Origin of the sequence: Bacteriovorax sp. BAL6_X (genome assembly GCF_000443995.1) — a bacterium.
Classification (GTDB): Bacteria; Bdellovibrionota; Bacteriovoracia; order Bacteriovoracales; family Bacteriovoracaceae; genus Halobacteriovorax_A.
This window is the reverse complement of the sequence record NZ_AUMC01000006.1, coordinates 403,700-461,370: the sequence shown is the minus strand read 5'-3', so window position 1 is coordinate 461,370 and position 57,671 is coordinate 403,700. Positions and strand designations below refer to the sequence as shown.

The 57,671-nt window shown below is 36.1% G+C and carries 54 protein-coding genes and 1 riboswitch (2 of these 55 running past the window's edge); of the genes, 32 read left to right on the top strand and 22 right to left on the bottom strand.

The genetic code is table 11. The features are described from left to right. Positions 1-729 carry the 5' portion of a malate dehydrogenase gene (locus tag M902_RS06445; protein WP_021266909.1) on the bottom strand. Its footprint begins 255 nt before the window's first position, so 729 of the gene's 984 nt are visible here — the first part of the coding sequence; the start codon lies at positions 727-729; its stop codon lies beyond the left edge, outside the window. Positions 730-881: 152 nt separating this feature from the next. On the opposite strand from M902_RS06445, the gene M902_RS06440 reads away from it, so the two are divergent. Then, positions 882-1,580 carry a hypothetical protein gene (locus tag M902_RS06440; protein ID WP_021266889.1) on the top strand — a complete coding sequence of 233 codons (699 nt, stop codon included), beginning with the start codon at positions 882-884 and terminating at the stop codon, positions 1,578-1,580. A 154-nt stretch (positions 1,581-1,734) separates the two neighbouring features. Here M902_RS06440 and M902_RS06435 read toward each other — a convergent pair whose 3' ends face one another. After that, on the bottom strand, positions 1,735-2,061 hold the full coding sequence (locus M902_RS06435) for a helix-turn-helix domain-containing protein (RefSeq protein WP_021266982.1): 327 nt from the start codon (positions 2,059-2,061) through the stop codon (positions 1,735-1,737). Positions 2,062-2,234: 173 nt separating this feature from the next. Then, the gene (locus tag M902_RS06430) at positions 2,235-3,557 is read right to left on the bottom strand and encodes an amidohydrolase family protein (protein WP_021267037.1); all 1,323 of its coding nucleotides are present in this window, start codon (positions 3,555-3,557) and stop codon (positions 2,235-2,237) included. 31 nt (positions 3,558-3,588) lie between these two features. Here M902_RS06430 and M902_RS06425 point away from each other — a divergent pair, with 31 nt between their 5' ends. The 3 genes from M902_RS06425 to M902_RS06415 all read left to right on the top strand — a co-directional run bounded on the left by M902_RS06425 (position 3,589) and on the right by M902_RS06415 (position 6,546). Next, complete coding sequence (locus M902_RS06425) at positions 3,589-4,923, top strand: nodulation protein NfeD (RefSeq protein ID WP_021267119.1); 1,335 nt, start codon at positions 3,589-3,591, stop codon at positions 4,921-4,923. 311 nt (positions 4,924-5,234) lie between these two features. After that, positions 5,235-5,990, top strand: a complete 756-nt coding sequence (locus M902_RS06420) for a slipin family protein (protein WP_021266666.1) — start codon at positions 5,235-5,237, stop codon at positions 5,988-5,990. 10 nt (positions 5,991-6,000) lie between these two features. Continuing rightward, entirely contained in the window at positions 6,001-6,546 is a 546-nt protein-coding gene (locus tag M902_RS06415) for a hypothetical protein (protein WP_021266779.1), read from the top strand. Here the strand turns inward: M902_RS06415 and M902_RS06410 are convergent. Further along, positions 6,543-7,778 (bottom strand): hypothetical protein, encoded by a 1,236-nt coding sequence (locus tag M902_RS06410; protein WP_021266699.1) that lies wholly within the window; start codon positions 7,776-7,778, stop codon positions 6,543-6,545. The genes M902_RS06415 and M902_RS06410 overlap by 4 nt on opposite strands. Positions 7,779-7,875: 97 nt before the next feature. Here M902_RS06410 and M902_RS06405 point away from each other — a divergent pair, with 97 nt between their 5' ends. Next, a complete protein-coding gene (locus M902_RS06405) occupies positions 7,876-8,541 on the top strand; it encodes a hypothetical protein (protein ID WP_021266867.1) in 666 nt (221 codons plus the stop codon). A 19-nt stretch (positions 8,542-8,560) separates the two neighbouring features. Here the strand turns inward: M902_RS06405 and M902_RS06400 are convergent, their stop codons facing one another. Together M902_RS06400 and M902_RS06395 are read right to left on the bottom strand one after the other, a co-directional pair. Continuing rightward, positions 8,561-9,430, bottom strand: a complete 870-nt coding sequence (locus M902_RS06400) for a hypothetical protein (protein ID WP_021267109.1) — start codon at positions 9,428-9,430, stop codon at positions 8,561-8,563. A 16-nt stretch (positions 9,431-9,446) separates the two neighbouring features. Beyond that, the gene (locus tag M902_RS06395; protein ID WP_021266965.1) at positions 9,447-10,364 is read right to left on the bottom strand and encodes a hypothetical protein; all 918 of its coding nucleotides are present in this window, start codon (positions 10,362-10,364) and stop codon (positions 9,447-9,449) included. A 251-nt stretch (positions 10,365-10,615) separates the two neighbouring features. Here M902_RS06395 and M902_RS06390 point away from each other — a divergent pair, with 251 nt between their 5' ends. Genes M902_RS06390 through M902_RS06380 form a run of 3 tightly spaced genes read left to right on the top strand, consistent with a single transcriptional unit; the run spans position 10,616 to position 12,412 of the window. Next, positions 10,616-10,921: a hypothetical protein gene (locus tag M902_RS06390; protein ID WP_021266898.1), complete on the top strand. Its 306-nt coding sequence runs from the start codon at positions 10,616-10,618 to the stop codon at positions 10,919-10,921. After that, the gene (locus M902_RS06385) at positions 10,899-11,240 is read left to right on the top strand and encodes a hypothetical protein (RefSeq protein WP_021266819.1); all 342 of its coding nucleotides are present in this window, start codon (positions 10,899-10,901) and stop codon (positions 11,238-11,240) included. Before M902_RS06390 ends, M902_RS06385 begins: the two co-directional genes overlap by 23 nt. Further along, entirely contained in the window at positions 11,237-12,412 is a 1,176-nt protein-coding gene (locus M902_RS06380; RefSeq protein WP_021266756.1) for an Hsp20 family protein, read from the top strand. The genes M902_RS06385 and M902_RS06380 overlap by 4 nt, the downstream gene beginning before the upstream one ends. 3 nt (positions 12,413-12,415) lie before the next feature. On the opposite strand, the gene M902_RS15820 is transcribed toward M902_RS06380, so the two are convergent. After that, complete coding sequence (locus M902_RS15820) at positions 12,416-13,123, bottom strand: MgtC/SapB family protein (RefSeq protein ID WP_021266796.1); 708 nt, start codon at positions 13,121-13,123, stop codon at positions 12,416-12,418. Between the two features lie 55 nt (positions 13,124-13,178). Between M902_RS15820 and M902_RS06370 the strand changes: the two genes are divergently transcribed. Then, positions 13,179-14,300, top strand: coding sequence for a phosphatase domain-containing protein (locus M902_RS06370; RefSeq protein ID WP_021267056.1), 1,122 nt, complete (start codon positions 13,179-13,181; stop codon positions 14,298-14,300). On the opposite strand, the gene M902_RS06365 is transcribed toward M902_RS06370, so the two are convergent. Then, positions 14,263-14,508: a hypothetical protein gene (locus M902_RS06365; protein ID WP_021266555.1), complete on the bottom strand. Its 246-nt coding sequence runs from the start codon at positions 14,506-14,508 to the stop codon at positions 14,263-14,265. The two genes, M902_RS06370 and M902_RS06365, sit on opposite strands and share 38 nt — an antisense overlap. Between M902_RS06365 and M902_RS06360 the strand changes: the two genes are divergently transcribed. Then, a complete protein-coding gene (locus tag M902_RS06360; protein WP_040314212.1) occupies positions 14,507-15,955 on the top strand; it encodes a hypothetical protein in 1,449 nt (482 codons plus the stop codon). The two genes, M902_RS06365 and M902_RS06360, sit on opposite strands and share 2 nt — an antisense overlap. Positions 15,956-15,969: 14 nt before the next feature. Here the strand turns inward: M902_RS06360 and M902_RS06355 are convergent, their stop codons facing one another. Then, the gene (locus M902_RS06355) at positions 15,970-16,230 is read right to left on the bottom strand and encodes a hypothetical protein (RefSeq protein WP_040314210.1); all 261 of its coding nucleotides are present in this window, start codon (positions 16,228-16,230) and stop codon (positions 15,970-15,972) included. Positions 16,231-16,451: 221 nt separating this feature from the next. On the opposite strand from M902_RS06355, the gene M902_RS06350 reads away from it, so the two are divergent. Genes M902_RS06350 through phnE form a run of 3 tightly spaced genes read left to right on the top strand, consistent with a single transcriptional unit; the run spans position 16,452 to position 19,278 of the window. Next, a complete protein-coding gene (locus M902_RS06350) occupies positions 16,452-17,369 on the top strand; it encodes a phosphate/phosphite/phosphonate ABC transporter substrate-binding protein (RefSeq protein ID WP_021266953.1) in 918 nt (305 codons plus the stop codon). Positions 17,370-17,397: 28 nt separating this feature from the next. Beyond that, positions 17,398-18,159: a phosphonate ABC transporter ATP-binding protein gene (gene phnC / locus M902_RS06345; protein WP_021266890.1), complete on the top strand. Its 762-nt coding sequence runs from the start codon at positions 17,398-17,400 to the stop codon at positions 18,157-18,159. A gap of 24 nt (positions 18,160-18,183) precedes the next feature. Beyond that, positions 18,184-19,278, top strand: a complete 1,095-nt coding sequence (gene phnE / locus M902_RS15815; RefSeq protein ID WP_021266839.1) for a phosphonate ABC transporter, permease protein PhnE — start codon at positions 18,184-18,186, stop codon at positions 19,276-19,278. Positions 19,279-19,350: 72 nt separating this feature from the next. Here phnE and M902_RS06335 read toward each other — a convergent pair whose 3' ends face one another. Then, positions 19,351-19,584, bottom strand: coding sequence for a hypothetical protein (locus M902_RS06335; RefSeq protein ID WP_021267086.1), 234 nt, complete (start codon positions 19,582-19,584; stop codon positions 19,351-19,353). A 130-nt stretch (positions 19,585-19,714) separates the two neighbouring features. On the opposite strand from M902_RS06335, the gene bfr reads away from it, so the two are divergent. The 3 genes from bfr to M902_RS06320 all read left to right on the top strand — a co-directional run bounded on the left by bfr (position 19,715) and on the right by M902_RS06320 (position 22,402). Further along, on the top strand, positions 19,715-20,191 hold the full coding sequence (gene bfr / locus M902_RS06330; protein ID WP_021266573.1) for a bacterioferritin: 477 nt from the start codon (positions 19,715-19,717) through the stop codon (positions 20,189-20,191). A 79-nt stretch (positions 20,192-20,270) separates the two neighbouring features. After that, positions 20,271-21,962: a FecR domain-containing protein gene (locus tag M902_RS06325; RefSeq protein ID WP_021266963.1), complete on the top strand. Its 1,692-nt coding sequence runs from the start codon at positions 20,271-20,273 to the stop codon at positions 21,960-21,962. After that, a complete protein-coding gene (locus M902_RS06320) occupies positions 21,962-22,402 on the top strand; it encodes a hypothetical protein (RefSeq protein WP_021266804.1) in 441 nt (146 codons plus the stop codon). Before M902_RS06325 ends, M902_RS06320 begins: the two co-directional genes overlap by 1 nt. Before the next feature lie 735 nt (positions 22,403-23,137). Here the strand turns inward: M902_RS06320 and M902_RS06310 are convergent. The 3 genes from M902_RS06310 to M902_RS06300 form a co-directional block, all read right to left on the bottom strand. Continuing rightward, a complete protein-coding gene (locus M902_RS06310) occupies positions 23,138-24,484 on the bottom strand; it encodes a HAMP domain-containing sensor histidine kinase (RefSeq protein ID WP_021266872.1) in 1,347 nt (448 codons plus the stop codon). Positions 24,485-24,562: 78 nt separating this feature from the next. Then, on the bottom strand, positions 24,563-24,979 hold the full coding sequence (locus M902_RS06305; RefSeq protein WP_021266614.1) for a YeeE/YedE family protein: 417 nt from the start codon (positions 24,977-24,979) through the stop codon (positions 24,563-24,565). Further along, positions 24,979-25,386 (bottom strand): YeeE/YedE family protein, encoded by a 408-nt coding sequence (locus M902_RS06300; RefSeq protein ID WP_021266680.1) that lies wholly within the window; start codon positions 25,384-25,386, stop codon positions 24,979-24,981. Before M902_RS06300 ends, M902_RS06305 begins: the two co-directional genes overlap by 1 nt. 117 nt (positions 25,387-25,503) lie before the next feature. On the opposite strand from M902_RS06300, the gene M902_RS06295 reads away from it, so the two are divergent. The 9 genes from M902_RS06295 (at position 25,504) to M902_RS06255 (ending at position 44,684) form a co-directional block, all read left to right on the top strand. Continuing rightward, entirely contained in the window at positions 25,504-26,118 is a 615-nt protein-coding gene (locus M902_RS06295) for a Crp/Fnr family transcriptional regulator (protein WP_021266656.1), read from the top strand. Positions 26,119-26,227: 109 nt separating this feature from the next. Beyond that, the gene (locus tag M902_RS06290) at positions 26,228-26,548 is read left to right on the top strand and encodes a hypothetical protein (RefSeq protein WP_021266581.1); all 321 of its coding nucleotides are present in this window, start codon (positions 26,228-26,230) and stop codon (positions 26,546-26,548) included. A 364-nt stretch (positions 26,549-26,912) separates the two neighbouring features. Continuing rightward, on the top strand, positions 26,913-36,368 hold the full coding sequence (locus M902_RS06285) for an Ig-like domain-containing protein (protein ID WP_021266812.1): 9,456 nt from the start codon (positions 26,913-26,915) through the stop codon (positions 36,366-36,368). A gap of 139 nt (positions 36,369-36,507) precedes the next feature. Beyond that, positions 36,508-39,471: a hypothetical protein gene (locus M902_RS06280; protein WP_021266758.1), complete on the top strand. Its 2,964-nt coding sequence runs from the start codon at positions 36,508-36,510 to the stop codon at positions 39,469-39,471. 12 nt (positions 39,472-39,483) lie between these two features. After that, positions 39,484-40,380, top strand: coding sequence for a hypothetical protein (locus tag M902_RS06275; RefSeq protein ID WP_021266700.1), 897 nt, complete (start codon positions 39,484-39,486; stop codon positions 40,378-40,380). 17 nt (positions 40,381-40,397) lie between these two features. After that, the gene (locus M902_RS06270) at positions 40,398-41,075 is read left to right on the top strand and encodes a hypothetical protein (protein ID WP_021266908.1); all 678 of its coding nucleotides are present in this window, start codon (positions 40,398-40,400) and stop codon (positions 41,073-41,075) included. A 65-nt stretch (positions 41,076-41,140) separates the two neighbouring features. Next, positions 41,141-42,001, top strand: a complete 861-nt coding sequence (locus tag M902_RS06265; RefSeq protein ID WP_021266844.1) for a hypothetical protein — start codon at positions 41,141-41,143, stop codon at positions 41,999-42,001. A gap of 97 nt (positions 42,002-42,098) precedes the next feature. Next, a complete protein-coding gene (locus tag M902_RS06260; protein WP_021267067.1) occupies positions 42,099-42,458 on the top strand; it encodes a hypothetical protein in 360 nt (119 codons plus the stop codon). Positions 42,459-42,531: 73 nt separating this feature from the next. Continuing rightward, positions 42,532-42,645: riboswitch (TPP riboswitch) on the top strand. Next, positions 42,636-44,684, top strand: coding sequence for a TonB-dependent receptor (locus M902_RS06255; RefSeq protein ID WP_021267028.1), 2,049 nt, complete (start codon positions 42,636-42,638; stop codon positions 44,682-44,684). It overlaps the preceding riboswitch by 10 nt. On the opposite strand, the gene M902_RS06250 is transcribed toward M902_RS06255, so the two are convergent. Next, positions 44,681-45,496 carry a hypothetical protein gene (locus M902_RS06250; RefSeq protein ID WP_021267116.1) on the bottom strand — a complete coding sequence of 272 codons (816 nt, stop codon included), beginning with the start codon at positions 45,494-45,496 and terminating at the stop codon, positions 44,681-44,683. The two genes, M902_RS06255 and M902_RS06250, sit on opposite strands and share 4 nt — an antisense overlap. Before the next feature lie 188 nt (positions 45,497-45,684). Here M902_RS06250 and M902_RS06245 point away from each other — a divergent pair, with 188 nt between their 5' ends. Together M902_RS06245 and M902_RS06240 are read left to right on the top strand one after the other, a co-directional pair. Then, positions 45,685-46,410, top strand: a complete 726-nt coding sequence (locus tag M902_RS06245) for a YebC/PmpR family DNA-binding transcriptional regulator (protein WP_021266654.1) — start codon at positions 45,685-45,687, stop codon at positions 46,408-46,410. Continuing rightward, positions 46,411-46,815: a hypothetical protein gene (locus M902_RS06240; protein WP_021266648.1), complete on the top strand. Its 405-nt coding sequence runs from the start codon at positions 46,411-46,413 to the stop codon at positions 46,813-46,815. It abuts the gene before it with no gap. A gap of 36 nt (positions 46,816-46,851) precedes the next feature. Here M902_RS06240 and M902_RS06235 read toward each other — a convergent pair whose 3' ends face one another. Together M902_RS06235 and M902_RS06230 are read right to left on the bottom strand one after the other, a co-directional pair. Further along, positions 46,852-47,904 carry an NAD(P)-dependent alcohol dehydrogenase gene (locus tag M902_RS06235; protein ID WP_021266810.1) on the bottom strand — a complete coding sequence of 351 codons (1,053 nt, stop codon included), beginning with the start codon at positions 47,902-47,904 and terminating at the stop codon, positions 46,852-46,854. A 605-nt stretch (positions 47,905-48,509) separates the two neighbouring features. Further along, positions 48,510-49,280, bottom strand: a complete 771-nt coding sequence (locus tag M902_RS06230) for a transglutaminase domain-containing protein (protein WP_021266753.1) — start codon at positions 49,278-49,280, stop codon at positions 48,510-48,512. 100 nt (positions 49,281-49,380) lie between these two features. On the opposite strand from M902_RS06230, the gene M902_RS06225 reads away from it, so the two are divergent. The 4 genes from M902_RS06225 to M902_RS06210 all read left to right on the top strand — a co-directional run bounded on the left by M902_RS06225 (position 49,381) and on the right by M902_RS06210 (position 52,124). Continuing rightward, entirely contained in the window at positions 49,381-49,881 is a 501-nt protein-coding gene (locus M902_RS06225; protein WP_021266944.1) for a TlpA disulfide reductase family protein, read from the top strand. A 145-nt stretch (positions 49,882-50,026) separates the two neighbouring features. Continuing rightward, positions 50,027-50,590: a hypothetical protein gene (locus M902_RS06220; RefSeq protein ID WP_021266974.1), complete on the top strand. Its 564-nt coding sequence runs from the start codon at positions 50,027-50,029 to the stop codon at positions 50,588-50,590. Between the two features lie 8 nt (positions 50,591-50,598). Further along, entirely contained in the window at positions 50,599-51,708 is a 1,110-nt protein-coding gene (locus M902_RS06215; RefSeq protein WP_021266907.1) for a hypothetical protein, read from the top strand. A gap of 92 nt (positions 51,709-51,800) precedes the next feature. Next, the gene (locus M902_RS06210; RefSeq protein WP_021267098.1) at positions 51,801-52,124 is read left to right on the top strand and encodes a hypothetical protein; all 324 of its coding nucleotides are present in this window, start codon (positions 51,801-51,803) and stop codon (positions 52,122-52,124) included. Between the two features lie 100 nt (positions 52,125-52,224). Here M902_RS06210 and M902_RS06205 read toward each other — a convergent pair whose 3' ends face one another. The 3 genes from M902_RS06205 to M902_RS16825 form a co-directional block, all read right to left on the bottom strand. Then, positions 52,225-52,626: a cytochrome c gene (locus M902_RS06205; protein WP_156979734.1), complete on the bottom strand. Its 402-nt coding sequence runs from the start codon at positions 52,624-52,626 to the stop codon at positions 52,225-52,227. 9 nt (positions 52,627-52,635) lie between these two features. Then, positions 52,636-53,085 (bottom strand): universal stress protein, encoded by a 450-nt coding sequence (locus M902_RS06200; RefSeq protein WP_021266613.1) that lies wholly within the window; start codon positions 53,083-53,085, stop codon positions 52,636-52,638. Between the two features lie 88 nt (positions 53,086-53,173). Continuing rightward, positions 53,174-53,401, bottom strand: coding sequence for a DUF2459 domain-containing protein (locus M902_RS16825; RefSeq protein WP_369793815.1), 228 nt, complete (start codon positions 53,399-53,401; stop codon positions 53,174-53,176). A 204-nt stretch (positions 53,402-53,605) separates the two neighbouring features. Between M902_RS16825 and M902_RS06195 the strand changes: the two genes are divergently transcribed. After that, positions 53,606-54,055 carry a hypothetical protein gene (locus M902_RS06195; protein WP_021266597.1) on the top strand — a complete coding sequence of 150 codons (450 nt, stop codon included), beginning with the start codon at positions 53,606-53,608 and terminating at the stop codon, positions 54,053-54,055. 180 nt (positions 54,056-54,235) lie between these two features. Here the strand turns inward: M902_RS06195 and M902_RS06190 are convergent, their stop codons facing one another. The 3 genes in view from M902_RS06190 to M902_RS06180 are tightly spaced (at most 3 nt apart) and all read right to left on the bottom strand, a layout consistent with a single transcriptional unit that may run on beyond the window. Continuing rightward, positions 54,236-54,550 (bottom strand): hypothetical protein, encoded by a 315-nt coding sequence (locus tag M902_RS06190; protein ID WP_021266824.1) that lies wholly within the window; start codon positions 54,548-54,550, stop codon positions 54,236-54,238. Between the two features lie 3 nt (positions 54,551-54,553). Further along, complete coding sequence (locus tag M902_RS06185; protein ID WP_021266662.1) at positions 54,554-57,115, bottom strand: hypothetical protein; 2,562 nt, start codon at positions 57,113-57,115, stop codon at positions 54,554-54,556. Then, a protein-coding gene (locus M902_RS06180) for a hypothetical protein (RefSeq protein ID WP_021266620.1) crosses the window boundary here: on the bottom strand, positions 57,103-57,671 show its final stretch. It continues 847 nt past the right edge of the window; 569 of the gene's 1,416 nt are visible here — the last part of the coding sequence; its start codon lies beyond the right edge, outside the window; it ends in the stop codon at positions 57,103-57,105. The genes M902_RS06185 and M902_RS06180 overlap by 13 nt, the downstream gene beginning before the upstream one ends.

Sequence of the window (57,671 nt, the reverse complement as noted above, 5' to 3'; positions counted from 1 at the left end):
GTTTGCAGCTGAAGCAGCAGAAGAAGCACCACGTGCCTTAATAATTGCAGCACCTCTTTTTTGAACTGTTGAGATGAATTCACCTTGGAGGTATTCTTCATCAGAGATAACTTCTGCAGCAGACTTACCAGAGATCTTTGCATTGTAGAAATCAGGATATTGAGTAGCTGAGTGATTCCCCCAGATTGTCATATTAGTTACTTCAGTTACATCAACACCTGCTTTTTGAGCAAGTTGAGTTTTTGCTCTCTTCTCATCAAGAGTTGTCATTGCAAAGAAACGCGACTTATCAAGTCCAGAGGCTTCCATTGCGATATAACAGTTAGTATTACATGGGTTACCAACTACGAATAATTTTGAATCTGGCGCAGAGTGAGCGGCCATTGCCTTACCAAGTGGACCAAAAATTCCACCGTTAACTTTTAGAAGGTCAGCTCTTTCCATTCCGTCTTTTCTTGGAACAGCACCAATTGCAAGAATCCAGTTAGCATCTTTAAATGCTACTTCCATCTTATCTGTACAAACAATATTTTTTAATAATGGAAAAGCACAGTCATCTAATTCCATTTTTACACCTTCAAGTGCACCTAGTGCCTGAGGTAGTTCAAGAAGCTGTAATTCAACTTCTGTATCTGGTCCAAACATTTGACCTGAAGCAATTCTGAAAAGAATCGCGTAACCAATTTGTCCTGCTGCACCCGTAACTGCAACTTTAACTCTTTTAGTCATGTAATTTCCCCTTTTGAAAAAATTAGAGAGTTCTTCTATTGAAATTGGCCAATTTTATCATAGGTGTTAGACAAGTTGTAGCTTTACTTAGCAATATTAGGGGCTATAATTAAATTTAAACGTAATTAAGAATAATCAATAAGGGATTACAAATGGAGCAAGGCAACAAGAACGCCTCTAATTCATCAACATCGTCGTCTTCTGACAAACCACAAGGCCGTGGTAACAAAAGTCGTTCAAACAATCGTAGACGTCGCAAACGCCCAGCAAATGCAAGTGGTAACCCTAAGGGCCAAGGTCAACAAGCTGGACAAGGTAGTAACAGGCCTGGTGCAAAGGGCCCTCAATCAAATCAATCTAAACCAAATAAAAAGGCCCAAGGTAAGTCATCTAATCGCAATCGTAGACGCCGTGGACCAAATAAAAATCGCCGTCCAAACCCGCAACATTTAAGTGGAGAGGACTTTATCATTGTAAAATACTTCAATTTACTTGAGCAGCATATTATGGCCAGACGCAAGTACTTTGATAACTTTGACCGCGTTGGTGAAAAACAAAGAGATAAGCTAGAGCGAAACTTTATTGAAACTCAGAAAACATTTCTAGCTTTTAAGAGTCGACTAAAAGAAGAAGACTTAAAACTTTTTGAAGAAAAATTTGAATCATTAAAGATGGACCTAACTTATTCATCTAATCATGAACTGCCAGTTGGAGAAGTTGAACCAGAAGTAAGCGAAGAGCAAATCGAGGACCCTCACTACCTTCAAACACAAATTGAAGCCGATTATGCACAAGATACTGAAGAGTCAGTTGGTTCCTTAGAAGACTATAAGGCCTATAAAGGTTTATAATTAAATTTACTACTATTTGAAGAAGAACTCTGTCGGCTTCGGCTCCTGCTTTTCGCCGACATACTGTTCATCCTGAAAATAAAAAAAGGGAGCTTTCGCTCCCTTTCTTTTTATCAATATTTTCTAACTAACAACCTTTGAAAAGGTAATCAGATTAGTAAACAAAATTCGAAGTTGTCGCCGTAGCTTCTGCACCAGTTGTTGCACCAACAACACCTGATCCATCCTTTAAATAATTATCTAAAGTTTCTTCGTGATCTTTAATGATAGCGTCTTTTAATTCTGCTTCATTAATGTCTAAGATTTCACAAACTCTACGTAACATCTTTAATGGGATATTGCAAAGAGCACGTTCAACGTTAGAGATGAACTGACCATTCTTATAACCAAGAAGGTGTGATAATTCTGATTGAGAGTATCCTTTTGGATGTGCTGTTCTCTTTTCTTTAATTAGCTTCGCGATGTGACTAAAACTTCTCATGTATTTCTCCTAAGTATTATATTCAAGCACTTACGATTCGTATCTTAATATATTCTAAAGCAATAAAATATTTTTGTAAACATATTAACAGATTTGTAAGAAAAGTTTTTACAATATTTCCGTAAATTTATTGTCGATACCAGATATTGTTCAATATGATCGATTTAGCCTCACTATCTATTTGAAATTACATTACCGTTATAATACGTCGCTTCAATTAAATCTGTGTACAAGGCCCTCTCTTTGTTAGGCCTCTTAATTAACTTCTTAAGTTTTTCTTCCGTCGTAAGGCTAGCGCTCATCTTTTTGCTTCCAAGACTGACAAAATGAAGCTTTTTACCAAGCTCAAAATTACCACTCTCCTGCTCAAGTTTCATCGAAGTAGCACCCGCAAGTGAAGCTCGGTAAAGTCCTTGAGTATAAGAAGTATCGCGATGTCCTCTTTTATGATTTTGTATAACAAATGAATTAATTACATCGAGCATTGAAAGGAAAGGCCCTCCACCGATATCACTTGCTAGTGCCCAGTGAACTTTGAAACGGTTAGCTCTCTTATAGTCAAAAAGCCCCGAACCTAGTCCCAGTTCTTTAATTGGAGCATTACTTGTTGGGCAATGAGCAATCATCGTTTGCTTTTCACTTAAGAGTTTTAATTCTTTTGGTGAAAGATAAATCCCATGCCCCATAATTGTTTTTGGAGTTAAAAGCCCTACTTTGTCATAAATCTCTGTGTATGTTTTAACTTTTTCAAATCCTTTAATATCCTTATAAATACTAAGAACGAAATCGATTTCATTTTGTGTTTCACTTAGGTGGGTTTGAATGAAAGAACGATGCTTCTTTGCAGTCTTTGCTCCTGCGGCCATTGTCACAGGGTCCGTTGTAATGGCAAAACGAGGAGTTACTGCATACTGATCTTTATACTCTTTTGCTAATGCTTCTGTTTGTGCAATTGTCTCCTCTACACCCATTGTAAGATACTCAGGGGAATTCATCGTCATTTGCACGTTACCAAGAATATAATCACCTTTAAAATTCTTAAGTGCTTCAGAAACAGAATGAGTGTGAATTGAGCCATAACAAGCTCCACCAATTGTTCCGTTATTTGCAATTTTATTCGTAAACTCTTTAGCCTTCTTACGTGCAAAAGCAAGTTTTTTGAAATTAGCTTCATATGGCCAAGTGTAATTTTCTAACCAATGTAGCAGATTTGCCTTTGGCATTTCACAAACAGCGTCTTGCACCCAGTGAAAGTGCGTATCATAAAGGCCAGGAATTACATATTGGCCACTTTTATCAATTATCTCAACATTCTTCTTACGTGATAAGTAAGCTGAAAGTTGTGCTTTAGGCATACGTTCGATGATTTTGTAATCACCTCTTGTTGTGCGCTTTGCAACAATTGCATAATCTTCTAAAAATTCACATTTTTTATCATTTATAGGATTGAAAAAATGAGCGATAATTACTTTATAAGTAATATTATTTGATGACATGAAATCTCCTTTAATAAGCAGGTCAACATATATGAAGAAGCGTATCATTACAAGTTTTGTAGCACTCTTTACCCTATTTTTAGCATCATTCAGCGCAGTTGCAGCTGATAGCTCAAAAGAAACTAAAGAGATTAATATCAACTCTATCGTTGCAGTTAATATTGAAGAGGCCATCACACCGGCCACTTTAAATTATCTTCAAATGGCATTTAAAAGTATTGAAGGCCAAAGTCAGAGTGCCATCTTAATTAAGATAAACACACCAGGAGGCCTGGTTAGTGTCACAAAAGAGATTATGCACCTAATTGCTAATAGCAAAAATTTAGTCATTGGCTGGATTGGCCCGAGCTCAGCATCGGCCACGAGTGCAGGGGCCATCATTGCAAGTAGTATCCCTATTCTTTATATGGCAGATGGTACGCGTATCGGTGCCGCCACGCCAATTTCTGGAACCTCAGATATCAAAGAAGGCGATATGAAAAATAAGATTGTTAATGATCTTGTTGCCCTCGTAAAGTCTCAAGCTTCAGCGACTGGAAAGAATGAAAAGGTCTTCACAAAAATGATAACTGAAGCAAAGAGTTATACAGAGACAGAGGCCTTAAAGGAAAATGTCCACAACGGAATTGTTGATAAAATTCAGGGCAAGGGCGGTCTTATTAGTACAATTAATAATAAGACATACATTTCTCATCATAGGCCTTTTAAAGTTAAGATCGCTGATAACTACGTTCTCACAACATTTGAAAAAACTCTGGGGCAAAAACTTTTAAGCTTCTTTGCCTCTCCTGATATGGCCTATATTCTTTTCCTCATAGGAGCGGCCCTGATCTATGTCGAGTTTCAAGCGCCAGGAGGATTTATCGCTGGAAGCATTGGGGCCGTGGCCATCTTAATTGCAGGCATATCTTTTAATGTACTCTCCCTTAATACAGGGGCCTTCCTACTTATTATTGCGGCATTTATTCTCTTTATTCTAGAAATATATATTACAAGCTTCGGTCTACTGACTATCGCAGGTATAGCCAGCTTAATTTTTGGCTCCATGTTTCTTTTTCAAACAGAGGAGTCATACCTACAAATTTCTTCAACTGTTCTCTTTTCTAGTATTGGTGCAATACTCGCCTTTATTGGTCTGATTGCTTATGTTTTTTACAAGTCTAGAAAGAGAATATTTTCAGGACCTGAGGATCCATACACTGGTGTAGAGATCACAATTACAGATATTGATGGCGACAAAGTCTTTTCTCGCTACAATGGAGAATTGTGGCAACTTACGGCCACTGGCGATATGTCAAAGCTAAAAGTTGGTGATAAAGTACAGGTCATCAAAAAAGACAACTTAAAACTACAAGTAAAACTATAGAGGTATAAAATGAGTCAAAGAAAATCTTTTCGTCAATTAATGAGTTTAATTTTTTCTATGTGTCAAAACGATCTTCCAACAAAGAGCGATATCGACTGGGCAAGAAGAGAAATTAAAAAGTTTTTTTGGCTTTAAATAATTGAAAATAAGAAGAAAAAACTAAGGGGACGTTGAGGGACGATTGATTTTTGACAAGGAAGAGAGAGAGTTTATTAAAAATCTCCCCTTAGTTTTCTTAAATTAATATTAAACTCTCAGCTTTTTTAAGAGTCAGTTAAATGTAAAGTTTTTGTCAATTCAACGGAGGATATATGATAAATTTCGCGCCTTACTTACCATTTATAATTCTACTACTAATTTTATTGTTCAACACTGTCAAAGTTCTTAAAGAATACGAACGTGGTGTTATCTTCTTTCTGGGTCGCTTCACTTCAGTTAGAGGCCCTGGCCTAATTCTACTTATCCCAGGCCTAGAAAAAATGCAAAAAGCTGATCTTAGAACAGTAACGATGGATATTCCTTCGCAAGATATTATCTCAAAAGATAACGTGACTCTTAAAGTTAATGGTGTTGTCTACTTTAGAGTAGAAGACCCTGAGAAGTCTGTTATTGCGGTAGAGAACTATCTACTAGCAACAGGTCAAATTGCCCAAACAACTCTACGATCTGTAATTGGTCAATTCGAGCTTGATGAAATTCTATCAATGCGTGAGCAAATTAATGCACGTCTGCAGACAATTCTTGATGAACACACTGAGCCGTGGGGAATTAAGGTTTCAACAGTAGAGGTCAAAGCAATTGACCTTCCAATTGAGATGCAAAGAGCGATGGCAAAACAAGCTGAAGCTGAAAGAGACAAGCGTGCAAAAGTTATTTCAGCACAAGGTGAATTTGATGCGGCCCTTAAACTTGCAGAAGCAGCAAAGGTACTTAACGAGTCACCTAATGCTATTACTCTACGTTACCTTGATACAATGAAAGAGATCTCAAGTGGCGAAGGTAAATCAACAACATTCTTCCCTCTACCAGTAGATTTCTTAACAAATATCATGGGTAAGGGGAATTAAGAGTATCACTATGATTTCAAAATACTTTAACTTAATACCATTTGCTGAAAATGATCTTGATCTAAAGGCTTCGGCCGAGATCAAGGTCATTGACGGCCATGTTAATTTTCACTTTTGTTTAAAAGGGGATCTCTCTCCTATTTATATACAACGTGACAATGGCAAAATGAATCGAGTTATTGGACTTTGGACACAAACTTGTTTTGAATTTTTTATCCTTAATAAGACTGATGGTGAGTATTTTGAATTTAACTTTGGAAGTGACTCTAGCTGGAATTGTTTCATCTTTAATTCATATCGATCAGAGCTAACAGAATACTCAGATATTAATATTGATAATATTGTCATTAAATCAGAAGATGAACTCTTCACTCTTCATTGTCGTTTTGAACTAAATAAACTTGGCCATAACTTTGAAGACCTTTCAAATCTTCGCGTATCCCCTACATGTGTCTTATCTTGTGAAGATGATAAAACATATTACTATTCAAATAAGCACCCAGACACTTCACCAAACTTTCATCACCCAGATAGTTTTGAAGATCTAATCCCTTAGTATTCGCTTAAGTCGTCTTTTTCTTCTTTAACTTCGATATTTTTTAGAATGTAATCAAGCTTGGCATCGTCATCTTTAAAGTCAACTTCTCCAGATATTTGATAGTCAGCAAGATCTCTCTCCTGCTTCTTTCTTTCTTTCTTCGTCTCTATTTCGATTTTTGCCTTAAGGTCATCTTTTAAAACTTCATCACGACTTGAAAAAGTTTTACCAAACTTTCTTTTGGCAAAATCATAAAGGCTAAATAATTGCGCCGTCTTATAATCACCTTTTTCAAGGTAGTAAATCATTTCACGATAGAAAGCTTCATTTTCAAGCTCATGAGACCAGGCACTATAAAGTAAGGCCATCCCCTTATACTCAAACCTCTTTTCATATTTGAGCTTTCTAAACTCATTATACATAGCAAGGGAACTCTCTTCATCGCGAGAAAGATTGAGTTTTAAGTTTTTCACGAGCTTATTAAGAACAACATTATGATCAGGGTTATTCTTACTATAACGAATAGTTACACGATAAATACGTCCTTTCTCATAGAAGTAATTTTTTAGAACTCCAATATTATTGGCATCATCAAAGAACTGCATAATATGGAAGGGCCCATTTTGTACAATTCTAGTTGCATCCTTAGCAAATAGTTGCTCACGCATCTTATAGATATAAAGAAAGTAGCCTAATTTTGATGGTGAATAATTTGTTAGAAGATACTTAATATCTTTGTAGCTAAACAGACTGAGCTTTTTAACCTTTATATTAAGATTTAAAATATCTAACCAAACTTCTTGATTCGTTGAGGCCTTAATAAACTGAGTAATAACAGGCAAGTTAAAGATAGGATCCATTGGTATTGCGACATTAAACTTTTCAATCTCAAAGTCATTTACACTTAACACTCGCCTATTCTTATAGTCGACAATATCAAAATAAGGTTGGGCCTGAATCTTAGAAATATTAGGTCTTGGAAAAATTTTAAACCTTACATCCTCAAATGGAATATCAAATTGAAAATTTTGAAAATGGATACTTTTCCAAAATGGTGTCACACCACGAGACTGTTCATATGGAGAAAGCCCATTGTAAAGCGAACCATATCGATTAGTGGCAATAAAGTAGTCCGATTGAATCCCTTCATCTTGGAAGGTATAATAAAATCGATATGGCATCGTAATAACAAGATAAACACTTGATATTACGAGAACAAAAATGGTCACTAGGAAGATTAACTTCTTCATTATGATATTTATCGGTTAACTGACCATTAAACTACATGAAAAAGTTAATATTTTTTCAAAATTACCGATAAATTAAGTGATAAATTCGGAGAATTGAATGAAAAGACTAATTTTTATCACAGCAATTATGGCCCTTACATCGTGTGTCGCTCCAAGAGAGACGCGCTCAATCTATGATACAAACGGCTCCGGCCAAAGTTCTAACGTAGGAACTGGTTCGGGTGGTTCAGTTATCGATATTGATGACTCAGGAAGTTCAACTTCTAATGGCTCAAATGCAAATATTCCTAGTGCGATTGCTCACTGTAGCTGGTCTCTAGACGGCCAAACAGGTTTTTCAAATACTTCAAACTCGCACTTAGGGCCAAATACGATTTGTCAGTCTCGTACCAACGAAACTCAAGTTTATGTACAAATTAAAAACCCTGATTCAAATTCTAGAATTTGTGTCATCCCTACTTCTCAAGCATCTGGAAATTCTATTTATCTAGGTTCTGCTCAATGTAAGTATATCGATAGCTCAGGTACGATCTCTTTGTTTAACTTAAGTAAGAATCGTGATTATGGGCGCTATCAGGGCTTTAGAATAAATGGTGTAATGGTCATGAAGGAAAAGACTTATGATTTCCCTTCTCCTTTTAACCGTGAACTAATCTCTTATGATGCTTACTTTATGTGTTCAATTAATGTTGATCTTTATAACGACCGTACTTACTGTGATGCCTTTAAGTCTCTAGGTCAGTATTTCTACAAATCATTCTAAAAATTAAAAAATAATTTAATTAATGGGCAAGCTTATTTCCATCAATGAGCTTGCCTGCCTTATATGAATTAGACAGATCACCATCAATTGTAGGGAAAGAAATAATTGGAACAATTAAGCTCTGTTCACCTTTTTCAATTCGAGTACAAAGAGCGATATAGAAAAAGCTTACACCACTTTTCTCAAAGGCCTTAAAATAAGCAAAGGCCTCATCACCATCTTCATCCTTAAACTCATATAACTCATCATACGTTTCTATCGTCGGACGTAGGTAATCCATATAAAGAGAAAAGTCTTCGAAAGGAATATCAAACTCTTTTCTATGAGTCATCATTTCAGCAAGAAGCTTAGATTTTTTAAGTTCAATAAGCTCAAAGTCTTCAGGGTCTAAAATCGAATTATCTTCAATTTCACGGTGGTAATCTTCTAGGGATTCAACTTCCTCTCCGACTTGAAAGTCTTGTACAAAGTAATCATTAGAAGTTGCCGTAAGGGCCAAGACAAAAGAAGGAGTGTGATTGAAGACAAAGCACAAGGCCATTAAATGGATATCTTCACCGTTGTGATTAACTTTAGAAATGAATGTAAAGATTTCTTCTTTTAAGTCATTTTCTAAACGCCAGATCTCATCAGGCTTATGCAGAACGCGATCAACAAAAGTTGGGTTTTCTAAAGCCTCTAAAGCTGCCTCATCCACAATATTGAGATCCTTTCTCTTCTTCTCAATCTTTCCAGCAAAGTAGTCTATAAGTGGTGAGTAAAACTTTTCAATACAGGCTTCACTACAAAAGCTTAAGTTTGATCCATCTTCAACAAAGAGTAAGTCTTCAATTGAAGGAACAACTTTTTTACAATTTTTACAATAATAAATATTATCTGAAATTAACAATGACGTATCCTATTTTTTAAATTGATAAATTAAGGCCTGCAAATAACGTATTACCATATAAGACTGGCAGGTCCCAAAGTTTTGCTGTTTCATTTAACACAGAAGAGTCAGGACGAGTTACCTGAAAGCCTGCTCCCATATTTAAACGAATAGAACGTGACATACGAAGAAACATTTGTGGCATTAAGTATGAATATTTTAAATCAGAAAGCAAAGAATTAGCAGTAAAGAAATCACTAGCAGCAACCTTTACTTCACCATACGTTAGAAGAAATTGAATCTCGTGAGAAACCATAATCCCTAGATTTGCTTTGATATGAGAAATATCGCCAATGGCCATCTCTTCTTCGGTATCTAGAGTGTCAGCGAATATTCTTTCGTAATCAACACCAAGAGCCGCCGCACCAAAACGTTTTTCCGTAGTAATCCCTAGCATGCGATCATTTCTTTGTGTTGCAAATTCACTCTTTCCTTTAAATCTCATTCCTAAGTAAGAATCAATAATAAGTTTATTGTAATCATTTCCAACCTCGAGCCAATTAAAACCTAGTTTTACTCCAGAATTGGCCTGTTCAAACTCAGCAGTTTCTAGTGACTGAGCACCACTCGTAGCTAGATCCAGAAAGATCCCATGGGCAAAGCCCATCTTTAAATTGAAGTTAACAAAATTAATATTTTCATCAGTAAAGAAAGATTTATTAGCAGCGTAGCCTAGGGAGAAGTCATAATAATCAGGAAGAAATGCCCAAAAATCAGAGCTAGAGCTTGGTGCCTGCGCACGAGAGACGGCCCTCTCACTTCTAACAGGAGCACTCGGTTTCGTCGTAACAGGATTATATGAATTTGTACCAGAAGACTTCGGGGAATAATCCACCAAGGCAAGTGCTGAAAAATTAAATAAAATACTAAGAGTTGCAGCTGTTAAGATATTCATCAAAAACATTCCTTGTTCATAAAAAGTAACGCCTTCTTAGCGCTCTCTTAATTGTATCTTTATATTTTCTTAATTTCAATGTGAGCATATCCTACCAAATCACTCAACTTGGCTTAAAATAACAATGACTTGCTGATACGCGTTCATAATTTAGGCCGAAAATACGTATAGCATCAATGGAAATGTATTCCGTCTGCCAAAAGGGCCCTAAAATTTATAAAATATCTCTAGAGAATTTCAGGAGGAATGAGTTGATCGAGTTAGGATTTTTAAAACGTTATGATTCAATAAAAAGGTTAATCGACTTTGGTGCAAATGGATATTTCCCATTATTTGAAGACATTGCTATGGGAAGTAATTTTGAAGAAGTTCGTATGACTAAAGCACAACGCCTAAAGGCCAAGTCTCTACTCAAGAAAATCTCATCGCATAACAATCTTGAAAAACAACGTGTACTATTTTCAACATTTGAAGAAATTGATCAATACATCGTGGCACGTGCCCTAGTTGAAATGGTCGAAGGAAAGATTTTAGATGCTAATCCACAGCTTCAGTAAAATACTCTTCACCGTTGCAACAATTGCAATCACTGTAAGCGCTAGTGCTGAGTACCGTGTTTATCAATACATGGTTTCTTCACGCCTAAATCCAAGAGGGCCAGCAAGTGTAGTAATTACCTCCACATTAGACCCAAATTCTTATGTGAAATACCACGGTGGAAACCGTTCTATTCGCGTAAATCTCCTAAACACTTGGATGTGTAAGGGACACACCGGAGGAGATCCAGTTTGTGATGCTCCCCTAGCAAAGCTCATGGACACGACAAATCCACAAGAAGCACAAGTGCTAGAGCAAGGAGTTGATACAGCTCTATGAGAATTGAAGATAGCAACCAATTTGCGAAACAGAATCTAAAGCTTAAAAATGAGCGCGAGCGTCTTATTAAAGATAAGAAACAAGAGATTGAGTCAATCCGCAAAAATTATAATCAAATGGCAAATGACCAAAGAGTTATCGGTGAAGAAAAACTCGATTCAGTACGCGATCAGAATCAAGTTGCTATAATCGAGTCACTCAATAATAAAGAGGCAAGACTCAATGATATCAAAGAGAGTCTTGAAAAAACAGGCCAGCAATTTGCCAAGCAAGAGGATTTTGCCAAACTTCAAGCTGATGCAAATATTGACTCCATAAGAGACAATTATCAACAGCAATTAGAGTATGTTCATCAAAGAGGACGCGATGAACTTGAAGACACAACTAATACCGTTAATGATCTGGCCAATAAGATAAAATATGACAATGAAGAATTCATTATTGATGAGACGGCAAAGGCTAAGAACCTTGCAAATGAGATCTCAGTTCGAAATGATGGTTTTATTCAACGTATAAATAAGCAATTTGATCAACGTGTTCAAAAGCTCTCTAAAGAAAATTCAACAACTGTGAAAGATCTTGAAAAAGAGCAACGCAAAGAGGTGTCTAAGCTAAAGAGTGATCATTATCAAAAGCTAACACAAACAGATGCCTTCCAACAAAATGAGCTTAAATCACAAAAGGCATTCCATGAAGATACAGTTAAAAGTAGAAAGGATGCTTTTGAGCAAAAGTATGCGGCCCTTCAAAAAGAACATCAAGGGCTTATGGGAAGACTTAAAACAAAAATAGATCAAGAGCTTAATACTCTTAAGAACTACTATACAAAGGCCAAGGAAACGATTCAAGATAGAGGACAAGATAGCTTCTATAATATTACAAAGTTAGAGCCTACTATCAAGAGTGATCAAAACTATTATTATTTTTCAATTGAAGTGCCTAAGCACGAACAAGAAACTATCCATATCAATGCTCAAGAACGTGGTATTACAGTTACACAAAACAGAAAGTTTGATCAAAGAGTTGAAGAAAACGGTAGTACATTTAAGTCAAAACGTTCAGAAAGCCTTGTGAAACAATTTGATATCCCTGAAATTCTTGATGGAAGAAAGGTAAGTCGAAATTATGATGAACAAACTTCGACTCTTACCTATCGTATTGCAAAAAGATAATTTTTATAAAATATCGCGATCTCTTTGATGAAATTCAACCTTATTTACACGAATTAGTGTCTTAATTTCACGCTTAATTGGTGCAACCCAACGTGGGTGTAGCTGAACATTAAGAGTTAGGAGTCTTTCATCCGAAACTGCATCGAGAACTTCTTCACTTACTATCTCAATATCCTCTACTCTAGAGTAAAGAATTTCTTTAACATGGCCACGGTTTCGGCCATTTGAAAGTACTTCAATATAGTAATTTTGCTTTGCCTTATCCGACTCAAGCATACGATAAACAGGGTTAATCAAGCGCAGTACGGCAAAGAGAGAAACTGTAATCAAAGCAGCAATGACAGGGTAGCCAAAACCAACAGTCATCCCAATAGCAGCAACGACCCAAACAGTTGCAGCAGTCGTCATTCCAACAACATTACCACGGCCTTGAATGATAGCACCCGCACCTAAGAAACCTATCCCACTTACAATTTGTGCGGCCATTCTATTGGGGTCGGCCACAGTCCCCATATGCTCACTCATGGTCAAAACACTAAGAGAAGTATATGTCGCTGCCCCAAGGCAGATGAGCATATTTGTCTTTATTCCAGCAGACTTCATCTTCTGCTCACGGTCATATCCAATAAAGCCACCTAGAAAGATTGAGCTAACAACTTTGATGCCCATCGAAATATAAACTGGTTGCTCTCCAATGAATTCAATATACATATAACCTCTTGTGGAATAAAATAAACTAAAGTCTATTTTAACAAGGAATTATAAGTTGAAAAGGGCCAAGGCCGTAAATTTTTTAGCAATTCAAACGAATAACTACCTTAATATCAAGGCAGACTTCACAATGAGTGAAAACCTGTATTCGAAGAATAAGGATTTTGAAAAATTTGAAGCACGTTTTCCTATTCAAGCATATAAGTTACTTAGGGCCTATGAATTCGAAATCAAAGTAGTGGCCCTTGATCACAATAATAAGGAATTATTCACAAAGAACCTAGAAACAGATTCATATGGTGGCCTACTTGCCAAAATTCCTCTTCCTAAAAACTGTAAAGATTGCTTAGCAAAGATTGAGGCCTACGAGATTTCAAAATACCCAGGTCTTGAATTACACCTTGGGACATTTATCCCATTAAAAATTACGGATAATCGCAAGATCATTATTTGTGACTTTGATAAAACATTAGTTGAAACAAAGTACTCTAAGCCTAGTGAAATCTACGATTCTCTTACGAGTCCTCTTAAGAACTATCCAACACTAGACAATTCTGTAAAGCTTTTAAAATCATATATTGAAATGGGCTACCACCCATTTATTCTATCTGCATCTCCACACTTTTATGAAGATGCAATTCGCGATTGGCTTTACGCTAATGAGATTTTTACGGCAGGTATCTTTTTAAAAGACTATCGTCGTATTCTTTCGATCTTAGAAAATGATTTAACTCCAAAAGATATCAAGACACAAGGAATCTATAAACTTGGCCACCTCCTTGATATTGTAAATATGACAGATATTCCATCTTCAGTTGTTTTAATGGGTGATAATTTTGAGTCTGATCCACTAATCTATTTAACATTTTCGGAACTAATGTCCGGACGAGTGGAACCAAGACAACTATGGAATGAGCTAAAACGCGTAGAAGACTTTAAGGTTACGGCCCGTCAAAACGGACTCTTCTTAAATAAAATTTTCCAAATCAAAGATAACGTCAAACACCACGGACTTGATAAAGAAGTAAAAATCTACATAAGAAAGAAAGGTAATGAGTCACAACTTAATATTCGTGCTCCATTTAATTCTTATCATGGAAAGATTGAGTTATATGACGGAAACCTTCTTAATGAAGATTCTAAGAAGCAAATAGAAGCTCAGGCGCCCACAGAATAATTTGTCCAATACAAATATAGAGTCCAACTTTGTGAAACCTTTGTGTGAAATCTTCACCAAAATTTTTAGAAAACTGTTTTGAAATAGGCCAATTAGCTGGTGAATATCGAGTTAACTCAATGGCCACTCTTAAGCCTGATAAGGCAACACATACGGCAATAAAAGTTTGATTGCTAGGATTAACAAGTGAACTTAAAATATTAGTCATGAGCGCTCCATTTAAAGAAAATTCTCCGTTATACATAGAACTCTTCGACAACTTAGAGGAATCAATTTATCAATTGGCCGCATTAGATAAGGAAGACGTAAATCTTGCCTGGAGCAACCTGAAGGAAAGTTCATACTTTGGGCCAAATATCTTAAAAGGGGCCATCCACAAGCTCTTCAGTCAAGTATTTGCCTACCAAAGTTCGTTTTTAAAGGAAAAAGAAGATTCGCAAGAGCTCTATAAAAGTTCATACAATAAGCTAATTAACAGCTATGCCAGAGGCCTTGGTATTAGTCCTAAGGACGCTCTTTACTTAAGTTTTATGCATGAGTACTTAAATAATCCAAGTGCAATCTTTGATGGAATTAAGGATCATCACCTTGAAGATAACTCTCCTATTCAGTTAATCAATACACCTATTCAAGAAACTTTTAACGACAAGCTAAGATTTGTACATTTCAAAACGCAAGAAAATCTTGAAGCAATCGTGATTCAAAATCTCATGTCTCCATTTGCAACTTATGGTGGTGTAAATGAGGCCGGCCTAAGTGTTCAATTAGTTCAAAGAGATGCTCTTAAAATTAACTATCTTGGAATGAGTGCTAGCTTCCTTGCACTTGTTATCTTACTTGGCTTCAATGATATTAATGAAGTTGAGAAATTTTTAAAAGGACAGCAATTAGTCTTTCATTGGGAGTTTCACATAAAAGACTCTCTAGGTAATTATAAAATCATCGCAATCGATGGCCAAGAAGTAGATATTCGCGACGCTAAATCACGAAAAATAAAAGACGCCTTTAAATATCATCTCGAAACTTATAAAAAGAAGCATTGGCCAACTACTGTTTCAGCACTAACGATTGATTCAAATGATATCTACCTTTCTCTTATCGATTCAAAAAACTTTGAAGTTAAGCAAATTCACTACAGTGAGCTTTTTCAATCGAGACAGTCAGTTACGACAAAAAGGCCAAGGATATCAAAGTCCATAAAAGAGATTTTTACAATAAAGAATTATCTAAATCATGCTCAAGTGGCCTTTAATAGCAATAATTCTGAAGAATGTTATCACCAGCTTCAACTTGCCATTGTCTTTGCTAAGAAATTATCGGGAAACCAGAAATTTTTGATTGCCAAGCTTGAACTAGTATTTATGGCCTGTCAGTATATCTTTGAGTCGCACAGGGAAACTCAACAGTATATTCATCAAAATCTTATTAAGCTCTATCCAAGCCTTGATCCTTACCATAAGGATCTAGCATTAATACTTATGCAACGATTACAGATTCTCATGAATGAAGAAATAATTTTATTAGAATCTCCCAGAGAACTTAAAAGAGTGATTTTTACAGAATCAAAACTTGGAAAATTGGCCCACCAGGCCCTAAAGAAAACAACTTTACTAAGGCCAAACCATCTTGATTTTTGTCCAACCTCCGGATTATAGGGCCACAGAAATAACTAGAGAATATCTAATCTTCTAATGGCCTCATTTACCTTTTCTTTCTTGTCCTTGAGTTTCTTTTTCACAGAGTATTTGCGTTCATACAGCTCTTCAAGGAAGCTTTTTATTAATGACATACGCTTGCTATCATTATCGCTCTCATCAAAATTTCTTGAGCCATCACATCCCTTGTGTAACCTTTTGACGCGAGTCTGATCTGAGCTTAATCGATCAGTTGGACGCACAGGAATTTCGAGTTTTTTGATATTTAACGCCATGCTTCAATTATAACCTTGATCAAATTAAACAAAGATTAAATATTATAAAAACTACCTTTACTAAATTACTGAAATTATTCAGTTTTTAAAGATAATTATAATTGTGATTAGGTTGACATTAAAAAACTGTCTTATTCATGCTAAAAGAGCGTAATTTCAAAATGTTAGATTTTTTTAGGTTTCTATATATATTAGGGTTCAATATACGAGGAGAACAACCAATGAAACACACTATTGTTGCGGTAATGAGCTTAGTACTAGCAATAACAACAGGAATCTCTTGTAAGAGAGATATGAAATTAGGAAGTAAAGACAATCCTGTAAAACTATACTTCACACCTTCAGTCGATGCAGACACAATTGCATCTAACTCAGTTCACTTTATCAAATTCTTAGAAAAAGAGACTGGCCTATTTTTCAAAACAGGTATCCCGACAAACTACATTTCAGTAGTTGAATCATTTGGTTCAAAAAGAGCTGACATTGCAGTTATGAACTCTTTTGGTTACCTAATGGCAAATGAGAAGTATGGAGCAAGTGCTAAACTAAAAGTTCTTCGTTATGGACATGACTACTACCAAGGGCAAATCATCGCTCACGTAGATAGCGGAATTAACTCAATCAAAGACCTAGAAGGAAAGAAGTTCGCTTACACAGATCCTTCATCAACATCAGGTTATATGTTTCCACTTAAAATCATGATGGAAAATGAAGTTAAACCAGGTAATACAACTTTTGCTATTAAGCATGATAACGTTGTAACGATGGTATACCAAAGACAAGTAGATGCTGGTGCAACTTACTACTCTGCTCCATCTTCAGACGGAACGATCCGTGATGCACGCTCTCGTGTAAAAACTCAATTCCCAGATGTCGAAGAAAAAGTAAAAATCGTTCAAATCACAGAAAAAATTCCAAACGACCCATTCGTATTTAGAAAAGAGCTTCCTGCAGAAGTAACTGAAAAATTTATTGCGGCCGTTAAGAAATATATCTCTACTCCAGAAGGTAAAGATGTATTCGAAAATATTTACAGTGTCGGTGGCCTAGTTGATACAACTGATGCAGATTACGATGGACTAAGAAACGTAATTAAAACATTAAATATCAATCTTGAAGAACAACTAAACAAGAAATAGGTTTTATTTAAAATAAAGAGAGAATGAAATGATTCTAGAAGTTAAAAATGTTAACAAAGTTTATCCTAACGGATGCCACGCTCTAAACAACGTTAGCTTTAACGTTAACAAGGGTGAGTTCCTTGTTATTATCGGTCTGTCTGGTTCAGGTAAGTCGACAATGCTTAGATGTATGAACCGCCTTCACGATGTAACAAGTGGTGAGATCATCTTCGAAGGAAAAGACATCACGAAACTAAAGGGTGCAGCAATGAGAAGTGCTCGCTCACACATCGGTATGATCTTCCAACACTTTAACTTAATCCCAAGAAGAACTGTTATGACAAACGTTCTTTCTGGAACACTTGCAAGAACAGGTGTTATCAAGTCAGTACTTGGTATCTACTCTGAAGAAGATAAGAAAAAAGCAATGGAATACATCAAAATCGTTGGTCTTGAAGGTAAAGAAAACGTACGTGCGGACAACCTTTCAGGTGGTCAACAGCAACGTGTTGCTATTGCTCGCGCTCTTATGCAAAACCCTAAGGTACTTCTTGCCGATGAGCCTGTAGCGTCACTTGACCCTGCAACTTCTCACTCAGTAATGCAATACCTTAAGAAAGTTAACGAAGAACTTGGTGTTACTGTTATCTGTAACCTTCACTTCTTATCACTTGTTAGAGAATACGCTTCACGCGTAGTTGCTCTAAAAGGTGGAAAGCTAATTTATGAAGGTCAACCACTTGATATTAACGAAGAATGGTTCCAGACAATCTACGGTGAAGACGCTGTAGAAGTAACAATTAACTAAGTTTTTTGGATATAGGATTAAATAATGACAACGACGACTCAAACGGCAGATACGCAAGTTAATAACTTACCAAAACCAAGAGAAGAGTACACATCATATAAAGTTAAGATGAATTTCTTTTCTTTCTTAATTGATTTTCTTCTTTGGTCATACATGATTCTTGTTTCATGGAAGATCGTATGGGAGAGACTAATTCTTGGTCTACGCTACCCTGATTTTACTTGGAACCAGCCACTTATTGCTCTTGGAGCAGGTTTTGTAGTAGCAGCAGCTCTTTACACAACTAAAATGTCTCTTGGACGTGGCCTTACAGGAATAATGAAAAGAGATGAGAATACTCTATTTATGAAAGAGCCGTTCTCATTCGTTCTTATTGCAACTGTAGTACTAACATTTATTGCTAGTATTTATGTTTCACAAATTTCAATTTATGAGTTCCTTTCTGAATCAGGAATGACTGGTGCAAAGAGAATTTTTTCAGCGCTTCTAACACCAAACTTTGCAATTTTTGAAGAAGCTCTTTTTGCAGCAATTGAAACGATCTACATGGCATTTATTGCGACAGCAGTTGCACTTCCAATTGCATTTGTTCTAGCATTCTTTGCAGCAAGAAACCTTATGAATGGGTCTCGACTTACAATGACAGTTTACTCTGTCGTAAGATTCTTCTTAAACGTTTCGCGTTCAATTGAGCCACTAGTATGGGCGATTATCTTCTCAGTATGGGTTGGAATCGGGCCTTTCGCAGGTATGATGGCACTTTGCCTTCACTCAGTATCTTCACTATCAAAGCTATACTCTGAGCAAATTGAAAACGTTTCAAACGGACCAATCGAAGCAATGATGGCAACAGGTGCTCACCCTATCCAAGTAATTTGGTTTGGTGTTGTTCCTCAAATCGTTCTTCCATACCTATCTTTCTCAATCTATCGTTGGGACATCAACGTTCGTATGGCCACAGTTATTGGTCTAGTTGGTGGAGGTGGTATTGGTACTATGCTAATGCAGTACCAAGGTCTGGCAAAGTGGAATGAAGTTGGTCTTCTAGTAATCGTAATTGCTGCGATTGTATGGATAATGGACTGGCTATCTTCTAAAATTAGAGAAGCTATCAAATAGTATAACTAGTTTATATAAAAAGAAGGCCCGCATTCGCGGGCCTTTTTTATTTCTCTCCCATTATAATTTATTCTAGTTAGCGCACATTCCTTTTTTTGAGAATGAATCTTGAATTTTCAATGCATCACCTTTTGTATACCAATACTGGCTATGAGGTTTCTCATTAATCAAGATACGATAATGATTCTTTGCTGGATGCTTTTGCAGTGAACAAGCACCATCAACTGAGGCAATATCTCGCTGGGGGGATGACCCACAAGAAACGAGCGTTAGCCCTAATACGGCCATGGCCATTAACTTTTTCATAATTCCTCCTACGTCCAAATTACGTAGTGTTTTTATCGGATATTATTAAGAATAACTTTAGCATCTTAATCAACTATTATTGTATTTAAAAAAAGTCACCTTTCATGTATGCTTTATGAAAGGAGAAAAAATGAAGGGAAATCAAGATGTTATCAATATTTTTAATAAGTTACTAACGCAAGAGCTATCGGCCATCGATCTCTACTTCCTTCACTCACGCCTTTTCCAAGATATGGGCCTAACTAAGCTTTTTGAGCGTATTGATCATGAAAAAGATGATGAAACAATCCATGCAACAAAGCTAATTGAAAGAATTATTTTTCTAGAAGGGCTACCAGAACTAGGGACTCGCCTTCCGTATAAGCCAAGTCGCGATGTGAAGCAGTTAATATCAGACGAACTTCAATATGAAGTTGAAAATAGTAAATTACTCCGAGAGGCAATTGCTATATGTGAATCAGTTAATGACTATGTCTCAAGAGATATACTTTTAGAGCTTCTTTCAGATACTGAAAATGATCATATTGATTGGCTAGAAACTCAACTTTCACTAATTGATAAAATTGGTTTACAAAATTATCTACAGACTGCATCTGAATCTGTTTAAAGAAAGTAAAAAAAAGTAAACATTCACCTGTTTTTTATTTATAATTAAGTAAATTAATTAAACACGGATGTTTACTTTTATGAATCTACTTAAATTATCACTCATTTTAATACCACTTAGCCTTTTTCAAGCAAACGCAATTGCGGCCTTCGCTAAGGTCGTCAACATTCGAGGAAAAGTTTCTCAGCTTCCTCCAGGTGCCATGCAGGCAAGCTGGATAAAGAAAGGTCAACTTCTTAAAGAAAATACTTCAATTGTCACGAGGTTGCGCTCTTTTGTGAAGATCGAAATTCTAGAAGATGGTAGTTATATCGTCGTTGGGCCAAATTCAAAAATTGAACTTACGAAAATCGAAAAGAAAGCTGGAAGTATTATTCAGGTTTTAAATGGGAAAATGCGTTCAAAGATTGTCCCAGCAAAAAAATCAAAAGGACATAGTGCCTTTAACAAAGCTTATGTAAAGACAAAGACCATGGCCTTAGGTGTACGTGGAACAGAGTTTGTTACGGTGGTAAGTCAGGAAAATCAGGCCACATCAGTTGTGACACTCGAGGGTGAGGTTGCTGTTAAAAAGATCAATAGCGAAAGTATAGATCCAGAAAAAACAGTTAAAGATAATGTCGACCGTGATGATGTAACAATCGTAAAAAAAGGTACGGCCTCGACAACGTACGCTCACCTATACGACGAAATCCCACCACAGAAAGTAAATCCAAATCAGTTAATTGCACTTGATAAGAACGAAAATCTTGAAAGTGTTAAAAGGAGCGATATTCAACTTGCTAGTAGTAAAGATTTAAGTAAGAAAGAAATCTCTAAGCTCTATGGAAATGATATCGATACTGATGAAGTTCCAAAAAACGGTGCTATCGTCGACCTTGAATCAGCTATCTTTATTCCTGCGATTCAAGATGAAACACTCAACATTGGTAGTGTCGATAAGAATACGGGACAATTTGTTGCTGCTAAAGGAATAGAGCTTGATAAGAAGAAGGGATTTGTCGCAAAAAAGCAAGACGAAGAAACGAAAGAAGTTGTAAAAAAACTTAATGAGAAAATTGAATACAAAGAAGTTCAAGGCCATGAAGTTGTTGATCATGGGCCAAGCGCTGGACCAGCTAGGCTAGCAGGGATGAAAAATTCCTGGGGACTTAAAACTGGATTAAGTATTAAACAAATGAACTACGCCAATATGGAAAATAACAATGGAAGCGATGCCGATAATTATGGCGGCCTTGGGGCCGATCTTATTGGTCACTACCGTCATGTTTTAAATCAACAATTATTCCTTGAGTATATTCTTGGTATTCATGCCTACTTCATGGACCGCGGAGACCTTGAAGCAGAAGATATGGATGACGACATTTTAACTTTTGAGTTAGGAGTTCAAGCATACTACCGATTAAATAACCGCTTTAGAGTTACTACTGGTTTTTTCTTAAACAATGAAATGTTTCTAACAGCTCGATTTGAAAATAGCCTTACTCCAGTAATGGATCAAAGAACGCAGTTTGCACCCTATATAAAATTTGGAGCTGAGTATGATTACAGTGACAATTGGAGTTTCTTAACGGGATACCGCTCATATATTGTTGACTCTAGTCACCCTAATGTTGCTATTTACTCAGGAAAAGGCTTTGAACTTGGTGCAAGAAGACACCTATCTAAATCAACTGCTGTCTTATTCAATTTCTTACACCGCGAATATATCGCAAAAGATATCATTGTTAAAAATAAAGACTTTAGCGTCTTATATGAAATGGAGTTTTAATGAGAGCGCTACTACTAATTACAACACTACTAGGATTATCTTCATGCTTTAAAACTGACGCAGATGGAAATGCCTACCTTTTTGAAAATAACAATAGGGCCGTCATCTCTTTTGAATTTTTTAATGCTGATTCAACTTTATCTTGGTATTTCGGAATTCAAAATCAAGTTGGTACAAATGCAACTGATGTCGAAGGTTTTAATTCATCTCAATACTGGTGCATAGAAAATATATATGTTGATATGAAGTCAGGGGACGTCTCAGGTGCAACCTTTGAAGTAGTCTTAAACGACACTCCAATGGGTACTCCTGTTGGCTTCCCAGGGGGAGGTGCTAACTTTGGAATAGCTCCAGGAGATCAAGTTAAGGCAAAAATGGATTGTTCATCGTGTGTTAATGGCTACGGTACAATTAATTTTGAACTTGGAAAGTGTGACTAAGCAAACTTTTTTCGAGTAAATCTCATCAACCTCAAATAGATGACGAAATCTGCAAGATAGAATATTGGTATCCAATAATTATGGACGACTAAAAAATTTAAGAAGAAATACGAATAATAAAAGATATTAATCATTAGGCCGGCAAATAGAAATTTGTCGACCTTTTTATATGCTAGAAAAGCAAAACGTATATAAATTAATAAACTAAGAAAGGCAACAATTTGATAAGAAGCAGTTAAAAGCTTACTCATATTAAAGGGTAGGATTAGTTTAGTTAACTCATTAGTTGTTTTGGAGATGACATCATCACTTATACAACACGAGCCACTTCCCTCCACTAAGTAAAGTATATAGTGGATACCAAAAATGAATATCGCCAAGTAGACAACAATTTTATACATTATCCTAAGGAGTTTATGCTCTTCTAAAACCTTACTTAAAATTTTCCATAACTCAAAGCGTGCCAAAAAAAGCAAGAGAAAGACCAATAAAGTGACGCCAACTTTATAATCTGAATAGTACGGAACAAATATAAGAGAGCTAACTAAAAAGCAAATAATGGCCTGACAAAAAAGCATTCTCTCTACCTTTAGAGACGATTTATATATATGTCTTAAACGTAAAGTACTTAAGCTTAGAAAAAGAAAACTGAGCCCTATAATAAAAGTGAATATACTATAAATAGCAGGAATTAATTTTACAATACTGTGATTTAAGCTCATTTCAAACATCATTTTAAATCTCTATTGTAAAACAGGTGAAAGATTCTTCATTATCTAATTTCAATTTACCATTTAAGTTTTCAATTTCTTTCTTGATTGAATAAAGGCCTACTCCCCTCTTGTCACCTTTACTAGACGCACCAAACTCAAAGGCCAACTCAGGGGATTTGAAATCAACAAATTTGCCGTTATCGATTATCTTAATAACAAGACGATCTTCAACGTTGTTAATTATAATTTTAATCCACTCTAGATCTTCTCGTAGTGCCTCGTGTGAATTCTTTATCAAGTTCAGCAATGAGTTTTTAATGATCCCCTTATTAACACTCACCTCTTTAAATGGCCTTGTATAGATAATATTAGCGTCGGGAAAAATTGAAATTACTTCTTCAACAACATCCGAAATCAAAGAGTCATTCGAGCCTAGATTTTTATAATTATTTAAAATATCGATAGCACTTTTTGTCCCTTCATAAATGGCCTTTACTTCTTTGGATTCACTTAAAGGGGCTTCTCGCTTAAGCCTTTGTAAACGTAGGTTTGTAAATTGTAATGGATTCGATAAGTCATGAATCATAGAATTATATGATTGCTTTTGCTCTTTAAGTTTTTTCGCAAAATGAGATACCTCCAATTGCTGTAACCTTGTATACTCTAATAAGTCCACTACAAAGTAGAGAGGTATCCAATATTTAAATCCAAAGGCATGATAGCTCGTCGTATAGAAAATATTTAAAACACTGAGGAAGAGACCAAGTATCATGAGGTAGTCGCGAGATTTTAATGAGACTATAAAAAAACGAATATAGACAAGCGATACTGAAATTGTAAAAAACTTCACAAAAGTAGTAAAACTATCATTCATTAGATAAGGTATCTGTACCTTTAAGATATAATTTGAAGCAGGGTTTTTAACAAATTGTTCCCCAAGACAACAAGGTCCCGGCCCTTTCATAAAGAACCAAAATAGATGAATGAGGCAACAACCAATGGCCCCCAATACAATAGCATTATAGATAACTCTCAAAGTTTTATTCTCGTTAAATACTTCTGAAAGGTTATGCCAATAATAGTATCTAGCAGTATAGGTGAAAATAAACATCACCAATGTTAAAGGTACTTTGTAAATCGAATATAGAGGAAAAAAGAAATTAGTAACAATAATTAAGCAAACAGCTGCTTGAGAAAAGCACATCACAACTGTTTTAATAGGAGAAGACTGAGCATTTTGGCTTAGTCGATTAAGATGAATACTTGTTACACCTAATGAGATTAAATAAGTCGCAGCTCCAAGGGCAATCAGAATATAGCCAAATGCCAGCCAAAAATTAAGCGAAAATTGATGTAAATATTCATACATTAGATAAGAGTAATAATTTTATGTGCCCTAGTCAATAAGACTAGTTGACACATATAAGAATTATCTTAGAAGACTCCATTAGGGAGCTAATTTCTTAGAGATTTGAGAGCCCGCAAACATTGCAATTACAAATATAACTATTGGAGCAGAAATATTAATCAGATTTACAATGGCCGGTCCAGGACAAATCCCTGCAATCCCCCAACCAACTCCAAACAGAACTGCACCTGATACTAGTCTCTTATCGATCTTCATCTTAGTTGGTAAGTGAAATTTGACATCAAAAATAGGAGTTTCACGCTTAGTAATATACTTAGTGGCAAAAATACCAATAACAACGGCCCCCCCCATTACAAAGGCAAGAGATGCATCCCATCCTCCCTGTAGAGAGAAGATATCTAGGAAACCAATGACTTTTTTTGGATTCACCATCCCTGAAATAGTTAAACCAATGCCAAATATCATTCCTGAAATTAAACTTGTAAACTTTTTCATTATAATAACCCCATTAAAGAGACAACAGCGATAGCTACGGCCATAAAAGTGATTGTTGCAACCAGCGATCGCATTGAGAAACGTGAAAGTCCACATACACCGTGCCCACTTGTACAACCTGAACCCAAATGTGTTCCTGCACCGACAAATAGGCCAGCAATGATGGCCTTAGTATATGAAAGATTGAGAGAATAATCTAAAAAACTTGGCCCCACCAATTTAACCACAAGTCCACCTAGTAAAAGCCCAAGAATAAAAAAGATTCGCCAATGACCACCGTCATTTTTCTTATGACAATTGAAAAGTATTCCAGAAATCCCTGCAACACGCCCATTAAAATAGAGTAAAAGAGCGGCAGAAGTTCCGATTAAAATCCCGCCAAATAGTGGCCATAGAGAGTTAGTCATACACTTACCTTTTTGTTGAAAATCAGTCCTTTACAATAGTTCAAAGACTTACATAATTTAATTAATTATATATAATGATTATAAACTAACATTGATGCCCATCAAATTTGGAAAAATATGATAAAGGAAATCTTAAATAATATTGAACGGCCTATTTTTCGTCAGTACCAAAAAGGCCAGGCCATTTACAGAGAATTAGAAGCCCCTCAGTTCCTCTATATTGTTGAAGAGGGAATTATTGGACTTTATTATAATAGCGAAAATGGTAAAGAGAGCTTTTTAAGAGTCTATGGCCCAGGAGAGATCTTCGGGCATCGTTCATACTTTTTAGAAGAACCTTATCACGCCAATTCAATTAGCCTCACAAAATCAAAATTAATGCTTATTGATCGTAAACAATGTGACAAAATTTGTCTTCAAAGCCCAGATCTACTTAAGAATATGACGAAAATTCTTGCAAGGGAGCTAGGCAATGCAGAAAGAAGACTTGCGAGAATGGCAGATAAATCGGCCAAGGCAAGAATTGTAGAAGCACTAGTCTATTTAAAACTTAAGCACCCGGAACATCATTGGACTCGCAAAGAAGTTGCAGATTTTGCAGTTTCAACTTTTGAGAGTGTTACAAGAATCTTAAAGGAGCTAGAATTAGCAGGTTTAATAACTAAAAGTGGCAGAAGTATCGAAATTATAGACGAGCAAAAACTTCTAAAATACTCTATTGAGAATTATTAAGATCTTGTTAATTTCATAGCAATTTTTACATTTAAGGCAGCGCAAGCTTGTCTATATAACATTGCTTAGATAGGATGCGGCCAACTAAAACCCACACAAAGGCCAACTTATGAAATTAGTAATGACACTTTTATCACTTATCTCATTTTTAGCAATTAATTCAAATGTGATCGCTTGTGACAATATTGTAAGCAAGAAACTTGAAAGAAAAATTAGAGCGGATCGTCCACTTCAAGTAAGATACCTAATGTACCTAACAGAAGGTACGGAGCTTCTAAATGATAGAGGAAATAAGCTAGCACAATTCAATGAAGACAAGCTTATCTACTCGGCAATCGGTTCAGAGCACTCAGGTTGGTTCAATGCTGCAGTAGCTGTTAACCCAGATACATGTTCGATTGATTACATTGGCCACTTTGCCGCTGAATAACCGTAGCAATCAATTTTAAAAAAATAATAGGCCTAACTTTTAGTTGGGCCTCTCAATTAGCTAAATAAATATTAAGTACAAACCTCAAGAAATCCTTAAGAAAGCCATTAAATTAATGAATGTAAAAATATTTAGTTAAGCCAACTAACTTTGTAACATACTGAAATTACATTTCATTTTTTTAAAACTCCACAAAAAATTGCCAGCAAATTCAATAATATCTCTGAAAAGCCGATATAAGTAGCTGAATTTAGTAATTTATACGTCAAATGTTTAAATACTAAAGAAATACAGCGGTAAGTCGAAAATATTTAAGAATAAATTTTCTTTACCCGAAGTGAAAAAATATGACCTGTGAGGGATCTTGAAAAAATCAATACTATACGTCGGACTATTCCTGGCAACATTATTTAGCTTTAGCTATGTCTTCTTTGTTGGTAATAATGCAACGAAGTCTAATACTTATAGTTATTTAGCGAAAGAAGTTGGTATCGAATATGAACTTGTTAAGCCTAAGGTTAAAGCAAAACTAAACTCAACGACATCAACGATTAGTAAAAGAGCGCCATCTTCGGTAGCACGAGAACATAGTGAAGAAACTGTTGCGCCAAGTAATAAGAAAGCTAAACGCAAAAGCTCAAAATATGCTGCAAATAAAAAGAAGAATTCAACGCAAGTCTTCTTAAATGATCTAAATCACTCTAGGCCATATGACTTAAAAAATACATTTGAAAGAACTACTGCAACAAAAGACAATAAGAAAGTTGAGGCCAAAGAAAAAGATCAAAAACAAATTGTTTACTCTCTTCCAAAACCACCTAAGGATGAAGAAGAGGAAAATGATGATACAACAAGTGGCCAACAAAATAATGGCCCTAATAATATTGTCATTGAAATACCTTCCATCGAGGGTCGTATTCCTCCTCTATCAGGACTAATAACTGAAACAAATAATAGTTTTTTAATTAGTAATGCCTACGCAGCGACGACATGTACTGACCCGAAAGTTGAACTCTTTGATCTAGTGTCGATGACAGTTCTAGAAGATAACCCAATTACATTTGAAGGGATTAACACTTCGACATATTTTAAGTTTGATGCAAAGAAGCTAGCACTAGATCTAACTGCACCTGCACGTTACAAGGTAAAGGTAACGGGCTGTAGCGACGAACTAGAGAAGGTTGTTACGAGTTACTTTAAACCACAAGATATTACTCCTGTTTCAACTCTTCTTGCAAAGATAACAAATACAGATATTGAATACACTCCAACAAGAGAGCTTGCAAACTATCTTGATCAAACAGAATCATTAATACATGCCAATATTGATAATCAAACAATTGATTATGATCTCATCTATACTGAACTAGAAAATAATGCTGATGCAGGTGTTTACTTTAGTGAAATAACTCAAGGTGAAACAGCGGCGATTCTAAAAGACGCTGCTCCAAAGATGAAAACACTTGAGACTCCAACTTCATTAAAAGAAGGGGATCAAAGTGAATTCGAAGTAAGTGCTGTTCACTGGGATTCATCTTATCCAGTTGCTTATCAATGGATTCTTGATGGAACAACTGTTTCAAATGCTGGCACATGGAACTATACTCCTCCAGCAGATACAGCTTCTAGTGTTGAAATTATTCTTAGAGTTGGTAAAAAGAATGATAGCGATGCAAATGTCAACACAGACCTAGTACATCATGAGTTTTCATATACACTAGAGATTGAACAAATTAACGATGCACCTACCCTGACAGCGTCACAAAGTGTAAATGTAACAGAAGATACAGTACATAACTTCTTCTTGACGTCAGGTAATGATGTAGACTCTCAAAGTCTTTCTTATATAATAACTTCCCTACCAACAAATGGTACATTAACTTGTGTAGGCACAACAAATGACTGTACCTATACACCAAATGCTGACTTCGTAGGTATTGATTCTTTCAATTACAAAGTAAATGACGGCGAACTTGATTCAACAGAAGCTACAGTTACTTTAAATGTTACAAATGTTAATGATAGGCCAGTAATTGGTGCCGATCAGAACCTGACAACTGCCGAAGACAACACACTTGCAATCACTCTTAATCAAGCAACAGATGTTGATAATGCTCAAGCATCACTTACATATAAAATTATAAGTTCACCTAGTAACGGATCACTTTCAAACTGTATTACAACAGCTACATATGGAAATGATCTGACTTGTGACTACACTCCAAACGCAAATTTTTATGGAAGCGATAGCTTTACTTATATAGCAAATGATGGATCATTAGATTCTTCAGGCGTTGCAACTGTATCTCTTTCAATTACTCCAGTTAACGATGTCCCAACACTTGCGGCTACTCAAGCAGAGTCAACAAATGAAGACACATCACTTAGCTTCAATCTTAATGCTGGTAGTGATATCGAAGGTACAACCCTAAATTATACAATTCTTACTACAACGACCAATGGTGTTCTATCTTGTACACAAGGAACATCAACGGCCTGTAATTATGTACCAAACTTAAACTTTTTTGGAACAGATACATTCACATATAAAGTTGATGATGGAGAGCTAGATTCAACAACTGCTACTGTGACAATTACTGTAAACACAGTTAATGATGCACCAGTTATGGGGGCAAATCAGTCAGAGACAACTAATGAAGATACAGCTCTTAATTTTACGTTAAATGCTGCAACTGACGTGGATCTTCCTGCTCAAACAATTTCGTACAAACTAGTATCGGGACCTTCGAATGGTACACTAACAAATTGTATTACAACTTCTACTTATATCAATGATAGAGACTGTACGTATACGCCAAATGCTAATTACAACGGATCAGACTCATTTACTTATATTGCAAACGATACAGTTACTGATGCTGTTACAATTGCAACAGTTACCCTAACGATTACTGCAGTTAATGATGCTCCAACTCTTGCCCTGACTCAAACTGTAAGTACGAATGAGGATACAGCTCTTAACTTCACACTTAATGCAGGTGCAGATATTGAAGGCGACACACTTTCTTATTTAATCGTATCAAGTCCTGCAAAAGGAACCTTAACTTGTACGGGTGGCACTTCAAGAGATTGTACATATACACCTGATCTTAATGATAATGGAACAACTTCATTTACCTACAAAGTAAATGATGGCCAATTAGACTCAGCAATTGCAACAGTTACAGTTAATATTACTTCAGCAAATGATGCTCCTGTAATGGCCGGAAATCAGACCGAGACTGTTGCTGAAGATAATACATTAAGTTTCACACTTTCTGGTGCAACAGATGTTGATATTCCGGCGCAAACTATCCAATACAAACTGATTACATCTCCTACAAATGGTACTCTATCTAATTGTATTAACACATCTACTTATTCAACAGATATTACATGTGACTATACACCTGGGGTGAATTTTAATGGAAGTGATTCGTTCACATATAGAGCAAATGATACGCTAACTGATTCAGCAACTGACTCAACAGTATCAATCACAATCACTCCTGTTAACGATGCTCCAACTCTTGCGGCCACGCAAAGTGTATCTACAAACGAAGACACAGCTTTAAACTTTAACTTAACTGCCGGATCAGATATTGAAGGTGATACTCTCTCTTATATTATCATTTCAACTCCAGCAAATGGAAACCTTAGCTGTACAGGAGGCCCATCGACAGCATGTACCTTTACACCAGATTTAAATTTTAACGGCACGACAACTTTTACTTACAAAGTAAATGACGGGGCACTTGACTCAAATACAGCAACCGTAACAATTACTGTTAACTCAGTTAATGACGTTCCTGTTATGGCAGCGGACCAAGCTCATTCAACAAATGAAGATACAGCGCTAAACTTCACTCTTAATGGTGCGACAGATGTTGACGTACCGGCACAAACGTTGAGCTACAAAGTTATCACAGCGCCATCAAATGGTACGCTCTCTAATTGTATTACAACAGCAAGCTATGGGACAGATATCTCATGTACTTATACTCCTAATGCAAATTACTATGGTAGTGACTCATTTACATATACTGCAACTGACAGTGTTGGTGTTGCCGTTACAAATGCAACAGTTTCTCTAACAGTAAATAGTGTAAACGATGCACCGACCCTAGCGGGAGACTGGTCATTTTCAACAAACGAAGACACTGCTCATAACTTCAATTTAACAGCAGCGAGCGATATTGAAAATGATACTCTTTCTTATATCGTTGTTTCAAACCCTGCAAATGGTAATTTATCATGTACAGGTGGAACTTCTACGGCCTGTACTTATACACCAAATCTTAACTTTGAAGGAAGTGACTCATTTACTTACAAGGCAAATGATGGAACACAGGATTCAAATACAGTAACTGTCAGTATTAGCGTCAACGCTATCAATGATGCACCAGTTATGGTTGCCGATCAAAATGAAGTGACGAATGAAGACACTGTACTTAGTTTCTCCCTTAATGGTGCAACTGACGTGGATGTACCAGCGCAAACGATTAGTTACAAGGTCATTAGTCTACCAACCAATGGTACTCTAACTGATTGTATTACAACTGGAACATATGGGACAGATATCACTTGTACTTATACGCCAGGTGTAAATTTTAATGGTACAGACTCATTCACATACATTGCAAACGATGGACTACTAGATTCAGCGTCAATTTCAACTGTTAATATTACAATTAATGCAGTTAATGACGCTCCAACTCTTGCAGCGACTCAAACTGTTTCAACAGATGAAGATACACCTCTAAATTTCGATTTAAATTCTGGTGCTGACATTGATGGTGACACTCTTTATTATGTTAAACTTACTGACCCAGCAACAGGGACGCTAAATTGTTCAGGTGGAACATCTCGCTCGTGTACATACACTCCTGTTCCAAATTATAACGGAACGACTTCATTCACATATCGAGTAAATGACGGTGCTGCAGACTCAACAGTCTCAACTGTTACTATTATTGTAAACTCTATTAATGATGCACCAGTAATGGCAGCAGATCAGGTATATTCAACTGACGATAACACGGCCCTAGCAATTACTCTTAGTAATGCAAGTGATGTTGACGGTGATACTCTAACTTATAAGATTGTAACGGCACCAACTAATGGAACACTTTCAAATTGTATCACGACAGGTAGTTATGGAACTGATTTAACTTGTACTTATACAAGTAATGTTAACTTCCATGGAACAGAAACGTTCACTTTTATCGCAAATGATGGAACTGTTGATGCAGCTTCTGTTGAGACAGTAACAATCACAGTCACTGACAAAACTCCTTCAGCTCCTCCAATGATTGCACTTACATCCGCAACGTACACAACGTCTACAGCAAATACGATGACTATTAGTAGCTGTAGCGATATCACCTCAGTAATTATTAATGAGGGAACTCAGCCTGCGGCCGGCGATTCTTGGGTAGCATGTTCGACAATAGCAAATGCAACAACTTATACACTTTCAAGTACCACTCAGGGCCTACACACTCTTAAGGCATGGTCAAAAGACCCACATGGAAATATCTCGACAACTTCAAGTGATATCAATGTCTATTACGATACAATTAATCCAAGTCTATCACTGACAACACCAACAATTCAAAAAGGTGGGAATAATATTAATCTGGCATGGACTGCAACTGATGCAAGTACATCTTCATCTCAAAATTTCCAAGTAGACATTTATAATGGAAGTAGCTGGTCTTCAGTAGGTACAACTACGGCAATTAACGGCCCAATTAGTTCACAGGCCTTTTCAAGATCATGGACTGTACCATCAATTAATACGACTAATGCTAAATTTAGAGTTTCATTTACAGACCTTGCAGGTAACTCTGCATCAGTTGAATCAAGTGTATTTGAAATAGATTCAATTGCGCCGGCCTTAAGCTATACATCACCGGCCAATAACTCTTATCATCTTTCAAGTACAACAATTAATGGTAATTGTGAAAGTGGTATTAATATTAATATCTCAGGTGATATTCAGGCCGACTTCTCTATTGCATGCTCTGGTGGAACATTCTCACAGACGGTAAATTTCTCAGACAATGATGGAGCGAAAGATATCACGATAAATCAAGTTGATGCTGCTGGAAACTCAACATCAGTTACGAGAACATTTATTCGAGATGAAGTGGCACCTATCCTAACAAAGACAGCAGGTATCTCTCCTGACTTCACAAATGCCAACACACCAAATGCGTGGTCAGGTACTTGTGAAGGAACATATACCATTTATGTAACAGGTGATGAGACAACTTCATTTAACTGTTCATCAGGAACATGGAGCTGGACACCTTCTCCAAAGACGACAGATGGAACATTTGTTTATAACTTAGTACAAACAGATGCTGCTGGAAATACATCTTCTCCTGCTCTATCTCTTTCTTGGCAACGAGATGCAACTCCACCGCCGTTCAATGCAACATCTCCAATTCAGATTGAAATTGGAGAAAACAAGTCTGAAACATTATTAAGAGATAGTTTTACAATAACAGGTACATGTGAAGGAACAAATGTAATTACAATCTCTGGAACTGAAACAGACACGATTACTTGTTCAGCTTCTTCTTGGACATGGACATCCGCCAATTATACAACAGATGCGACAAGAGCTTTTACATTTACGCAATCAGACTCGGCGGGTAACACTTCGGCCTTAACCTATACTTGGACAAGAGACTCTAACTTCCCTGCTCTTGCTATCGATCTAAGTTCAATCAAGAATAATGGTACAACTGCAACGTTTACAGGAACATGTGAAGACGGCCTAACTATTAATATAACTGGCGCACAAACGACAACAACGACTTGTTCTTCTGGCGTGTGGTCTTGGACAACGGCCACAACAGCATCAGACGTTAACAATACCTATAATTTCGCACAAACAAATGGAGCATCAAATACGTCGACAGTTTCAGGGTACTGGTATAGAGAGACAGGACTTCCTGTTGTAAACTCAATTTCAGCAGGAAATACAGACCCATCTCCAACGAATTTTGTCCCATATTCTTTAACGGCCAGTTCTCAAAATGCGAATGTATACTTGACACATATTTGCCTTCAATCAAATAACACAGTTCAGCCGGCCATTGATGATTCATGTTGGATTGCTGTTAATTCAACATCAATTGGGATAACTCCGGCGCAAAATATTACTGTAACAAATTACTCTTATCTCCTTGGCTGGGAGCCGGCCCTCTATCACGTCTATGCATGGGTAAAAGATGAAGCTGGAAATATTTCTTCGAATAGTCAGGTTCTAGACACTGACTATGATCAAATAAATTATGACAAAGCATCCCCTCCTACTATTTGGGACGTTGCTGCCGCTAATAATGATACTTCCTCAATTCCTCCAACAAGAGCTGATTCAGCTGTACCAACTGGAACGGACTTATATATTCGTTGGAAAGTAGACGATAGCGTAGGATTACCTGCAACGGCAATTAATGTCTACTACACCCAAGACGAACAGACGTTTACGGCCATTGCGGGTGCACAAGGAATAGCTCCTCATACAAATCACGGTTGTCCAGGAATTACTCTGGCCGCTAATGAAGGTTGTTTTAAATGGACAGGTGGTTCTCCTCTAGCAACAGCATACAAAATTAGAGTAAAAGTAACGAATTTATCAGGAGTGAGCACACAGCTTACATCGACACCAATAAATGCTGATCGTATTAAGATTATTGCAGGTAATACGGAAGCTGGTCTTGGTGGAGATGCAAGGTCTGCCCTATTTTTTAATAAGCGTGTAGGAGATTCTTCAGATATAAACACTCTCGTTTTTACAGAAGATGGTAATATTTATTTTGCCGACTATAAAAGAGGGATAATTACAGTTGATCCAGCTGATGGTAAGCAGAAACTCTTTATTGCTAAAACAGGAACATCAACTGGTGATGGAGGTCCTGCAGAGAGCGCAACTCTCCGTTATCCAATGAAGATCACTCTTGACTATCAAGGGCGACTCTTAATTCTTGATTACAATAGAATTAGAAGAGTAGATTTAAACCTTGAAAACCCAACAATTGAAACGATTATCGGAGGTGGTTCAAGTACTGCTGACACTGTAGCAAACCCACTTGATCTTCAAATGAGAAATTTATCTAGCTCGGATTATAGAACAAATGCAGTTCTTTTTACCCCACTTCCAAATGGTGACCTTTGGTTTAATGCAGAAAGATCTGAGAGCATTGAAACAGATGGTGGATTTAAAGTACGAATCTACAAAGCAGCAACAGGACAGGTTGAATCATTCTACCTAGGTGGAACGGGAGACGGTTGGCAGTCTACTCAAGATCTTTCTAAGTGCCGTATTGGTTATACTGGTATAAAATTTAATCAAACAACATCTCAAATTGAAGGTATTACTGGTTATGCCTATCATCACCAAAACTTTGCCGGTTGTGATATGTATGGCTCGACATCTACATATACATACGCAAGGGTCTACTTTGATCCGACGACAGGTCAGGCCATTACACCATTTGATAATAGTTACCGTTGGTATCACTACTATAACTACACAGGAATGGATGGTAAATCATATGTAACAGTTGCTAGAAGTTATATGAATCGAAATAATTTTGATGGAACATATACGAGAATCCTAGGTTCGGGAACTCTAGGTGAATGTGCAGATGGGACATTAGCGACGGCCTGTAATATGGATATCTACTCGGTCTTTGTCGATAAGAATGGAAAGGTATATTTTAACGACCGTGGTAGAATTAGAACTCTTGATGAAGAAGGTAAAGTTGTTACAATTTTTGGTCAAAGTCAATCTTATGGAGATAACGTCAACGCTGTTAATGCACGTTTTAGTAATATTAGCCGTGTTACGAGGCTAGATAACGGAAAAGTTGTTGTTAATGACACATCGTCGTACTACCTAAAAGAATTCACAATTGAAGGAAATATCAATATTTTAGCTGGTAATGGTACCGTTGCAACAGCATCGACATCTGCAGCTGCTAATACACAACCTGTAAGAAACCCATACTGGACAGTTGTTGACCGCGCAACGGGGAATATCTATATGGACCGTGTAGAATGGCACTACGGCCGTTTTGCCATGCTTAATCGAGCAACTGGTATGTGGGAAGATGTCTTCAGTAACACTAGTGGTACCAGCTACTACGATCCAACATCAGATGGTAAAACCGGAAGTGATATAGACGTAGCCGGAAGTAATAACAGAGCATTACCTCTTGGTTTTGCTAATGGAAAGTTATTCTTAAGTAGAATGAAACATAACTCAACAGACCTTAGATACGAAGACTTCATGCTTAAGGCCTACGATTCTGCTGACAGTTATAGACAAGAGCATATCTGGGGTGTTCTAGGGTACAACGATGTAAACGAAAGTTGTACGGCACTTAGGACAGCACCTACTTCGGGAAGCACATGTGAGTATGAGTATTGGGATAATTACAGAAATATCTTCTACGATAGTGTCGATGCTAAGTATATTACTGCCAAAATGTATCGTGGTGCCCAACGAAGAGTTATTGCATTCAAAGACGGCAACGTTGAACAAATCGCTTATACGGCAAGAAATATTGACGATGGCTTTGTCTACGCGAGACGTGGTGGAACTCAGTACCTTTACTACTGTTATGGAAGTCGTCTCTATGGCCACAATATTGATACAAATACTGATCTAGGAGCACTAACATGGGCAATGCCTCAGCTCTCATGTCGTGGCGTTCAATTCGATTACAACCCGACAAATGACTCTATCATTTTCCCATTTGAACAAAATGGGCTCTATGGAGTAGCTGAATATTTTCTCTAACATAAAGAAGGAGGTTTAAGGTTATTTAGAAGATTGCTCTGTAAAACACTGATTTATATCATGTACAAACAATAAACATAGAAGTAAACAATGCTCAATAACAAATATTTTCATCTTATTCAGTTAAGATGTGAGCATTATGAAGACTTTTAAACCAGTATATTGCCTATTTTTAATCCTCTTTAACCTACTAATTTTCGGTAGTGATCTCGATATTAGTATGCTTCCTGACAAGAGTGTCCAACCTGGAGAGGTGGCGATTCAGGTTCTGCCCGTTAAATCTCCAATAGATACTACTTATAAGATCTCCATTGAAAGCAACCAACAGTGGCGTGCCGAAGGCCCAGATAGTATTGAGCTAATTGCAGGTGATCTGACTTACCTAACGTTCTATACCTATACACCTAGCTTTGTTGATGCTGGAACAATTCATGAGTTAAAGATTACCTTCACCAATATTGAAACTCAGGAGAAGATTGAAAATAGCATAAGCTTTGTAGTGGCCAAGAAGCGTGACCTTGACTTCTTTGATGCTGATCAAAACATTGAAACAAATAAGAAAAACCACACACTTAACTTAAAAGTTAAAAATACAGGTAATGCAAGCGAAGTTTATAATTTTTCAATTAGAAACCTAACGCCAGAAGTAAGTGTAAGTGTTAATAGCTCACCTATTACAATTGCAGCTAACGAAGTAAAGCTTCTTCCAGTTAGAGTTAATTTTAAAAATAGTACTTCGACATATGCAGCGTTTGAAGTTAATGCCAAAGTTGGTGGAATCACAAAATTTCAAAAGAAGTTTCAGGTTAAATTTGTTAGCTCTGCAAATAATCAAGACCGTCAAGGGAATTACCTTGATACAACACTTACCATCACAAATGATTATATGAGTGTCGAAGGTAGAGACTCCAACCTTAGTTCTGTTGTTTTGAACTCAAATGGCGCACTATCAGACTACGTTTCTTTATCAAGCTACGTACAGGCCAATATGGTTAACGGACAAGCACAGGATGCACGAGGAACGTTCCACTTTGATGGTGACAGCTGGCGCTTTAGTGCTGGTAATAACGTCGATCTTGATGTTGATACAAATGTTGGTAACGAGGCCCGTGATGGTGTCGCATATACAAGAGATATTCTTCCAAATTTAAAAGTTGGAACTCTTGTGGGTGTAGATGAGAATGATGAATTTAACACTGCTGCCATGATACAATATGATCCCAAACCAGGGCAGCGTACATTTGTTGTCGTTAATCAAAATTCAGATTCAGGTGAAACATCGGGTTCAATTGGATATCGTGGAAATTTCAACATAAATGATAAACTCTCCTTTGCACCATCCCTAACAGTTTCAGATGACCCTCAACGTGGAGTCATTCAAGACTATCGTACAGCAGTTCGATATATGGTGAGAAAGAATCTTCCTATCGCTATTTCATCTGGATATCGCAAGGATCGTTTTCAAGAAGTTATTTACAACAATGCATCTCTTTCTTACGACTTTGATGGAGTACTGATTGAGCTTAGTCGAAATGACGAATTAGATCGAGATACTTTTGCAACAAATGAACAAAATAGAGAACATCGTAGCTCAAATCAAGTAAGAGTTAGTTTTCCAATGGGTGGCGGTCTTTCTACAAGTGTTAATTATCAAGATCACACTAGCTCAAGTGTAAAAGAACAGAGAAAGTTCATTACCTTTGCTTACCAAAATAAACAATTATATGCGGCAATGAGGGCCGGTGTTGCCAGCAAGAATTATACAGACAGTAATCTACAAGATTATACGAATGAACCATTTATATCAGTAGACTTAAGCTATAAAGCACCAAAATTTACGATAAGATCACACGTTGAATACGAATCATATGGTGATGATTCATATCGTACCCGAACAGACATTGGAATCGATTACAATATCGACAATAATTACTTTAATGGTAATGCCTATGTAAGAATTGGTCATAACGAAGGCCAAAGAAGAGATTATGTTACTCAAACGCAAACAGATCTGGATTATATTGAAGCTGGAATCCGTGCTGGAACTGATAGTAACTATACTTTTGAAGTCTACACAAGAGCTGAAGATAATCATCAATATGATGATATTGACTATCAAATTGGAATACGTTTTCAATATCGCTTCGGTGCAAAAACACCACGAAAGGTTGAAGACACTTTCGGAGGAAAAAGAACTGGTAGTATTGCCGGTAGAATATGTATAGACAGTAATCTAAATGGTACTTGCGAAGACTTTGAGAAAGGAGTTCAAGGCTTAAGTATATACAGTGTTACAGGAAGCGCAACGACAGACAAAGACGGTAAGTATATTATTAATGAGCTTAAGCCAGATATTGACCATATCTCCCTCATTGAAAGACAGGTTACGGCCAACTCACTTGAGTCATCTGAATACTACAAAGGAACAAAGGTTATAAAGAATCAAACAGTCTACGTCGACTTTGCTCTTAAAGAGATATCTACAATTAACACATTTTCTTACAATGATATTAATAAGAATGGGCGTTATGATAAAGATTTCGATACTCTTATAGGAGATATCACATATCAATTAATAGGTGAAAATAATGAGATCATTCCTATAAGTGGTAAGTCTTTAAATACAATTAATTATTCACGTCTTAGTAATGGCCAATACAAATTATTAGCAATATCAAAATCACCAATCTATAAAGAAACTCAAAAGGAAGTTATAGTTAATCTTCCAAAAGACAATATGCAAACTGTTGCATTTGGCTTTGAAATCATTGATTTGAATACGCTCCCAATCCAGGATCTAATCATTACAGAGTTCGACAACAGCATTATTAGTGCACCTAACTTTAGAGCGCTTCTAACACTCGATTCGACAGAGACTGAATATAATATACTTTCTAATATTTCGGTAAAACTTGATGGTTATCAAGTTGATATTGAAATAGAAGAATTATATTCGGGACTATGGGATATCAACCTAGAGCTTAAAAACCTTATTTCACTGATAAGTAAAAATAATGAGATCACGATTGAAATTGAATTAGAAAACGAAATCGGTAACAAATTACATATTAAAAGGGCAAGAAGCCTCTACTACAACAACTAGAAGAATAAAATAATGAACTATTTTTTAACACTTATACTACTTTGCGCACACCTAACGACTTCAGCTTGTTTAGTCTTACAAAAAGACGACAATGGTAAGAGATCACACCCTGCGATCAAACACTATCTTGAAGATGGAGATAAAAAGCGTGAGATCGTTGTTAAAAATGTAACCGAAGAAAATTGTCACTATACAATAATTAAGACAGAACTCATCCAATCCAGAGATGGAAGCTATAGCTACCTACCATCTAGAGAGGGACAAGAAGTAAAATACTCATTGTCTCCTTTCATGTCATTATTAGATGAAAAAGGAAATGAAAGCTTTGCCATAGAACAGAGCTTGGGACCGGGACAAACAAGGCACTACGGACTACAAGTCAATATTCCTAAAGAACAAAGTGTAGGAAGCTTTCAGGCCGGATACAAAATTGATTATATGAACGGTTCAACGTCTTTTATCGTAGGAGAAATTTATTATTCGACGAAACAGACCCAAGTATCACCGCAATTAAAATTTTTAAAATTTGATAAAAACAAGAAGAAACTTCTATATGCAGTTGCAAACAAAGGTAATGCCTATACTTTCTTCACAATGAATTTGATCTACACCGACCCAATGACTGGTTTTGAATCACGCGGAGTCCTGGATAATGATAAACTGTACCTCTTCAAAGCAAATATTAGAAATTATCTCCTTCCAGGTGGTAAGACAATTCTTTCACAAATCAGTTTAGATTCACATATAAGAAATTTAAAAGAACAATTTAAACAGCAATTTCCAGATCAGGACTTCCCTAGGGTTTTAAACCTTACGGCCATTCCTCTTTATGGCATAGACTACAACGATTGGCAAAACCACAAAAACCTTCCATTAGGATTAAAGTCCGTAATGATACACACAAATTAATTTTTTAAGGAGAAGACATGAAATTAATTAAATTTTTAACTCTTGCTTCAGCACTTAGCTTTAGCACTTTTGCAGCAGATTCTACAGCGAATGGATCAATCACACTTTCAGGTATTTTTTCACCAAAAGTAAGCACTGTTTCAATCGCATTAGTTGACTGTGGTGCAGATGTAACACTTAACGACTGTGAAGCGACACTTTCATCAACAAGCTTTGGCTCACACTCTCAAGATGCTTCACTTAGCCTTGGTACATTCAATGGTGAATCAAACACTCGTTTTGTGAAGTTTGAAATCAAATCAAAAATGCTACTTTTCAAAGGCGACACACTAAAGATCTCAAAGTCATTAGTCACAACTTCGAATGATGTAACAGTTGCACTTGAAAAAATGATCTTCGTATCAGCAGGTTCAAGCCTATTTGGTCAACAAACACTTGGAGACACAAGTTCTAACCTATCAAATGGTTCAATCATGGTAGATACAAAGAAAAGTATTACGGCCGTTGCAGTAGACGTATATGACTCAGGAGCAGAGAACCCTGGTGTGGAAAATGCAAAAGTTCTTTCTGCACTTCGCGATGATACGGCACTGACAGTAAGAGGTATTATCTCTCTTGAAGCTGGTGATGAAGCAAGTTCTGATAATTTCTCAGCAAAAATCAATGTTGCTCTTACAGGTATTGATGGTAATTAATGATTAAAACAATAGCTCTCACATTCACACTTCTTATAGCAGTTAGTATACAAGGGAGCTGTAATATGGGAGGCTCTTTTAAATGTGAGAGCTATTCAGATAATGGCCTTGATGGACTATACCTCAATCCCTGGCAAGTCTATGAAGGCCGCTACTCTTGTGTTTCGTGGAGCACACGTAATTATATATTAGATATTGAAGATACAAGTGTACCAGCAGGAGTGACACTTGAGATTAGCTTTAAAACTAATCAAAGTGGCGAACTTAGTATAAAAGGCATCACATCAAATGGTGTAAGACATGTTCAAAGAGTTAGAAACCAAGTAGTCTATGATGCTGTTGATGGTAATCGATGGTATTGGCAAACGTATCGTCATACCTTTTCAGGTAATTCTACAACATTAAAACAAATAAGAATAAAGATCCCATTCTTTACTAGTATCGATGACTTCGAATGGATCATAAGTAACGGTTCAGGAGATCCTGCAAACAGTCGCTATTTACAATTGAAGAACCAATCTAATTTCAACTATTCTATGACTGAAGAGGATCTCTATAATCCCGAATCAAAGAATTGGAATATCGAGCTTGAGGGTGTTTTTGGTGCAAACGATGAAGCGCTAGTAAAGCTAGCACCACGTAGTATTAACCCTATTTACTACCCAACATGTGATACTATTCTAGACTCAGTGGTTGCCGTTGCACCAACAGAAAGCGGTGGAGATTCATTCACTATAGAATGTGAGAATAACCCAACTCCTTTAAATTCTCGTTTGGCCTATCTTAAAATAAAGAATAACACAGCAAAAAGTTATTGTTCTGCAATCAATTTCACAATTGAGTCACTCTTTGAGCTAACGATATCAGATGATATCGAATCATCTAGCTATACTGAAATATTCGATATTATTACAGAGTTTAAGTAAGAAATAATTTCAAAGAAGAACAGCTTCTCTTGCATTTTCATAAGTAAGATGGGATTTAATAAGCCAATTTAATAACATAAATAAAAGTGAGGAATATATGAAAAAAGTACTTTTATCTCTAGTATGTCTACTAACAGTAAGCGCCCAAGCTGGTATATCGATTGGACTACCTCCGGGAATGAGTATGCCTGACTATGATTCAATCGAACAATCACAACGAGTATTTGTAGAAACAGTTGAAGAACTTATGGCAAGTGATGAAGTTAAGGCAATCGTTGAGACGGTTGAAGATGATTATCTAGCAGCATGTATCGCTCTTCCACAAAAAGCATCAGCAACTTTATTTAATGTTTACCTACGTTATGAATGTGAAGGTGCTACAGATGTTAAGCTTGTGATCGCAGCAAAAATGAAAAAAGGTGTTGTGAAAGTTAAAAACTATAAAGTTAAATTCTAAAATATACATAAGAAGGTCAGCTAAGCTGGCCTTTTTATTTGCCCTTTTTAGTATATTAATGTAATTAATACGAAAATTCACGCAAGGGAGCTACACCATAATGTGGCTGAGAAGAACGGATTAGGCCGTCAAACCTTTTAAACTTGATCCAGGTAATGCTGGCGTAAGGAGAATCTGATGAAAATACTAATATTAGTATTTATTTCCCAACTAACATTTGCTCAAACAACATCGGCCAATAGTCACGATGCTATTTATATTTATGGTCTCTTTGAAAAGAAAGAATATTATAGCGACGCCAATAGTACATCGATAAAGACGGCCAAAGAATTTTCACAAGAACAATCCACTGATTTAAGTGAACTATTTAAGTCCATTCCTAACCTTAATATGGCAAGTGGAAGCTCACGTTCAAACTTCTTTCAAATCAGAGGAATTGGCGAAAGATCGGCATACGAAGGAATATCAAACTACTCAGTAGGACTGATGGTTGATGAAATTGACTACACTGGTGTTTCAGGAACAACAAATCTAGAGGGTATAAAGCAATTAGAAGTATATAAAGGACCTCAGGCTACACGTTTTGGGCCAAGTGCAATGGCAGGAATGATTCATCTAAAGTCTCAAGACCCGACGCAGGAATCAAAATTTAAAACGTATCTTTCATATGAGTCATTTAATACATGGGAAGAGAGTATTAGCTACTCAGGTATGCTTAATCATTCGACAGGGTTGACACTAAGTCTATCAAAGAGAGACAGTGATGGCTTCATGGAAAATGAATACCTCAAACGTAACGACACAAATGGCCAAGATGAATTAAATATTCGTGCAAGTCTAGCTAAAGACTTTATCGATTCAACACTTACATTTGGACTTCACTATTTTGATAAAGCAAATGGATATGACGCTTTTGTACAAGATAATAGCTTCACAACTCGTTCAGACAAACCAGGTAAGGATAAGAGTGAAACCCTTGGACAATACCTAAAGTTGGAAAAAGACCTAAATGCCAACTTAACAAGTACGACGATTATAACACACTTTAAAAATAATTCTTATTATAGCTATGATGAAGACTGGGGTAATAACCCTTACTGGAATACTATTCCCGGATGGAATACAGACTACGACTATAATATTGAATTCCCAAGAAAGCGCGAAGACTTTACTCTTGATCAGCGTTTCTCATCAAAAAGAAGTACTATCGGTGTTTATCTAAAGTTCTCAAATGAAGATTTCAAAGAAATTGGATATGAAGATTCAGCGGTAAGAAAAAGTATAGATGGAGAAGTCGACACTAAGCTAGTATCAGTCTATGCCGAGCAGACAAAAGAAATAAGTGAAAGTATTGATATCAATTACGGTGGTCGTATTGAATATCGTAATGTCGAATTTGAAGCGCAAGAAAGTGGAACAGAAACAAACCTATCACCAGAAGACTTAATGTATGGCCTAAATATTACACTATCTAAGAAAGGTCTACTTGGAGATCTCGCCTACCTAAAACTATCTAAGGGTTATAAACCTGGAGGAATAAATACACAATCAGCAGTACCTGATACACGTAAAGAATTTAAACCTGAGGATCTTTACTCATTTGAGTTTGGTCAAAAATATCATTTAAAGGAAAAAGGGATCTCGCTAAGTAGTTCTCTATTTTTCATGTATCGTAACAATGCACAAGTTAAAACATCATTTCAAGATGACCCAATGGACCCAAGCTCATTTACATTCTATACAGATAATGCGGCAAGTGGTTTTAACTATGGAACAGAGATTGAAGCAAGCCTTACAAAGACCTATGGCCTAAGCGTAACTTCGGGAATAGGCCTTCTTGGGACAAGGTATGGTGACTATAATATAGGAACAAGAGATCTCGATGGCAGACAGATGCCTCATGCGCCAAATTATCAAGTGAACCTCAACTTAAATTACAAGTACAAGAACGGTATGTATTGGGATATTAATTTCTATGCGTCTGATGTTTTTTACTTTTCAAACTCACACGACTTAAAGTCAACGGCCTATCAATTAGTCGATACGAAAGTTGGCTATCGTTATAAATCTTTAGACATCTCAATTTGGTGCAAGAATGTTTTTGATGAAACTTACTCACTTCGTGGCTACTACTTCGCCAATATGCCTCCAACATGGCAAGACGAGCTCTACACACAAAAAGAAGCTCCACGTAGCTATGGTATTAGTGCAAGCTATGAGTTTTAGAGATAGTCTTTGTTAATGTCATAAGCATTAAAAATATGATCGTCTGGAGTATGACGATAGAGTTTAAGCTTATTTCTCTCTCGATGTTGTGAAATATATTCTTCGTAGCAATCATTAGCTTCTAAAACTTGACTCGTGAATATACCCTGTTGGTCAAAAGCGAAGCGCTCGGCACGATATGCGTGTTGGGTGCGGTTTCTTTCCTTTAATTCATAGATTTCATACATCTTAGAAGTTTCATATGAAGTAAGCTCTTTCATTGGTTCTCTATCCAGACCAAATAATCGCTGAAAGTCCTTAAACGTATTATAATAGATCATATCAACTTCATACTCTTGAGGAATTAGATCATCTAGTGCATGTGTTGCCTCATGGACAAAGAAGTGCGCAACAAGGCCTAGCTCATCTTCAAAACCTAAAAAGATCGTTGGAGTTTCCATTGTGAAATCATATAGTGCTGAGGTTCTTTGAGATAGTCCTCGGCGCTGCCTTTCATATTGCGAAAGGTTTCTAATCTTAAGTTCGCCTCTTTCTAAAAGAGCTTTGATCTTATTGATAACTTCCTTTCCCTTGTTCGTCGACGATACTAATGCGAATAGTTCATCTAATTGGTAATTTGTTTTATTTAAGTCGAAATTTTGGTCTCCACGACTGATGCTACACTTTGCAACTTCAACCTTTTGGTTTTGAGAACGATGACGATATGTAGGATTATGATCGATATCAGGGCCAAATCCCCCCATGCCACCTAAGCCTCCAAACGAAGCAAAGAGATTCAAATTGATAAGTATTAATGCAAAGTATTTACCCATAATATTCTTCCTTTGTGCACAGATTAACATCTAAAAAGCACAGAGTGTCATATTTTGAATATACTTCAATAATGACTATTACTTATACATATTTCGGATACTTAGCTTAAATAAATAGGCCTAAAACTAGACGATTTATGATGATTTGACTAAAACTATAGAATAATAATTTAACGTAAGAGAGATTTATGGGAAGAAAATCAGCAAAAATTGCGGCAAAAAAAGGCGCAGCGGACAAGGCCCGTGGACAGGTATTCACGAGAGCACTAAAAGATGTATTCTTAGCTTCAAAAAGCGGAAGTGGCGATCCAGAAACAAACTTTCTTCTAAAAGTTGCAATTGATCGTTGTAAGAAGTTTAACGTTCCAAAAGACAATATCGACCGTGCAATCAAAAAAGGCCAAGGTGGAGACGGTGTCGGTTATACAGATATTAATTATGAAGGCTACGGCCCTGGTGGCGTTGCTGTATTCGTAGAAGCATCAACGGATAATAATACTAGAACAGTAGCAAGTGTAAGAAGTTATTTCAATAAAGTTCAAGGATCACTTGGGCAAACTGGATCACTAGAATTCGTTTTCAAAAGAGAAGCAAATTTCTTAGTTAACGAAGAAAATGTATCTGACCACGATGAATTTGAACTTGAAGTAATCGATGCTGGAGCAGAAGATATTACACTTGAAGATGGTGTATTTGAGATTATTGCACCAGTAGAGTCATTTGGAGATATCCAAAAGAAACTTCAAGAAATTGGAATCACACCTGAAGAAGCTAGGCTTGAGAGAGTTCCACTTAATCACAAAGCAATTGATGATGAAGATACATTAAAGCAATTTGAAAGATTGATTGACCTACTTGAAGAAGATGATGATGTTGTAACTGTTTATCACAATCTAGAAGAGAGTGAGGAATAGATGAAGTATTTAATTATTGCATTCATTGCACTAATGGCCAACGCTGGCGACTTTAAGGTTGAAAAAGATCTTGCAAAGAACTTATTTCTTTCCCTCGAATCAACTGTAACACCTGATTGTATTGGGAAAAAGTGTGTTATCGAGCTTGATCAAATTCTATGTACGGACATATCTAAAAGAACGAAGTGTAGAGTTGGTGCATACTCAAATGGTGATATTCTTCTCAAAACAGTAAAAGGAAGTGATGCCCAAGATATTTTTGATGCCTTAAATGATATCAATGAAGCAACTTGTTCATCGGATGGAAAAACTTGTGGAACTCACTTCTACAATGTAACTTGTGAAGAAAAATCAAGATTAGTTTTTAAATTTTATAAATGTCATTTAAGTGACCTTAGAAAGTAGAATATAGAAAGGGATCCATAGGATCCCTTTCTTATCTTAACCAAGCTTACTCATATCAATGACAAAGCGGTAACGAACATCACTATTTAAAACCCTTTCATAAGCTTCATTTACCTGTTTAGGCTCAATCATCTCTATCTCAGGAGTGATATTATGCTTGCCGCAGAAGTCTAGCATTTCTTGAGTTTCTTTTAGTCCACCAATAACAGAACCAGCATAACTCCTTCTCTTCATTATAAGCGCAAAAGGATGAATGGTAAGAGGTTCCTCAGGAACACCAACTGAAACGAGTGTTCCATCAAGCTTTAGTAAGTTAAAGTAATTCCCCATATCGAGCTTATTACTAGAAACAGTATTTATAATGAGGTCAAATTTTTCAGCATTTTCTTCGAAGACCTTTTCATCTCCAGTATAGAGAAAATTGTGAGCACCAAGTTTAACTGCGTCCTCTTCTTTACTCTTCGTATGGCTAAGCACTGTAACATCAGCTCCCTTAGCGGCCGCGATTTTGACCCCCATATGGCCAAGGCCACCAAGGCCCATAATGGCAACTTTCTTCCCAGGCCCCGCCTTCCAATGGGTTAAAGGGGAATATAGAGTAATTCCTGCACACATTAGTGGGCCGGCCTTTTCTAAATCAATATTATCTGGAATTTTTAAGACGAAATCCTGATCAACGACAATTACATCAGAGTAGCCCCCTTGTGTATAACCTGTGCCATCTTCAATTTCTGATCCATAAGTTTGGGTCGAACCCTGTTCACAATATTGTTCAAGATGATTTTCACATGGTGAACATTTTCGACAAGAATCAACAAGACAGCCTACTCCAACACGATCACCTACTTTATATTTTTTTACATTCGCACCAACTTCACGAACAACACCAGCAATCTCATGACCTGGAACTAGAGGAAAAGGAGTTCCTAAACCCCACTCATCCCTGGCCATATGAATATCAGAGTGGCAAATTCCACAAAACTTAATATCGATGACAATATCATTGGCATTAGGACTTCTTCTTTCAAAATTATATGGCTCAAGCTTGGCCTTAGGACTTTTGGCAGCGATTCCTTTTGATTTAATCATAAATTTCTCCTTATTTAATATGGAGGCATTTTACTAGGTAAGTACAACCTAGAGATTTATGATTTTCTTAATTTTTAATCTTAAAAAGCCTAGAATCTAATTCCGGCCGCGATATAGAAATTATAACTACTTTCATGTGATTATACATTCGCTTGTAAGAGCGCCCGAGGTTTCGCTCATCATCTTCATTAAATTGATGAATACTCCAAGTATCACTGGCCTAAGCAATACCAGAGAGATTAATTGTAGCGCCATTATCAGAGACATTTACATAGAGCTTCTTTAGTCTCTAATATTCTAATAACTTCTTTGGCCGCAAGGTCTGCCTGACTATCATCAAGGCTTTTCAATATCTCTAAATTATCACGATATTCCTTGGCCGTTGAAAATAGATTATCAAGAGACTTTAATTCCTCTTGAGATAGGTCATATTCTTTGGAGCGATTGTATGCAATTTCAATTTCATTGAACTTTAAGACGGCCTAAGAAAAACAATCATATAAATAATAGTTTAAGAATTAAGTGCTAAAAATAAATCACACAAATTAGAAATATCAAAAATTGATAATTGAATGTAATTTTTGTTAGTAATGCATGAGCATTAATTATTGATTTTTTACCGACTTACTAAAGTTTTTAGCTTTTCGATAATGCACTATTTTAGAAGTATCAAAACCACGAAAGTCATCATTCAGAGCGTGTTTATTCGTATTAGTTTCAATCATTGCATGATCATCCTTCTCAATATAGAACTCACATCGTTCTGATTGAGGTTCAAAAGAAAACCAGCGATCATCAATCTTAATTTGATTGTAAGCATGTTTTTTTGTGATTGCAGTGGCCACTCTAACTTCAATACCCAACTCATCACCTAAGTACTCTGCAAGATCAGAGAACTCAGTACAGACACCTTTAGCATTATTGAAAATATCATCTGTATTGATAAATTTAGAAAAGTTTGCTGAATACTCCAGATAATTACTTGTCACACATTTAACAAGACAAGCTTTCTGACAAGAGGACAGACCTTTGTCGGCACTTTTAATTGATTTTAGAACTTTAGATTTAAGTTTTTTACCTTTTTCACGCTCAATTCTTCTAGGAGAATCTTCCCAAGTCATCGCCTCTTCAACAAGAATATCAGCATAAGCGATGGCATCGATAAGTGGACCTTCAACAAAGTTAAAAAAAGTCGAAAAAGCAGACTCAACGGAATCAAGATTGTATTGTTGATCAAAAGCGAGGCTACATTTCTTATTTGACCAGTCGATACTCTCGATACATGAATTTTGGACACGCTTTAGAGCAGCTTCATTTGCGCTAGTATTAGAAATACTAAATAAACAAAAATAGAATAGAATAAATATGTGTCTCACAAAAACAAACCTCTCCTCAATAAATTCTAATGAAAATCCTCAAGAATAGATATCGGGAATATTTTGCGCTTCATCTGTCTAATGCTAAAATTAATAGCATATGAAAAAGTATATCTCTTTACAAAATTTAGCACTTATAATTGCATTAACTCTATTTGCCTTTAAACAAGGCCCTAGTATCGCAAATAGCTTCAGACTAAAAGAAAAGAATATTTCAAAAAGACCTGTCAAAACAATTGAAGCTAACCCTAAGAACATACAATTCCCACCAGACAAGAAGGTCGTTACATTTTTTTGGATGACAACTTGTGCTCCATGCAAAATAGAAATGCTACGATTAAAGAAATCTGTTGAAAGTGGAAAAATATCCAAAGGCTCAATCTATGCCATCAATCCATTTGAAAGCACAGCCCAAATAAAGAAGTTTCTAAAAAATAATCCCTATCCTTTTACATTTATAGAAGATAATGACTTGGGCTACGACTTAGGTATTCAGGTTACTCCAACAACGATCTTCTTAGATAAAGGAGTCGTTAAATCTTTCACAACAGGAATTAGCTTTATGGGGATCTATAAAGCTGAAGAATTTCTTTCTAATTAAGTTCAAATAATATGCTCCTATGTAAACTACCGTAATTAAGTAAAATGGAAAAAAATAATTGTATTACATAGTTTTACTTTGACAGACTGCTTAGAAATCCGTACTAAATAATTCTCCAAGCAAAACTTTTTTCTTGGAGATCCAAATGAAGAATTCCCTACTTCTACTTATTTCACTTGTATTTACTTCTAACACATCATTCGCATCTTACGATGGATACGATGACTACTATGATGAAGACATCAACACAGTTATCGAAACGACTACATCTTGTAATTACGGTAGTTTCAATAAAAAACTTGTCGTAAAAAAAGTTTACTCAGAAGTATCTGGAGAAGCTCTTTTCAACGAAATTTCAATTGATGGCAAAGCACTTGAAAAAATTGACTACAAATTCGAAGCTAAGAAATTTGTCGATCCACTTACGAACCAAACAAAAACAGGATATCTACTAGAACTAAGTCATCAGTCGGCAGACAACTCTTCGACAATGAGCCTGATTGCTTCAAGCTTAGATGCGCACCTCTACAACCCAGATTGGGAAAGCTATGATCTTAGAGGAACACTTAAGATGTCATCTGTTTACAATAATGAAACTTCATATGATGCTCGTTGTAGCATCGAATCTGAAGTTCGCTACGGGACACTAGAAGAAATTGACGTACTTTTTGAAAACTTTGACTACAACTCTTACAACGACAGAAGATAGTAGTCACAATGCTTAAATATATCATTCTATCGATATTTATCACATCAATGTCGAGGGCCACTGTCCTCGACAAAGATGCTTTCCTAAACTGGGTCAAATCAAATGACTTTCAAACACTTACACAAGTTATCGAAAGTATCCCAGAGGAAGACTATCAAAATATGACATTGGCCTATAAGTCAGGAGCGCTACTACCAGCATCGCCAGATAAATTAAGGCCAGTAATTTGGAATGAGAAAAATTCATTTGTTATCACCTTCTCAACATTTGAAACAGTTCAAAATGAAGAAGATTCAATCGAAGCGATCTCTTGGAATCAAGAAAAGCTTAGTTACGAACTTCTTGTCCTTGACCTTAAAAATAAAAAGTGGCTTGTTAATCAAGCAAAATGCTTAGAATGTCATGGTCAAAGACCAAAACCGCTCTGGGGAGAATATCCAACATGGCGAGGTTTTGTAGGACAACGAAATGACCTATTAAATATCAGAGATCGAAGCTATGTGAAAAACTTTTTAAAAGGTACAGGCTCACGCGGCGAAGCCATAAGAAGAAAAATGAAGCGAGAAGGGGCCCCCTTCCCTTTTAGAATTACGATAGAAGACTTCTTCGATACTAAGGAGCATTCTCAGACAGATCACAGGCCGAATATGCGCCTCGGGCAGATCTTTGCCAGACACCATGCTATTTCTCTATACAGAGACTTAAAAAATGCACTGTCACAAGAAGAGTTAAACTCTGTTTTTTCAATTATACAGTCAAAACGCTACTGGCAAGAGACAAATAAGCTAAACCTCTACTTTAATAAGGCAGGACTCACACTAGCTGATCTTGATATTGCTCAAGTTGCCAATCAAGAAATAAAGACGACATGGGAGCATATCTATTTTGATGGAGATGCTGAGATTCTGGAGTACCTTACATGGCAATATTTAAATGATTCAAAAATGACTCTAGAAAATGAAGTTTCATTAGAGAAAAAGTATCCTTTTCACTTCCCAAATAATCTGGATGTAAAAGAGACTATTAGGTTATTTGATTCATATTCAAAATGGATACAGCTTGACTTTGAAATGACTAATCGAAACAAAAAGAGAAAGCGCCATAAATTTGTGAAATAAATACACGATATTCAAAAACGTCACCTCATGTAAATGAGATAAATTCTAATATCCACTACTTTGCCTCCATAACAAAAAAATGGAGACAAGAAATGAAAAAACTAGCACTTACATTATCAATACTACTGGCAACACAAACTTTTGCATTTAACTGCAAGAATGAATTAGCAAGAGATATTCAAATAAGAACTAAATCAACAAGCTATCTTCCATCAAAAATCCCTGGAGAGATGATTAAAGAATGTTTTTCAAAACAAAAGAGCTTAAAAGAGAATCTTATTTATTGTGGTTTTGCTGCCTATATCCCAGGAGCGATTATTGGAGTCTCATTAGGAGCAGGTCTTCCTATCCTTGCCCCAATATTTGCAGGGATTGTTATCGCAATAGAAAATGGAAATAAAGATAAGAATTACTAAAAGAAGAATTTAATGCCCTAGGTTATCGTGCTAGACACCAAGGTCGCGCAAATAGATAATTTTAAAATGACAAAGGCCCCTGGATAAACAGGGGCCTTTCTTATTTCTTAGCAAGCGAATAAATATAATTCTCAAGGTCTTTAATTTCTTTTTCAGTTAAAACATTCTTCCATCCAGGCATCTTCTGTTTATAACTAGAAACCTGTAAGTAGAAATTAAAATTAGGTATTTCTTTAGACAACTCTTGAAGATCAACCTTATCAACTCCCCTGCCATTTTCACCGTGACACTGAGAACACTTATTCATATATATGCGCCTTCCTCTAAGTACAGATTCGGCACTATAAATTCGAGTCACAGGAGTCTTATCTTCACTCTCGGCCACTGGAACAACTCCATGCCTCATGCTCTTGTCTTCATAATACTGACGTGATTCAGTGTTAACACTTGAGCATGAAGAGTAAGCTAAAAATAGCGTAAAAAGTAATATCAAATTCCTCACAATCACCTCTTATTTAACTTCACGTAAGATCATTAGACGACACGGGGCATGGCCCACCATATACTCGGCAAACGAGCTTGAGAACAGGGCCGCAATTCCGTGTTTCCCTCTTGTTTCTATGATCATTTCATCAATTTTATTTTCTTCGGCATACTCTTTTAGAGCAACCTTTGCAGAACTAGCAAAGAGACATTTTCCAAGTACCTTTCCCTTATAGTCTTCAGCGACGATTTCATTAGAAAGCCCCAATAAGAGATCTGAAACTGATTTTTCAATATCACCCATTTGTCCTTCTAGCGGATAAGAAGCGAAGTAGAAAGTATCCGCGTATACCTGAGTTTCAAAGCCATGCACGAGATGAACTTCATCCCAACGATTCCAGTCGAAATCTTTTAATTGATTCTTATAGGCATTGATAGATTCATCAGTTATATCAACACAAATCATTAGCTTATTCATGGAACCTCCTTATGTTCTTATATCGATATTATCTCTTTATACAATAGTACTCGAATATGTCTTAGGTCACATTATGGATAAGAAGATCTTAATCTTTATTAATAAACCTTGAAACTGAGTATTTAAACGGAGTAAATATGGATGTCTTAATCCCTGCCTCAAAGAGGCCTCTGGCCGTCCACATATTACAAGTATTAAACATATGGTAGCTTCCATTAGCTTCAAAAAAGCTATCCTTAACTTGGGGAGAATTATTGTATCCCTTTACTTGAATTTTAATAGGACGTGATTTTTCTAACTTAAAAGAATCTTCTATATAATATTCAATTGCATTGGCGAAACTTTTACATCAGATAGTTTAAAAGCATTCTTCCACTGTCTACCGAGTACTTCCCAAAAGACTATTCAAGGACCTATCAGTAGTGAAAGAAACTATTCGATAGTCTAGTACAAATTTACAGGGTCTAGTCCCTTATAGAGCATTTTAGTATATATTGTTTATATAACCGAAGGAAACGATATGAAAGCACTTGCTATAACTGCATTATTTCTAATGACGATGTCATCATATGCCGCTGTTATCTACTGCGGAAGAACTGACTTTCACATTAAAATATATACTGATAAGAATGGCGATATTTACCACTACGTTGATAATACAGATCTAAACGACCTTAAGTCATACCCATGCCAAGAGTTTAACGAATCTCTTCCATTCTATGACGAAGTTCAAGAAGAGTTTATAAAGGCACAAGACAATATCAATGAGGCGACGTACGGAAAGTGGTGGAAAGACCTTGATGGTGCCGAAACTGCAGTAAGAAGACTTCAAGACAACAAAAGGTTCTACTGCGGAAATCCAAGATCAGGAGGCCTCTACTTTGCTCGAACAAGAAAGTACGGTGAAGCACTATATCTTTACGATATTGAAACGAAGAAATACGCAACATATAGCTGTATGAATATCTAAAAAAGGAATTATTTCAAAAATTATATTTAGGAATAAAAAAGAAAACCCAGGACAAGCCTGGGTTTTTCTTTTTGAATTTTTGGAGGATTCGATAGATTCTCCAATATTTCAATAAATTAAGTATTCAATTAAGCACATGTAAGCACGGCATAACAGAAAAACGATAAACATATACAAATCCTAATTTTCTCCACTAAATTGTAAAGCATATTCAATAATAGACTTCAAAGACTCAGTATATATCAAACAGTTTTTAAGAATCACTTTGTCATCTTCATTTTTTAAATTTAGTTCATCTAGTTTTTTACAAAAGATAGAAAAATCTTTAATCATTTTGCTATTAACCTTTCCAGCAGTTGAAGCTCCGAAGAGGTAGCTATCGTAATCGACGAGCTCGGTGACCCAGTCATTGAATTCATCGTCTTCAGGAAAATCTGGAAAAGTAAGTTCAAAATGTCTGCCAAGTAATCTGTCTAGTTTCTTATCAAATTTCATTTATTAGTCCCAGTAAGAAAGTAACCTTCCATCCTTTGTAAATAGCCCACCTCTATTAACTTTTTTTCCCAAGCTATTAGTGTATTTAGTTTGAATTCTATAACCCTCTGTACCATCTTTAAAAATAGTTTTTACTGCTATATTTTTATTTTTATTAAAAAAGTCAAGCCCTACATTTACATATTCAGTTGCACTTCTACCTTTACCATGCTTAGCAACATGATAAGCTAATGAATCGCTAACAGATGAGTGCATTCCTTTATGTACACGTTGCAATATACCAGAATGATTTTTAATAATATCTTGTTTGTACTTCTCTACACTTTTCGTAAAATTAGCTATGTTATCACCGATAGCTCCAATATCATTTCCAACAATTTCAACGACTTCTCTAAATAAAGACTTCATCCCTTCTTTTGTCTTTAACCCAGCATTATTAGCAAGTTCAATAACATCATCGGCAAAACCCCAAAATGTGCTAGATAAATCAGTTAGAACATTTACTTTTTTGTCTACACCACGTATAAGTCCTTGAAAAAGATTCTCAAGAAACTTATCACCTTTTCGTGCAACTTCTAAAAACTTACCTAAAGCTTCTACTCCACCTTTTTTTAAATAGTCTATAAGTGTAGTTAAACCTCTCAGCATTGGACCTGAAACGCAAGGAAGTAAAGCACCTAACCCAGTAAGAACATAATCTAAGCTTGCTGCATCATTTCCTAAAAAGTCCTTTCCGGATATCAGCATATTAACAAACTCTGCGAGGTCTGCTATATCACTAACAACTGGAGTAACACTCACGCCAAAGTAGATAGTATATATAACAACAGATGAAACCTTTAAGTCACTACCCTTAGGATCATTATCCCCAATAACCGGACCATGATCGACTTTCCAATCATTTGGTCTTATCAATTCCCTTGCTTCTTTGATCTTCGAGACCTTTAGATCACTTGTTAGGTTAATTTCATTTTTAAGTTCTAACGTATTATCTAAAAAATCTCTCCCTTCAGGAGTTCTACTTAAAACAAGTCTATTACTCTCAACTCCTTCAAAAAAGCTATTATCGATTTTAAACTCAGTAACATCAACACCCTTACGCATAAAATCAGTTGTTTCATTCTGAAAAACAAAAGCATCTTTAATATCAATTTTGTGAATTATATCGCCATCACTTACCAGGAAGGCGTCACTACCATTTGAAATCCCAACAATATAACCAAAACTACCTTTCTTCATCCACTGACCATCTCTCAAAGTTACTTCAAAGACCTCCTTAGTTGCACTATTAATAACGACACGAGTCTCTTCCCTTGAATTATGGTCTTGATCTCTTGCCCGATCATTTAAAACATCAGGATTAGTTTCAGATGAAGAAGCAACACCTCCAGATGGAATATCTACCTCATTAGGACGAGGTTGAAACAAACTCTTTCGATTTTCTTGAATATATTCAGAAAGTGATTTTTTAAAATTTGAGGCTATTTCGCTGTTCATTAGCTTGATTTTTTTTAAAGTTCTTTGTCTAGACTTACTATTAACCTGTAACGACAAAAGGCCTTCTAAATTATTACTTTCCTCTTCAAATTTCGCAATTCTTCGATATGCATCTTGAATATTTCCCTGCTTTTTCAGGCTTTCAACCTCTGTATTAATTTTCTCAATATTAGCAAAAGCCATATCCTCGGCAACAGATTTAAAACGGAAATTTTCACTTAACTGTCGCTCAAACTCTAAGATATCGGCTTTTTTATTATCCATTAATATGACCTGCAGACTTTCTTCTTCTTTTTCTATTTCTGCCAACTTACGATCAATTTCTTTAAAAATCTCTTCTTTATTACCTGGAAAGCCTGATGCTTCGGTGAATTCATCAAAAAGTTCTTTGACGGCCTTATTTTTTTCTAGATCAAAGTGTATATTGAAGTCAACAGAATCATATGCAAGCAATAATATTTCTATCTCATTTTTTGAGTTTATAAGATCTCTTTTATATGAATTTAGATCAATCAAATATTCAAGGGGGTGATCAACTTTATTATAAGCATAACTTTTTATAAATTTTTTATTATAAACATTTTTAACATTTTTATCATAAGTATCTATGACACTAATGAGGGCATCATAGTAACCCAAATGATAAAGCCTTTCTTTTTTTACCTCTTTAATTCTATTCTTTAATATAGAGTTCACATCACGAACTTTAGATAGAGTAGATTTACTTTTGATCAATGAGAGAGCTTCAGGTTTACTACATTCAATATATAGAGGTTCCATTTCTATAGCTTCATCAAAATCAGATTTCTCACTTAACCCTACTGTAGTCTCAAAATACAGTTTCTTTTTTTCATCTAACAAAGGAGTACACTTTTCATTGATACATTCAAACCACTCTTGTCCTATTTTTTTATACTTTTTATGATCTATAATATTCTTGAAAGTCTTACTTCCATCTTCAGTTATACAAAACAAAAACCTTCCAGAAAAAACAGAACTACACTTACTCCCATAAATAAAATACTGGCATAACAACGAAAGAAGTATAAACCTAACTAAGGCATGCATTTTCTCAATTCCTCAATTGAATAACTCGGTTCAGCAGAGTTACACCTGTCCTTAAACTTCTTATGGCAGCTTGAAGTACTGTCATGCCATTTACTTTTTGCTTCTTCTACCTTTTTTAAATTTGCTCTAGCGATTTTAAGTTTCTTTCCTAAGTCGACACCGAATTCGATAGCCTGCTTTTGACATTGGTAATATAGAAGTGAACGATTTGAATCTAAGCAATCTTGCCGATAGTTTAACTCCAAAAAAGGAGCAATACTTACAGCAATTTCACTAGCAGATCTTTCTTCAAATGGTTCAACACTACAGTTACTTTTCATATTATTAAACATTGTAGTCCAAAGAACATTGTCATAATCACCAGAGTCATAATTATCAGTATTAATATAAGTGAGTTGTGTTAGGTAATTTTGAAGTGAAGTTTTTAATTCACTATTCTCAGTTTTTAGTTTAGCTAGTCTAACTTTTACTTCATTAATTATTTTCTTATTGAGCTTATCGTTTTTATGAATACGACAGAAGACGTCCTTAGCTATAATACTTCTAAACTCAGCTT

Bases quoted from the DNA above. Each gene is read 5' to 3' on its own strand.
- M902_RS06440 (WP_021266889.1), top strand. From the start codon at position 882: ATGGAGCAAGGCAACAAGAACGCCTCTAATTCATCAACATCGTCGTCT.
- M902_RS06435 (WP_021266982.1), bottom strand. From the start codon at position 2,061: ATGAGAAGTTTTAGTCACATCGCGAAGCTAATTAAAGAAAAGAGAACA.
- M902_RS06430 (WP_021267037.1), bottom strand. From the start codon at position 3,557: ATGTCATCAAATAATATTACTTATAAAGTAATTATCGCTCATTTTTTC.
- M902_RS06425 (WP_021267119.1), top strand. From the start codon at position 3,589: ATGAAGAAGCGTATCATTACAAGTTTTGTAGCACTCTTTACCCTATTT.
- M902_RS06420 (WP_021266666.1), top strand. From the start codon at position 5,235: ATGATAAATTTCGCGCCTTACTTACCATTTATAATTCTACTACTAATT.
- M902_RS06415 (WP_021266779.1), top strand. From the start codon at position 6,001: ATGATTTCAAAATACTTTAACTTAATACCATTTGCTGAAAATGATCTT.
- M902_RS06410 (WP_021266699.1), bottom strand. From the start codon at position 7,778: ATGAAGAAGTTAATCTTCCTAGTGACCATTTTTGTTCTCGTAATATCA.
- M902_RS06405 (WP_021266867.1), top strand. From the start codon at position 7,876: ATGAAAAGACTAATTTTTATCACAGCAATTATGGCCCTTACATCGTGT.
- M902_RS06395 (WP_021266965.1), bottom strand. From the start codon at position 10,364: ATGAATATCTTAACAGCTGCAACTCTTAGTATTTTATTTAATTTTTCA.
- M902_RS06385 (WP_021266819.1), top strand. From the start codon at position 10,899: ATGCTAATCCACAGCTTCAGTAAAATACTCTTCACCGTTGCAACAATT.
- M902_RS06380 (WP_021266756.1), top strand. From the start codon at position 11,237: ATGAGAATTGAAGATAGCAACCAATTTGCGAAACAGAATCTAAAGCTT.
- M902_RS15820 (WP_021266796.1), bottom strand. From the start codon at position 13,123: ATGTATATTGAATTCATTGGAGAGCAACCAGTTTATATTTCGATGGGC.
- M902_RS06360 (WP_040314212.1), top strand. From the start codon at position 14,507: ATGAGCGCTCCATTTAAAGAAAATTCTCCGTTATACATAGAACTCTTC.
- M902_RS06365 (WP_021266555.1), bottom strand. From the start codon at position 14,508: ATGACTAATATTTTAAGTTCACTTGTTAATCCTAGCAATCAAACTTTT.
- M902_RS06355 (WP_040314210.1), bottom strand. From the start codon at position 16,230: ATGGCGTTAAATATCAAAAAACTCGAAATTCCTGTGCGTCCAACTGAT.
- M902_RS06350 (WP_021266953.1), top strand. From the start codon at position 16,452: ATGAAACACACTATTGTTGCGGTAATGAGCTTAGTACTAGCAATAACA.
- phnC (WP_021266890.1), top strand. From the start codon at position 17,398: ATGATTCTAGAAGTTAAAAATGTTAACAAAGTTTATCCTAACGGATGC.
- phnE (WP_021266839.1), top strand. From the start codon at position 18,184: ATGACAACGACGACTCAAACGGCAGATACGCAAGTTAATAACTTACCA.
- M902_RS06335 (WP_021267086.1), bottom strand. From the start codon at position 19,584: ATGAAAAAGTTAATGGCCATGGCCGTATTAGGGCTAACGCTCGTTTCT.
- bfr (WP_021266573.1), top strand. From the start codon at position 19,715: ATGAAGGGAAATCAAGATGTTATCAATATTTTTAATAAGTTACTAACG.
- M902_RS06325 (WP_021266963.1), top strand. From the start codon at position 20,271: ATGAATCTACTTAAATTATCACTCATTTTAATACCACTTAGCCTTTTT.
- M902_RS06320 (WP_021266804.1), top strand. From the start codon at position 21,962: ATGAGAGCGCTACTACTAATTACAACACTACTAGGATTATCTTCATGC.
- M902_RS06310 (WP_021266872.1), bottom strand. From the start codon at position 24,484: ATGTATGAATATTTACATCAATTTTCGCTTAATTTTTGGCTGGCATTT.
- M902_RS06305 (WP_021266614.1), bottom strand. From the start codon at position 24,979: ATGAAAAAGTTTACAAGTTTAATTTCAGGAATGATATTTGGCATTGGT.
- M902_RS06300 (WP_021266680.1), bottom strand. From the start codon at position 25,386: ATGACTAACTCTCTATGGCCACTATTTGGCGGGATTTTAATCGGAACT.
- M902_RS06295 (WP_021266656.1), top strand. From the start codon at position 25,504: ATGATAAAGGAAATCTTAAATAATATTGAACGGCCTATTTTTCGTCAG.
- M902_RS06290 (WP_021266581.1), top strand. From the start codon at position 26,228: ATGAAATTAGTAATGACACTTTTATCACTTATCTCATTTTTAGCAATT.
- M902_RS06280 (WP_021266758.1), top strand. From the start codon at position 36,508: ATGAAGACTTTTAAACCAGTATATTGCCTATTTTTAATCCTCTTTAAC.
- M902_RS06275 (WP_021266700.1), top strand. From the start codon at position 39,484: ATGAACTATTTTTTAACACTTATACTACTTTGCGCACACCTAACGACT.
- M902_RS06270 (WP_021266908.1), top strand. From the start codon at position 40,398: ATGAAATTAATTAAATTTTTAACTCTTGCTTCAGCACTTAGCTTTAGC.
- M902_RS06265 (WP_021266844.1), top strand. From the start codon at position 41,141: ATGGGAGGCTCTTTTAAATGTGAGAGCTATTCAGATAATGGCCTTGAT.
- M902_RS06260 (WP_021267067.1), top strand. From the start codon at position 42,099: ATGAAAAAAGTACTTTTATCTCTAGTATGTCTACTAACAGTAAGCGCC.
- M902_RS06255 (WP_021267028.1), top strand. From the start codon at position 42,636: ATGAAAATACTAATATTAGTATTTATTTCCCAACTAACATTTGCTCAA.
- M902_RS06250 (WP_021267116.1), bottom strand. From the start codon at position 45,496: ATGGGTAAATACTTTGCATTAATACTTATCAATTTGAATCTCTTTGCT.
- M902_RS06245 (WP_021266654.1), top strand. From the start codon at position 45,685: ATGGGAAGAAAATCAGCAAAAATTGCGGCAAAAAAAGGCGCAGCGGAC.
- M902_RS06240 (WP_021266648.1), top strand. From the start codon at position 46,411: ATGAAGTATTTAATTATTGCATTCATTGCACTAATGGCCAACGCTGGC.
- M902_RS06235 (WP_021266810.1), bottom strand. From the start codon at position 47,904: ATGATTAAATCAAAAGGAATCGCTGCCAAAAGTCCTAAGGCCAAGCTT.
- M902_RS06225 (WP_021266944.1), top strand. From the start codon at position 49,381: ATGAAAAAGTATATCTCTTTACAAAATTTAGCACTTATAATTGCATTA.
- M902_RS06220 (WP_021266974.1), top strand. From the start codon at position 50,027: ATGAAGAATTCCCTACTTCTACTTATTTCACTTGTATTTACTTCTAAC.
- M902_RS06215 (WP_021266907.1), top strand. From the start codon at position 50,599: ATGCTTAAATATATCATTCTATCGATATTTATCACATCAATGTCGAGG.
- M902_RS06210 (WP_021267098.1), top strand. From the start codon at position 51,801: ATGAAAAAACTAGCACTTACATTATCAATACTACTGGCAACACAAACT.
- M902_RS06200 (WP_021266613.1), bottom strand. From the start codon at position 53,085: ATGAATAAGCTAATGATTTGTGTTGATATAACTGATGAATCTATCAAT.
- M902_RS06195 (WP_021266597.1), top strand. From the start codon at position 53,606: ATGAAAGCACTTGCTATAACTGCATTATTTCTAATGACGATGTCATCA.
- M902_RS06190 (WP_021266824.1), bottom strand. From the start codon at position 54,550: ATGAAATTTGATAAGAAACTAGACAGATTACTTGGCAGACATTTTGAA.
- M902_RS06185 (WP_021266662.1), bottom strand. From the start codon at position 57,115: ATGCATGCCTTAGTTAGGTTTATACTTCTTTCGTTGTTATGCCAGTAT.